General features: G+C 55.9%; 58 protein-coding genes and 1 pseudogene (1 of these 59 running past the window's edge). 13 read left to right on the top strand and 46 right to left on the bottom strand.

The genetic code is table 11. From position 1 onward, the window contains the following. The 29 genes from DSL70_RS13385 to DSL70_RS13245 form a co-directional block, all read right to left on the bottom strand. Positions 1-796, bottom strand: the 5' portion of a protein-coding gene (locus DSL70_RS13385) for a heme lyase CcmF/NrfE family subunit (protein WP_119308462.1). 1,190 nt of this gene lie to the left of the window's left edge; 796 of the gene's 1,986 nt are visible here — the first part of the coding sequence; the start codon lies at positions 794-796; its stop codon lies off the left edge, out of view. Between the two features lie 99 nt (positions 797-895). After that, positions 896-1,351 carry a cytochrome c maturation protein CcmE gene (gene ccmE, locus DSL70_RS13380; protein ID WP_119308461.1) on the bottom strand — a complete coding sequence of 152 codons (456 nt, stop codon included), beginning with the start codon at positions 1,349-1,351 and terminating at the stop codon, positions 896-898. Between the two features lie 73 nt (positions 1,352-1,424). Continuing rightward, positions 1,425-2,633 carry a c-type cytochrome biogenesis protein CcmI gene (gene ccmI, locus DSL70_RS13375; protein ID WP_119308460.1) on the bottom strand — a complete coding sequence of 403 codons (1,209 nt, stop codon included), beginning with the start codon at positions 2,631-2,633 and terminating at the stop codon, positions 1,425-1,427. Between the two features lie 184 nt (positions 2,634-2,817). Next, on the bottom strand, positions 2,818-4,218 hold the full coding sequence (locus DSL70_RS13370) for a hypothetical protein (RefSeq protein ID WP_119308459.1): 1,401 nt from the start codon (positions 4,216-4,218) through the stop codon (positions 2,818-2,820). Between the two features lie 189 nt (positions 4,219-4,407). Beyond that, positions 4,408-4,872: an RT0821/Lpp0805 family surface protein gene (locus tag DSL70_RS13365; RefSeq protein WP_119308458.1), complete on the bottom strand. Its 465-nt coding sequence runs from the start codon at positions 4,870-4,872 to the stop codon at positions 4,408-4,410. 280 nt (positions 4,873-5,152) lie between these two features. Next, entirely contained in the window at positions 5,153-6,277 is a 1,125-nt protein-coding gene (locus tag DSL70_RS13360) for an ATP-binding protein (protein WP_162916692.1), read from the bottom strand. A 278-nt stretch (positions 6,278-6,555) separates the two neighbouring features. Next, entirely contained in the window at positions 6,556-7,227 is a 672-nt protein-coding gene (locus DSL70_RS13355; protein WP_119308456.1) for a response regulator transcription factor, read from the bottom strand. 86 nt (positions 7,228-7,313) lie between these two features. Continuing rightward, a complete protein-coding gene (locus DSL70_RS13350; protein ID WP_162916690.1) occupies positions 7,314-7,640 on the bottom strand; it encodes a PepSY domain-containing protein in 327 nt (108 codons plus the stop codon). A 258-nt stretch (positions 7,641-7,898) separates the two neighbouring features. Then, positions 7,899-8,180, bottom strand: coding sequence for a hypothetical protein (locus tag DSL70_RS22265; RefSeq protein WP_162916688.1), 282 nt, complete (start codon positions 8,178-8,180; stop codon positions 7,899-7,901). A gap of 20 nt (positions 8,181-8,200) precedes the next feature. Continuing rightward, positions 8,201-8,410 carry a hypothetical protein gene (locus DSL70_RS13340; protein WP_119308453.1) on the bottom strand — a complete coding sequence of 70 codons (210 nt, stop codon included), beginning with the start codon at positions 8,408-8,410 and terminating at the stop codon, positions 8,201-8,203. 67 nt (positions 8,411-8,477) lie between these two features. Next, positions 8,478-12,356, bottom strand: a complete 3,879-nt coding sequence (locus tag DSL70_RS13335; RefSeq protein WP_119308452.1) for a baseplate multidomain protein megatron — start codon at positions 12,354-12,356, stop codon at positions 8,478-8,480. Continuing rightward, positions 12,353-12,832 carry an NlpC/P60 family protein gene (locus DSL70_RS13330; protein ID WP_119308451.1) on the bottom strand — a complete coding sequence of 160 codons (480 nt, stop codon included), beginning with the start codon at positions 12,830-12,832 and terminating at the stop codon, positions 12,353-12,355. The genes DSL70_RS13335 and DSL70_RS13330 overlap by 4 nt, the downstream gene beginning before the upstream one ends. Positions 12,833-12,835: 3 nt before the next feature. Next, complete coding sequence (locus DSL70_RS13325; protein WP_119308450.1) at positions 12,836-13,729, bottom strand: DUF2163 domain-containing protein; 894 nt, start codon at positions 13,727-13,729, stop codon at positions 12,836-12,838. After that, complete coding sequence (locus tag DSL70_RS13320; protein ID WP_119308449.1) at positions 13,726-14,352, bottom strand: DUF2460 domain-containing protein; 627 nt, start codon at positions 14,350-14,352, stop codon at positions 13,726-13,728. The genes DSL70_RS13325 and DSL70_RS13320 overlap by 4 nt, the downstream gene beginning before the upstream one ends. Positions 14,353-14,478: 126 nt before the next feature. Further along, positions 14,479-15,081: a phage tail tape measure protein gene (locus tag DSL70_RS13315; RefSeq protein ID WP_119308448.1), complete on the bottom strand. Its 603-nt coding sequence runs from the start codon at positions 15,079-15,081 to the stop codon at positions 14,479-14,481. A 48-nt stretch (positions 15,082-15,129) separates the two neighbouring features. Continuing rightward, on the bottom strand, positions 15,130-15,384 hold the full coding sequence (locus tag DSL70_RS22885) for a phage tail assembly chaperone (protein WP_119308447.1): 255 nt from the start codon (positions 15,382-15,384) through the stop codon (positions 15,130-15,132). After that, positions 15,363-15,719: a gene transfer agent family protein gene (locus tag DSL70_RS13305; RefSeq protein ID WP_119308446.1), complete on the bottom strand. Its 357-nt coding sequence runs from the start codon at positions 15,717-15,719 to the stop codon at positions 15,363-15,365. Before DSL70_RS13305 ends, DSL70_RS22885 begins: the two co-directional genes overlap by 22 nt. 11 nt (positions 15,720-15,730) lie before the next feature. Beyond that, positions 15,731-16,144, bottom strand: coding sequence for a phage major tail protein, TP901-1 family (locus tag DSL70_RS13300; protein WP_119308445.1), 414 nt, complete (start codon positions 16,142-16,144; stop codon positions 15,731-15,733). Between the two features lie 39 nt (positions 16,145-16,183). Beyond that, positions 16,184-16,627 carry a DUF3168 domain-containing protein gene (locus DSL70_RS13295; RefSeq protein WP_119308444.1) on the bottom strand — a complete coding sequence of 148 codons (444 nt, stop codon included), beginning with the start codon at positions 16,625-16,627 and terminating at the stop codon, positions 16,184-16,186. Continuing rightward, the gene (locus tag DSL70_RS13290; protein WP_119308443.1) at positions 16,624-16,881 is read right to left on the bottom strand and encodes a hypothetical protein; all 258 of its coding nucleotides are present in this window, start codon (positions 16,879-16,881) and stop codon (positions 16,624-16,626) included. The genes DSL70_RS13295 and DSL70_RS13290 overlap by 4 nt, the downstream gene beginning before the upstream one ends. Continuing rightward, positions 16,878-17,237 (bottom strand): head-tail adaptor protein, encoded by a 360-nt coding sequence (locus DSL70_RS13285; RefSeq protein ID WP_162916685.1) that lies wholly within the window; start codon positions 17,235-17,237, stop codon positions 16,878-16,880. The genes DSL70_RS13290 and DSL70_RS13285 overlap by 4 nt, the downstream gene beginning before the upstream one ends. 49 nt (positions 17,238-17,286) lie before the next feature. Next, complete coding sequence (locus DSL70_RS13280; RefSeq protein WP_162916683.1) at positions 17,287-17,838, bottom strand: head-tail connector protein; 552 nt, start codon at positions 17,836-17,838, stop codon at positions 17,287-17,289. A gap of 155 nt (positions 17,839-17,993) precedes the next feature. After that, positions 17,994-19,262, bottom strand: a complete 1,269-nt coding sequence (locus DSL70_RS13275; RefSeq protein WP_119308440.1) for a phage major capsid protein — start codon at positions 19,260-19,262, stop codon at positions 17,994-17,996. A gap of 45 nt (positions 19,263-19,307) precedes the next feature. Continuing rightward, positions 19,308-20,054: an HK97 family phage prohead protease gene (locus DSL70_RS13270; RefSeq protein ID WP_119308439.1), complete on the bottom strand. Its 747-nt coding sequence runs from the start codon at positions 20,052-20,054 to the stop codon at positions 19,308-19,310. Between the two features lie 160 nt (positions 20,055-20,214). Next, on the bottom strand, positions 20,215-20,394 hold the full coding sequence (locus tag DSL70_RS13265; protein ID WP_119308796.1) for a hypothetical protein: 180 nt from the start codon (positions 20,392-20,394) through the stop codon (positions 20,215-20,217). Position 20,395: 1 nt separating this feature from the next. Then, entirely contained in the window at positions 20,396-21,589 is a 1,194-nt protein-coding gene (locus DSL70_RS13260; RefSeq protein ID WP_119308438.1) for a phage portal protein, read from the bottom strand. Between the two features lie 105 nt (positions 21,590-21,694). Next, complete coding sequence (locus DSL70_RS13255; RefSeq protein ID WP_119308437.1) at positions 21,695-22,993, bottom strand: DNA-packaging protein; 1,299 nt, start codon at positions 22,991-22,993, stop codon at positions 21,695-21,697. Beyond that, entirely contained in the window at positions 22,938-23,522 is a 585-nt protein-coding gene (locus DSL70_RS13250; RefSeq protein WP_119308436.1) for a hypothetical protein, read from the bottom strand. Before DSL70_RS13250 ends, DSL70_RS13255 begins: the two co-directional genes overlap by 56 nt. Before the next feature lie 343 nt (positions 23,523-23,865). After that, positions 23,866-24,396, bottom strand: coding sequence for a YcgN family cysteine cluster protein (locus DSL70_RS13245; protein ID WP_119308435.1), 531 nt, complete (start codon positions 24,394-24,396; stop codon positions 23,866-23,868). A gap of 317 nt (positions 24,397-24,713) precedes the next feature. Here DSL70_RS13245 and DSL70_RS13240 point away from each other — a divergent pair, with 317 nt between their 5' ends. The 3 genes from DSL70_RS13240 to DSL70_RS13230 all read left to right on the top strand — a co-directional run bounded on the left by DSL70_RS13240 (position 24,714) and on the right by DSL70_RS13230 (position 28,407). Then, positions 24,714-26,954, top strand: a complete 2,241-nt coding sequence (locus tag DSL70_RS13240) for a transglycosylase domain-containing protein (RefSeq protein ID WP_245418208.1) — start codon at positions 24,714-24,716, stop codon at positions 26,952-26,954. Between the two features lie 320 nt (positions 26,955-27,274). Beyond that, on the top strand, positions 27,275-27,850 hold the full coding sequence (locus tag DSL70_RS13235; RefSeq protein ID WP_119308434.1) for a DUF1214 domain-containing protein: 576 nt from the start codon (positions 27,275-27,277) through the stop codon (positions 27,848-27,850). Next, the gene (locus tag DSL70_RS13230; RefSeq protein WP_119308433.1) at positions 27,847-28,407 is read left to right on the top strand and encodes a DUF1254 domain-containing protein; all 561 of its coding nucleotides are present in this window, start codon (positions 27,847-27,849) and stop codon (positions 28,405-28,407) included. Before DSL70_RS13235 ends, DSL70_RS13230 begins: the two co-directional genes overlap by 4 nt. 89 nt (positions 28,408-28,496) lie before the next feature. Here the strand turns inward: DSL70_RS13230 and DSL70_RS13225 are convergent, their stop codons facing one another. Next, positions 28,497-29,390, bottom strand: a complete 894-nt coding sequence (locus DSL70_RS13225; protein WP_119308432.1) for a hypothetical protein — start codon at positions 29,388-29,390, stop codon at positions 28,497-28,499. A gap of 333 nt (positions 29,391-29,723) precedes the next feature. Here DSL70_RS13225 and DSL70_RS22880 point away from each other — a divergent pair. Further along, positions 29,724-30,122: pseudogene (locus tag DSL70_RS22880) on the top strand (DUF2336 domain-containing protein); the annotation flags it as partial. Between the two features lie 96 nt (positions 30,123-30,218). Further along, on the top strand, positions 30,219-33,170 hold the full coding sequence (locus DSL70_RS13220) for a hypothetical protein (RefSeq protein WP_245418207.1): 2,952 nt from the start codon (positions 30,219-30,221) through the stop codon (positions 33,168-33,170). Positions 33,171-33,262: 92 nt separating this feature from the next. Here the strand turns inward: DSL70_RS13220 and DSL70_RS13215 are convergent, their stop codons facing one another. From DSL70_RS13215 to DSL70_RS13205, 3 genes are all read right to left on the bottom strand, one after another. Further along, on the bottom strand, positions 33,263-33,610 hold the full coding sequence (locus DSL70_RS13215; protein WP_119308430.1) for a DUF1491 family protein: 348 nt from the start codon (positions 33,608-33,610) through the stop codon (positions 33,263-33,265). A 27-nt stretch (positions 33,611-33,637) separates the two neighbouring features. After that, on the bottom strand, positions 33,638-34,585 hold the full coding sequence (locus tag DSL70_RS13210; RefSeq protein WP_162916679.1) for a peptidoglycan-binding domain-containing protein: 948 nt from the start codon (positions 34,583-34,585) through the stop codon (positions 33,638-33,640). Between the two features lie 83 nt (positions 34,586-34,668). Beyond that, entirely contained in the window at positions 34,669-36,567 is a 1,899-nt protein-coding gene (locus tag DSL70_RS13205) for an ATP-binding protein (RefSeq protein WP_119308428.1), read from the bottom strand. Between the two features lie 606 nt (positions 36,568-37,173). On the opposite strand from DSL70_RS13205, the gene DSL70_RS13200 reads away from it, so the two are divergent. Then, positions 37,174-37,485 (top strand): DUF5330 domain-containing protein, encoded by a 312-nt coding sequence (locus tag DSL70_RS13200; protein ID WP_119308427.1) that lies wholly within the window; start codon positions 37,174-37,176, stop codon positions 37,483-37,485. 427 nt (positions 37,486-37,912) lie between these two features. Continuing rightward, positions 37,913-38,335: a SufE family protein gene (locus DSL70_RS13195; protein WP_119308426.1), complete on the top strand. Its 423-nt coding sequence runs from the start codon at positions 37,913-37,915 to the stop codon at positions 38,333-38,335. A gap of 77 nt (positions 38,336-38,412) precedes the next feature. Here DSL70_RS13195 and DSL70_RS13190 read toward each other — a convergent pair whose 3' ends face one another. Both DSL70_RS13190 and DSL70_RS13185 read right to left on the bottom strand, forming a co-directional pair. After that, positions 38,413-39,135, bottom strand: coding sequence for a DUF6456 domain-containing protein (locus DSL70_RS13190; RefSeq protein WP_162916677.1), 723 nt, complete (start codon positions 39,133-39,135; stop codon positions 38,413-38,415). Positions 39,136-39,274: 139 nt separating this feature from the next. Next, the gene (locus DSL70_RS13185; protein WP_245418206.1) at positions 39,275-39,676 is read right to left on the bottom strand and encodes a helix-turn-helix domain-containing protein; all 402 of its coding nucleotides are present in this window, start codon (positions 39,674-39,676) and stop codon (positions 39,275-39,277) included. A 262-nt stretch (positions 39,677-39,938) separates the two neighbouring features. Here DSL70_RS13185 and DSL70_RS13180 point away from each other — a divergent pair, with 262 nt between their 5' ends. After that, positions 39,939-40,361: a DUF6477 family protein gene (locus DSL70_RS13180; protein WP_119308424.1), complete on the top strand. Its 423-nt coding sequence runs from the start codon at positions 39,939-39,941 to the stop codon at positions 40,359-40,361. 123 nt (positions 40,362-40,484) lie between these two features. Here the strand turns inward: DSL70_RS13180 and DSL70_RS13175 are convergent, their stop codons facing one another. From DSL70_RS13175 to DSL70_RS13140, 8 genes are all read right to left on the bottom strand, one after another. Continuing rightward, positions 40,485-40,898: a Ros/MucR family transcriptional regulator gene (locus tag DSL70_RS13175; protein ID WP_119308423.1), complete on the bottom strand. Its 414-nt coding sequence runs from the start codon at positions 40,896-40,898 to the stop codon at positions 40,485-40,487. Between the two features lie 309 nt (positions 40,899-41,207). Further along, positions 41,208-41,573 (bottom strand): monovalent cation/H(+) antiporter subunit G, encoded by a 366-nt coding sequence (gene mnhG / locus DSL70_RS13170; RefSeq protein WP_119308422.1) that lies wholly within the window; start codon positions 41,571-41,573, stop codon positions 41,208-41,210. After that, positions 41,570-41,935, bottom strand: coding sequence for a cation:proton antiporter (locus tag DSL70_RS13165; RefSeq protein WP_119308421.1), 366 nt, complete (start codon positions 41,933-41,935; stop codon positions 41,570-41,572). Before DSL70_RS13165 ends, mnhG begins: the two co-directional genes overlap by 4 nt. Beyond that, positions 41,935-42,411 carry a Na+/H+ antiporter subunit E gene (locus tag DSL70_RS13160; RefSeq protein ID WP_119308420.1) on the bottom strand — a complete coding sequence of 159 codons (477 nt, stop codon included), beginning with the start codon at positions 42,409-42,411 and terminating at the stop codon, positions 41,935-41,937. The genes DSL70_RS13165 and DSL70_RS13160 overlap by 1 nt, the downstream gene beginning before the upstream one ends. Further along, positions 42,411-44,150 (bottom strand): Na+/H+ antiporter subunit D, encoded by a 1,740-nt coding sequence (locus DSL70_RS13155; protein WP_119308419.1) that lies wholly within the window; start codon positions 44,148-44,150, stop codon positions 42,411-42,413. Before DSL70_RS13155 ends, DSL70_RS13160 begins: the two co-directional genes overlap by 1 nt. Before the next feature lie 12 nt (positions 44,151-44,162). Next, a complete protein-coding gene (locus DSL70_RS13150) occupies positions 44,163-44,540 on the bottom strand; it encodes a Na+/H+ antiporter subunit C (protein ID WP_119308418.1) in 378 nt (125 codons plus the stop codon). Between the two features lie 7 nt (positions 44,541-44,547). Further along, positions 44,548-44,958, bottom strand: a complete 411-nt coding sequence (locus tag DSL70_RS13145) for a Na+/H+ antiporter subunit B (RefSeq protein ID WP_119308417.1) — start codon at positions 44,956-44,958, stop codon at positions 44,548-44,550. After that, positions 44,958-47,360, bottom strand: coding sequence for a putative monovalent cation/H+ antiporter subunit A (locus DSL70_RS13140; protein ID WP_119308416.1), 2,403 nt, complete (start codon positions 47,358-47,360; stop codon positions 44,958-44,960). Before DSL70_RS13140 ends, DSL70_RS13145 begins: the two co-directional genes overlap by 1 nt. 508 nt (positions 47,361-47,868) lie before the next feature. On the opposite strand from DSL70_RS13140, the gene msrB reads away from it, so the two are divergent. Together msrB and DSL70_RS13130 are read left to right on the top strand one after the other, a co-directional pair. Beyond that, positions 47,869-48,267, top strand: coding sequence for a peptide-methionine (R)-S-oxide reductase MsrB (gene msrB, locus DSL70_RS13135; protein WP_119308415.1), 399 nt, complete (start codon positions 47,869-47,871; stop codon positions 48,265-48,267). A gap of 165 nt (positions 48,268-48,432) precedes the next feature. Further along, positions 48,433-48,957: a DUF3592 domain-containing protein gene (locus tag DSL70_RS13130; RefSeq protein WP_162916675.1), complete on the top strand. Its 525-nt coding sequence runs from the start codon at positions 48,433-48,435 to the stop codon at positions 48,955-48,957. 86 nt (positions 48,958-49,043) lie between these two features. On the opposite strand, the gene DSL70_RS13125 is transcribed toward DSL70_RS13130, so the two are convergent. Beyond that, positions 49,044-49,379, bottom strand: a complete 336-nt coding sequence (locus tag DSL70_RS13125) for a 5-carboxymethyl-2-hydroxymuconate Delta-isomerase (protein ID WP_162916673.1) — start codon at positions 49,377-49,379, stop codon at positions 49,044-49,046. Positions 49,380-49,619: 240 nt separating this feature from the next. On the opposite strand from DSL70_RS13125, the gene DSL70_RS13120 reads away from it, so the two are divergent. Beyond that, on the top strand, positions 49,620-51,740 hold the full coding sequence (locus DSL70_RS13120) for a S9 family peptidase (RefSeq protein WP_119308412.1): 2,121 nt from the start codon (positions 49,620-49,622) through the stop codon (positions 51,738-51,740). 108 nt (positions 51,741-51,848) lie between these two features. Here the strand turns inward: DSL70_RS13120 and DSL70_RS13115 are convergent, their stop codons facing one another. Both DSL70_RS13115 and DSL70_RS13110 read right to left on the bottom strand, forming a co-directional pair. After that, the gene (locus DSL70_RS13115) at positions 51,849-52,946 is read right to left on the bottom strand and encodes a GNAT family N-acetyltransferase (protein ID WP_119308411.1); all 1,098 of its coding nucleotides are present in this window, start codon (positions 52,944-52,946) and stop codon (positions 51,849-51,851) included. A gap of 363 nt (positions 52,947-53,309) precedes the next feature. Further along, positions 53,310-54,836, bottom strand: a complete 1,527-nt coding sequence (locus DSL70_RS13110) for a serine hydrolase domain-containing protein (protein ID WP_119308410.1) — start codon at positions 54,834-54,836, stop codon at positions 53,310-53,312. 298 nt (positions 54,837-55,134) lie between these two features. On the opposite strand from DSL70_RS13110, the gene DSL70_RS13105 reads away from it, so the two are divergent. Both DSL70_RS13105 and DSL70_RS13100 read left to right on the top strand, forming a co-directional pair. After that, positions 55,135-56,226 carry a glycosyltransferase family 4 protein gene (locus DSL70_RS13105; protein WP_119308409.1) on the top strand — a complete coding sequence of 364 codons (1,092 nt, stop codon included), beginning with the start codon at positions 55,135-55,137 and terminating at the stop codon, positions 56,224-56,226. A 199-nt stretch (positions 56,227-56,425) separates the two neighbouring features. Beyond that, the gene (locus DSL70_RS13100; protein ID WP_119308408.1) at positions 56,426-57,025 is read left to right on the top strand and encodes a superoxide dismutase; all 600 of its coding nucleotides are present in this window, start codon (positions 56,426-56,428) and stop codon (positions 57,023-57,025) included. The last annotated feature ends 208 nt before the right edge of the window (positions 57,026-57,233 follow it).

Raw genomic sequence — 57,233 nt, 5'->3', positions numbered from 1 at the left:
CCATGACAATAGCCGAATGAAGCAGCGCTGTGCCGCACAGCCAAGGCATGAAGGAGGCATTCTCTACAGGATCCCAGAACCAGTAGCCGCCCCAACCAAGCTCGTAATAAGCCCAATAGGACCCCATTGCGATACCAAGGGTGAGAAGCCCCCAAGCCGTCAGCACCCAAGGCCTGACAAAGCGCGCCCAAGCAGCATCGATCCGCCCTTCGAGCAGCGCTGCAATGGAAAAGGAAAAGGCAATGGAAAAACCGACATAGCCAAGGTAGAGTAGCGGCGGATGGATCGCGAGACCAATGTCCTGCAAGATCGGATTGAGATCCCGTCCTTCAATCGGCGCATTGGCAATGCGATGAAACGGATTGGACGTGAGGAGCACAAACAGCAGGAAGGCTGAAGTTATCCATCCCTGCACTGCAAGGGTATTGGCCTTGAGCTTTGGAGGCAGGTTATTGCCGAATGCGCCGACAAGTGCACTGAAGATTGCAAGAATGAAGACCCACAGCAGCATCGAGCCTTCATGGTTACCCCAAACCGATGTGAACTTGAAAAGCAGCGGCATCTGAGAATGGCTGTTTTCCCAGACATTTTGAACAGAAAAGTCTGAAGTCACATAGGCATTGGTCAGCGCCGCAAAAGCCAGGCCGATGAACAAAAACTGCAAAATCGCAAGAGGACTCGCCACGGCCATCAGACGGTTGTCATCTGTCTGTGCACCCCAAATGGGAACGACGGACTGTATCAACGCCAAGGCAAGGGCCAGAACAAGCATGAAATGCCCCAATTCGATGATCATTGACAATCTCCCGATTTTGCTTGCTCATCCCTTCAGCAAGCTGACTTAGTCTGTTGTATTTTTCTTCGAGGCTTTAGCGCAAAGCGCATTACCGACGCGTCAGTTCGCTTGAACCTTGCCGTAACTGTCCTGCCAGTGGCCCTGCTCCTTCAAGGCATCAGCCACTTCGCGAGGCATGTAATTCTCGTCATGCTTGGCAAGTACCGTATCTGCCGTGAACGAACCATCAGCATTGAGAGCCCCTTCGGTCACGACACCCTGCCCTTCCCGGAAAAGGTCCGGCAGAATACCGGCATAGGCAACCTTGATTTCAGCTCCACCATCGGTGACGACAAATGTCACATGGGCGTTGTCGGAGCGAACGACCGAATCGTCCATGACCAAGCCACCCAAACGGATACGCTGGCCCGGCTCAACACCTTTTTCCGCTATCTCGGAAGGGCTCATGAAAAAGGTGATCTGATTTTGCAAAGCAAACAAAATCAGTCCGACGGCGGCGAAGAGGACAGCACCGGCAGCCCCGATCAGCATCATCCTTTTTTGTTTTCTCGACATGAACAGATCCTTCTCGATATCGCCTGATAGTAAGAAACTTGATTTGCCAGCACCCTTTCGGGAGGCATCGAAATTATTGAGTTATGGAGACACCGAGCGAGCGCGCAGCGGCCTTGACTTTCTCTATGCCTTCCACGTCGGACTGAAGAGCATCCAATGCACGGGTAACCGTCTTCGCTGCCATATCAGGCCGATTCAAAACCAGCTCGGCCCGGATCAAACGGACCCATTCATCTGGTGTGCCACCATCAGAATTCAGCCGCTCTGCAAGATTCGATACCATGCCTTCGATCATCTGCTGTCTTTCTTCCGCAGTCATCTCGGCGGCGTTTTGCACATCTTCTTTCGAAGGATTGGCCAGTCCACTGCCTGCTGCAGCAGAAGAAGCATTTCCGTCATTTCCTTCAGTCGGTGACGCAATGCGCTTTTCAAGGGCAGCGATCTGATTCTTGGCAAACGGAATCCATGGGGCATCCTCAGCAGAGTCATCGACCAACTCCTGCCATTTCTTAATGGCTTCCCGCTCCTGTCCTTCCTGCCCTAGAGCGATTGCCAGAAAGAAGCGAGGCTTCGGAGCTTTCGCGTCCAACAGATTGGCGCGTTGAAACAGTTCCAGAGCTTCTGTGTTGACGACACCTGCGTCTTGTATAACGAGAACTTCGCCGAGATCAGACAAGGCCTCTACACTTTCGCCTTCGATCCGCAAGATGTTCCGATAAGCCACGATAGCATCTTCGGTACGTCGCATACGCGCATAAATCGGAGCAAGCCCCTTCCAACCCACCAGATCGTCTGGATTGCGTGCAAGCTTTCTTTCCGCCGATGCAACCAGTTCGGTTAGACTTTGTTGCTCAGGCGGTTTTGATAAGCGAGCCTGCAACGGCTGGCTTTGCAACCCCGGAGAGCCCAACGCAAAATAGAGGCCAGAGGACAACAACGGGATTAGAAGAGCGATTACGACAACCGCAAATTTGAGATTGGACGTCCCCGAATCTTCCTCAGAGGATAACGAATCGTGATTCGGACGCATCTCACTGCTTTCCTTGTCGAGCGCATCCTGGGCACCAATCAAGCGACGAGCGACCTCGGCCCGTGCAGCATCAGCCTCTGCACCATCAATCAGACCGCGTTCGACATCACCATCGATTTCCTTTAGCTGAGACTTGTAGATCGTGAGATCATAAGCGTTTGCACTCTCTATCTTGCGTTCTTTTCGCAATAGAGGATAGATCGCAACCGCCATGGTCACGAGGGTCAATACGACAGCAATTGTCCAAAACATACAGGTCCAACTCTCACACTAGTCCAACCCAAAGCATTTCCTATTTTGCAGGGAAGTCAAATTAACACATGTTCATCTAACGATGGGACAAGGGAAAAACCGGACAAGCCAAGAGCTTAACCGAACCCTGCAATCAGGCATCCGCGAGACTTGGAAAAGTGACTCATGAAGGTTGGAAAACGGATTACCCGGCCTCTGCGACCTGAAGTTCCTTGACCGTTGCAGCAGCATTCAGCTGCCGCTTGAAGGCATTTGCGTAGTCATCATCAAAGACATTTCTGGCCAAATCAACCGCTGCAGAATGAAGTTTGACAATCGTCTCACTCCCTCTTCCTGCCGACTGCCTGGTTCTCTCCACCAGTGATGTGGTAAGGATTTCGAATGTCTGGTCCAGTTCCTTGCGAGCATCACTGATGGGACCATTCATGGCCAGATAGTCCTTTGCCAGCTCGGCCTGATGGAAAATCTTTGCAGCCCTGATAGCGTCGGCTACAAGATCCTCATCCACGAATTCCGCTTCCGTATTCTTCGGAGCTCGCAAAGCCCGACGAACCAATCCGGGAGCAGCCTCAATGTCCTTTTTCAGAAGTACGGACATCTTCTTCTTCATATCAGTAAGCGTTTTGCCCCAGGCGCTTTGTGTAGACAGCTCAAGTTCAACGGAAACAGCCTTTGCGAGCTTGGTCCATTGAGAGAAAAATGCTAGCGCCTCATCAAGGCTTGAGTGCTCTTGCATATTAGCTTCGACCAGGGCGGTCAGGGCGTTCATATCGGCAAAGACCTGATGAACAGCTGGTGCATACACAGTCGCTGCGACCTGAACTGCGTCGTCCGATCCTGAAAGCTTTGTAGCCAACTGAAGTTTTTGACGCGGAGAGACGAGTTTTTTGGAAAGCGCTGAGACAAGCCACGATGTCCGAAGTGGCGCCTGCTGGATGTATCGGGAGATAAGCTTGTAGGCTTCTTCGCCTTCTGGGCTGGTCCAGCTATCGATCTCTGTGTTCAAGCGCCCCAGTACGGGCTTCAAGGGCATCAGTCGCTCGGAGCTGATCAGAACGTCAAGAAGATCCTTATAGACGATCTCGCCACCCAACTGGTTGGCAAGCTTCTGCTCCCCGGCCAATTCTCGCGAGATCAGCTTAAGCTTCTTTTTGATGGAAGCGACAAACTCAGCACAAAGTGCAGAGGAATGCCGGGAGATTTCCTGCTTTTCTAATGCACTGCAATCCATCTGTAGCTTTTGAGCTTGCTCGGGAGTTGCAATATCTCTCTTGATCCAACTCCATATGGCCTCAAAGGATAATGGATTGATTCTGGCTTCCTGTTTGGCAACCAGTTCATATTCGCTTGCAAAGTGCCGAGCATCTCTGAAGAAATCCAATTTGGCAAATTCTTCCAGCGGCACGACTTTCTCTTCCACTTTCAGAATATCACGCAAGGCGGCAATAATGAGCGCTGCAGCAGCGTCATTCTTGCCCTCTCTCTCTGCTTTTTCCAGATTTCGCAGGAGAAGGTTTTGGGCACTTTCCGACAGCGTCGAGAGATAAAGCTTGAGCTTTTCCTTGAGCTTTTCCATGCCATCCATGCGGTCACCCCGACCTCATTCTTCGTTTCAAATAGATTTGCTATTTAAAGCTAGCAAACTGTTAAAATTCTCTATCAACTTTTCACTTTTCGGAAATATTCGGATACAAAAAGGGAAGATCCCCTTAAGAAGGACCTTCCCTGATCTGGTTTCATGCGAGCCCGGTTACCACCGAGATTCGTTGTTGCCTCAGTTGACCGGGCGCCAGGTGCCGTCACTCTGACGGCAAGCACGGCCACGAGCAGTCTGTGGCTGTCCATCAACATAAATCGTGTGAGTGTAGTCACGGCAGTTGAGGTCATTGACCGTGTAGGACTGTGTCGGAACAATCTGACCATAGTGCCCCGTATCCGGGTTGTTCCAGGCAACTGGTGCACCAGAGCGACCATATTCCAATGCACGATACTGTGCTTCAGCAGCCATGCGCTGATCGTTTTCGTCCAGCATGCGCCCGATGGAAGAACCGGCCAGTGCGCCCAAGGCAGCACCTGCGGCAGTTGCTACCAACCGGCCTTCACCACTGCCGATCTGAGAACCAATGACACCACCAGCAACAGCACCGGTCAAACCGCCAAATGTTTCCTTTGGACCACCCTGACAGCCAGCCAGAGCGGCTCCCATAACAGCCACAATCGCGATTGATTTGAATTTCATTGTAAGCCCCTATTCATTGCGGCAACCTTCAAGATCACCAGCCACTAATATGCGATCTGTTTACGGCGTCCCAACTTGTTGAGTCGCATCCTTGGCAATGCACTGAGCCGGATCGCTTCCAGGCAAGCCTGGCTCCCAATCACACGATTCCTGATCAAGCATCCATAAGTCATAACGCACAAAAACCCATTAAGTTGCGAAAATGTCGAAAATTTGGCGCATTTTTGTCGTGCCCTGAGGAAAAGGTGCCCTTCTCTGCTTATAGATCAGCCTTTGCTATTCACTCTTTATACGCAGGCAACACCAGTGTTGCCTGCAAGCCTCCAAGTTCGGAACGGGTCAAGGTGAATTCCCCTTGATAAAGGCTGGAGAGTTCGGAAACGATGGACAATCCCAACCCCGACCCCGGCTTACTCTCATCAAGACGCCGCCCTCTCTTCAGCGCAATCCCGATCTCTTCATCGGAAAGCCCAAGACCGTCGTCCTCAACTATAATAGTCAGCCAGTTTCTGGTCACGCTCTTCGCCCTGATTGCAGTTTCGCCACGCTGACCGAAATGCTTGGGGTAGAGCGATATGACGACCTTTGTTTTGGCCCATTTGCACGCATTGTCAACGAGGTTACCGATCATCTCTTCCAGATCCTGCGCCTCTCCCCTGAAGCTGATCTGGTTCACCTCATCCCCCAGCAAAGCCACATCAATCCCGGGATGGATCTTGCCCATCACGCTCGCCATCTTCTGCAAAATCGGAGAAACATCGGTGACCGTGCCGATCGTATTGTGGCGAGCCGCAAATCGGGCACGGTCCAGATAGAGCTGTATCTGATCCCGCATCACGGCGACCTGCTGAACAAGCAGCGCGGCGTTGTCACTGTCCGAAGACCTCACTTCATTGGTTATGACAGACAGAGGCGTCTTGAGTGCATGCGCAAGGTTGCCCAGTTGGGTTCGAGCCCTTTCGAGGGTTTCTTGGTTGGAGGCAATCAGAACATTTGCTTCTTCCACGAGCCCAGCCACTTCGACAGGATAATCACCCTCGATCGTCTGGCTATTGCCATTGGCAACGTCCCTCACTCTTTTCTGCAAGACCCCCAGCGGCTTCAAGGCACTGCGGACAAGAAGGAGAGAAACGATAAGGAGTATAGCGCCGAAGAGCGCCATAAGCAGCCATGCCCTGTTTTGGAATTGGATGACCTGGGCGTTCAGTTCTTCCGCGTTCCCCGTCACCCTGAAATAGTAGCTCTGGTCCGGTCCGAATGATATCTGCCTCTCAAGAATTCGGATTTTTTTGTGATCGGGTCCCAGACCAAGCAGATAACGGCCAATTCCTCCTGTGTATTGTTTAGCACTTTCCGTCTCGATGGAGAAATTTTCTCCACCCAGAGAGAGAGAGGCAAACAGCAACTCATCACCCTTGACCTTGCTGACTGTCCAATACCATCCGGAAAGTGGCAGCTCAAAGCGCGGTTGACCAAGATTACCCGGTTTTGACAGTTCTTCAGAACTGAAAAGCTGGGTGGCCAGATCTCCAACAAGAACCTTCAGAACGATATCCAGTTGCTCATCGAAGGAATCCTCGGCAGCACTGCGAAACAGCGAAGTGAGAAATACCCCTACCCCCAAGGCCGCCAGGAGCGCCCAGACCGAAATATTGACAACAAGAAACCGCGTAATCGACTTCATTACTTCGTCGCTTCTGGTGCAACCATGTTGTAACCCAATCCTCTCACCGTCTGGATGACATCAATTCCCAGTTTCTTGCGCAAACGCCCGATAAAGACTTCGATCGTATTGGAATCGCGATCAAAGTCCTGATCATAAAGATGTTCCACGAGCTCCGTGCGCGAGATGATCTTTCCCTGATGGTGCATCAGATAGGAAAGCAGCCTAAACTCGTGCGATGTCAATTTGATGGTCATCCCGTCCACCGTAACCCGCCCTGACCTTGCGTCAAGCCGGATGGGACCGCAGGTTATCTCGTTTGAGGCCAGACCGGCAGAGCGACGGACAAGGGCCCTTAGCCGGGCGACGACCTCTTCCATATGAAAGGGCTTGGCAACATAGTCGTCGGCGCCGGCATCAATGCCCTGCACCTTGTCGCTCCAGCGATCACGAGCCGTAAGGATTAGAACCGGCATCGTCCGCCCGTCCCGCCGCCATGCCTCCAAAACGCTGATGCCATCCATCTTTGGCAGGCCGATGTCCAGAATGACAGCATCGTAGGGTTCGGTATCTCCAAGGAAATGCCCTTCTTCGCCGTCGAATGCGCAATCAACGACATAGCCATTCTCTTCCATTTCTTCCTTGAGCTGGCGGTTCAACTCGACTTCATCTTCAATGACCAGAATGCGCATTCGCTACCCTCTCTTTTCCCAATTCGCAGTTCTTCAATCAGATGTCTGACGGCAATTGATCTGACTCCACCTGACGATCACCCCAATCACTTGCCGTTTACGGAAATGACGCTGCCCGATCTGGCATCCAGCTCGAGGCGAGACACATTGCCCTGCCGGGATAAAATAACCAACTCATAAACCAAACGCCCACCGTCCGAGCAAAGATTCGCCTTGATCACATCACCGCGCACGACCGCATTGGCCGCTTGCGTGATCGCAACCAGACTTTTCGCCCGACCGTCGGATATCGCCTGCCTAACTGCTCCGCCACCAAGACATTCTGCCGCTGTGGCAGGTTGGCTTGGAACGAGAAGGGAGACAATCAGCAGTGCCAATACCCGGAGAGCACAGATGTTGATCCATTTTTGCATGAAGGCAATTTATCGTCAGGTCGCTGAACCGAAGCTGAACGTAATTCGAGACATCAAAAGGAGCGGGGCTGACTGAAAGTATCGTTAAGATCTCACTACTTATCACAGTAGCGCACGATTTTCTGATTGTGTCGCTTGATTTCAAAAATGGTTTGATCGGTGTCTTTGGCAGACCACGAGATAGGATCAAAGAGAAGGCAAGCCGCCAGTTTGCCAGCCATTTGATTGCCAATGGAGGGACTGTCTGTTGTTGTGGCTTCACCCTCTCCTGAACCCATCTGAGCTGCGCAACCGGTCAGGGCCATCGTCACGATGACTATCAGCCAATTCCTTTTCAACGGGATCATTTTCCACCGGCCTTTCAGATGCCCCCCATTTGGCATTCATCAATTGTTCCAGCAGCTTGTCTGCATCTGCTTTCCAGGAATTATTTTTGCCAGCAACGGGTGCCCGTTTTGTCGGTTGCTCTGATGCATTGTGCCGCGTGAACAGTGAAGCCAGCAGCGGAGCCAGCCTCACCAGAAGAGTCAAAATCTTCAAGACAACTGCCACCATACTGGCTAGAGCAGATTCTTGGTCGTGTACCAAGTGCGCCAGATGATCGTGGCTGCAGCTGCCAGGCTGGAGATGGTCATTGCCAAACGCTGCTGAACATCGGGATCCAGATCTACCCCGAACATAGTCAGCCCCATTGCGGCCACCGAAACAATCTGGGTCCAGTTGATTTTGGATTCCCAGGCTGGCTTGGATGATTGGTTCATGTCACTCATGCAAAACTCCTGTTAGTTGAGAGGAAAAACGCGCCCGGTTAGCCGGACGCAAAAGTTGACATCAGGCTCAATCCCCGATGGAAAGCGTCGAGGGATTAACGCGCCTCAGGAGACGATCTCCAGCCCCCGTTCGGCGGCTGATCTGAGCGATATCGACGACAATCTCAGTGAGACCTTCCACCCCGTCCTCAAACTGTGCGCCGGCCGAATATTGCCAAACCGGGGTATTGAGTTCGGTGGTTCTCAGGATTTCCCCGGTATCGGGGTGGCGGACAGATACGCTGTAGGCTTCAAGCTCTTCGCTCAGCGGAATGGCGCTGTCGACCCAACTGTCCGCCTCAAGGCGATCCCGCCGTGTCCAGCCAAAGGTCAGGGTTCCGTCTGCTTCTGAACGCGAGACACGCAAGTGCACTGGAGACAACGTCACCAATCCCCGCCCGACAATTCCTATATCAAGATCGATATTTCTAGGATCCGACAAGGCTCCACCGGTGGGAACAATCCTGAAAGGCAGTGTCTTTGCCAATTGAGCGCTATCGATTTCAAGCGGCACAATGGCTTCGTCCAAAAGAACGAAACGAGCACCTGCCCCTGCCCCCTCCAGTGCGGCCGCTTCAGTTCCCAGTTGCCCCCGTAGCAAGGTTTTCAGCCGCCACAGAGAGGGGCCTATCAATTCAGCATCGGCAAACTGCAGGATTTCCCAAGTCCCTTCACTGGATTCGATTGCTGCTGCATTTGTTCCTGCAAACAGGCTGGATTGATCGACGGAAGCCAGATCGCCGCCCGAAAGTTTGACATCAACGACGCTCGCATGATCCCAACTGAAGCACTCCCGCCCCGTCAGTTCAGTTTGCAATGTGCCAATGACTGCCGACACCCTCAGTGTTTGCCGATAGGAGAAGCCAATATTACTGCTGCCCTCATAAAGCCCCAGCCCGCCCGGCCAAGGTGAGCAATAACTCGCCAGATACGGCGCATGAGAATACCCGGTCTTGCCGGGCAACAATGGCAGATCAAGGACCACGCAGACAGGCAGAACGACAGAAGGCATCGAATGCGACGTTGCGCGGATAGTCTGGGCATAGGGAACCGCATTGCGAGGGGCGGTCAGACTGGCCGAGATTTCCCGAGCGTCTCCATCCTCGATATCGTCAATCCGATAGACTTGCTGATAACCTTCCGATTCTATGGAAACAAGATCGCCAGCTTCCAGCTCCAGCTTAGACATGGGAAGCTTGAAACTGGCTGTATGGCGCTCGTAATTGCTTTGCCTGAGCCAGTTTCTCGCCGCATCGACCATGACGGGCTCCGTGGAAATGACAGCGAGGGATTGTGCGCTTTCCAGCTTCGTCCGGGCGCTTGGCTGATCATAGCGGGCCACCGATTGCCGGTAGTCCTGAAACAGCTCATTGAAGGAAAGTGTGACACTGCTGGACTCATTTTCCCATGGGTCGATCTGCTTGCTGACAAGAGGGGCCTCTTCCACGTCGACAAGCAAGCTTTCGTCGATAACTGCAGAAATACGCCTATCCCGCTTTTCAAAGCGAAGCCTGTCACCACTTGTGATGAAAGATATGTTGAAGGCATCGCAGAGACTTTCAAGTGCAGACCGCAAGGACATGCGTCGCTCAATGACAAATCCGTCGACGACGGAGGTGATGGCGTTCAGATCAGAAGCACCAAGACCGTAGTCTTCCATCACCGTCTTGATGATATCCTGCAGTGGCGCATTGCCCAGTCGACCGTTGAGCCAATGGCCGGTGTGCCAGGCATCTCCGTCTGCCCAGGTCGCCCGGCTCAGAGGAAATGCAGGAAATGGCCGCGCGTCCCATGCCCAAAGATACATCTGGTCCGCATCCACCATGGAGCCTCCATAAAGAGCGGACACGGGGTTTTTGTTTGCGCTATCCGCCTGCCAATAATCAAGACTGGCTGTCAGCATGGAGCGCTGCGCCGCATCACTGCGTGCGCCGGATGAAAAATACGGCAAGGCACTTTCCGAAGACTTTGCATCCGGAAAGACATTCGGCTGATTGGGGCCCATATGGACGGCAGGGCATCCAAGTTCGGTAAACCAGATCGGTTTGGAACATGGCACCCAAGACGTTGCAAATGTGCTTTCAGCACCGTCTGGCCGATCAAAATGCGGGTTGGACCACCAGCTTGCCAGATCCTTGTAGCGAAAGACCCAGTCCTTGCCTGCGGCTCCGTCCGTGATCGGCGTTCTGATCTGCTTCTCCCGGTCGGCATGGCTGCCATAGTACCAATCAAACCCCTCGCCTCCGGCGACATTGCCCTGCAAGTAGGCTGTTTCGAGCCCCGTATCAGAGACTGAGGCGTCAAGGTGGGCGTCCCCAACCCGCCAATCAGACAGGGGCATGTAATTATCGATGCCAACCGCATCAATGTTGTCGTCAGCCCACAATGGATCGAGATGAAACCGCACGGCTCCGCTGCCATCCTGCGGATGGTGACCAAAATACTCGCTCCAGTCTGCAGCATAGGTGAGTTTGGTGCTCGCACCGAGTACATTGCGGACGTCAGAGGCAAGCTCCTTGAGCCGAGCAACGAAGGGATATCCCTCTTCCGCGTCTCGCAGTTGTGTCAGCCCTCTCAGCTCCGAACCGATCAGAAATCCCTCCACCCCACCGGCATCATTGACCAATTGGGCGTAATGCATGACAAAGCGGCGATAGTTCCATTCCTGCAGATCGTAGAAGTGAGTAACTTGTTCTGTGGCCACCACGCTGTTGTCAACCGACCCGTCCTGATCAGGGCCGGGATAGCATGTGATCCGCCCCCGCCACGGGAACGCTGCCTGCTCTCCGGCTCCATAAGGATCGGGAAGGCCATTGCCCGCAGGAATATCCATCATGATGAATGGATAGAGGGTCACCTCCAATCCACGTTCCCTGATGGCGGCAATCGCATGCAGGACAGACTCGTCTGACGGCGTGCCGCCATAGGCAGGGCGTCCATCGGTAAGGCTGACCCGATCAACCTCGGATCGGGCCAAACCAGCCACCGACCACTGGCTTGTGTCTGTCACCTTTGTGGAATCGTCAACTTTAGGCTGGATCGCGCACTCACCGGCTCGAAGATCGGAACCGAACCAGGAAACCACAAGGGCGACGCGGACGAGGTTCGGGCAGAGAGCAATCAGGTGATCAAGCGATACCTCAAAATCGGTTCCGGGTTCATAGGAGTGCCGGTTTTCCGAACTCCACTCGCCCTCGGCATCCTTGCGGGATACCTCGGTAGTATCGTAGCCAAACTCGGTCGCACCGGGGATCATCACGACCGATCTCACTTGCGTCTCCAGCGCTCCGATTGGTCGCACGACCTCAAAGGACAGCTGCGGAATCCGGTTACCGAAGTCTTCCAGTGGCAATTCCTCAAACACCACATAGGCAAGTCCTCTATACGCAGGAGCCTTGCCCGCGCCCTGCTTGGCCTCGATCAGACTGTCGGGAAGCTGATCGTCCGTTCCCCGATACACCCTATAGGTGATATCATCGAGATCAAGAACCGTGCCATTGGCCCAGATACGGCCGATATAGGCGATCTCGCCTTCACACAGACCAACGGCGAAATTGGCTGAATAGCTATAGGTGGTCTCGGTGGTCGTAGACCCCATGCCGCCTTTTGAAGCGCCGGTCTGTCTTTTTCGCGAGGTGACTTCCTCAACAAGGTTGGTCGCCCATATAATCTGCCCGGTCAAACGGGCCCGGCCATAAAGGCGTGGAATAAACGCTCCTTCCGTCGATGTCTGCACCGTCAGGTCGGAAAGGCTGGTGCCAACCACCGAACGCGAGGAGCCAAAAAGCTTCTGATCGACATAAGCGCCACCGACAGCACCAAGTGCGCCACCGATTGCAGCACCCAGCGGTCCGAACAGGGCACCGCCGACAACGCTGCCTGCCGTTTTCAAAACAAGAGTGGTCATGATGCTCCTTTCCCGGTCTCATCACTCTGCCGGAAGGATGGAAAGGCATAGACACCGCACAGATGACGCTGCCACCAGGGTGAGAAGGACACCAGACTGACGCACGCCCCAGCCTGCGCATGAATAAACCGGCTATCGTCGACCAGAATGCCGGCATGTTTGGCGGGAAACCCTTTTCGATAGCGAAACAACAAAATATGGGCTGGCTGCCACGCCTCGGCATCAACCGGCAGCAAATACCGTCCTGCTGCATTGGCCAGCGTTTCTTCGCTGTCAGCGTCAGCCCAGTCCGGATTATAGGCCGGCGGTGTTTCGGGGGTCGGCCAGAAGGCGCCATAGACACCCCGGATCAGGCCAAGACAATCACAACCGGCCCCTTTGCAACAGGCCTGATGCTTGTAAGGAGTACCGATCCAACTCATGGCCTCTTCAAGGATCATCGCCGCACTCACAGATATTCTTTCTGCGTCAGTCATGGGTTAGTCCTCGAAAAGCGCAGAGCCGTCACTTTGCTGGGAAAGCTCTGGATAGGTCAGGATGAAATCGTTCCCGGGCATGTGGGGGAAACCGCGAAAATTGAGCTGATTGGCAAACACGGTCCTGCAGGTCGAAAAGCTCTTGTCACACCCGACGGAAACCTTCACGCGATCGCCTACCTTGATGCCGGAATGAACTGGCAGCCAGAGTTCCACCAAATCCGCTTGACCTGATTGTTGATGGGAAAGAATGTCAAACGTCATACCCTTTGCAGCACCGGATTGGAGCAGCAGTTGCCCCATGGCAAGCCGCCCGGCTTCAGGCTGGCTATCGAGTATCAGCTCAAGCCAGGTTTGGGATGAGATTGCGGTTACCTCGCCTTCGAAACTCAGCCCCAGGGCGTCTAGATCAAGGCTGCAGCGCGTATCCCCCACATTGGCGTCGCAACGATACTGATAGACACGCCCCTTGTCCTGTTCCATGTCGATAGAGAGGGAGCGGATCTCAGCCTGAAAATTCTGGCTGTCCCGCTTGATCTCGCCCAGATAGCCGCTGCGCAGCAATACGGCCTGCTCCGGGTCCTGCCAGTTCACGCGCCAGGTCTCGATTGTCGCCGCATCATAGCGTCCGCTCATGAGATCCGCCTCGGTGATGCGATCAGAAGAAAGCGCACCGGCAATTTCCTGATCGTCGCTGGCAAATCCATCACTCTGACGAATTTCAGAACCAGTGAAGCCAGCATCGGGTTCACAAGAAATGCCTTGCAGCTCTATTGGTCTGTCGTGATCGGTAAATCCAAGAGCGAAGCCATCAGAGCGCTTGAGGATCCAACATGTGGCAAGCGTCGTTACACCGCTCGCAAGATGGGCGGCCAATGCATTGGAAAGAGTCTTCACAGCTTGATCTCCACCAGTGGGATGGTTGGAATGTCGCCAGCTTCAAAAGCACTGAGGGAGAACTCGAGTTTATCGATGTCAAAGCGAACCGGCACATCGAATTTGAAGCCAGCAGTCATCATCACCCCTGCGAGAGGCGCTTCATCGAAGGTGACAAGCCCGGTCTCCGGATCGAGCGAAAAGGCGGTTGTTTCAACCCCGTCGAGTGCGACCCTTACCGTACCAACAACCGGCTTACCAATTTTCCTCTGATAGGGAGCGTGGAGCGCACCATAGGTCTTTGACAGCTGAAAGCCGGTCTGTTCCCCATCACCGCTGCCGATGACCTGATCGGTTGGCTGCAGTACCTTGCCGACAGCACAGGAGGCATGGTCGAAGGGATCGCGGAAACGAAAACCATAGAGCCGCCCGCGCCGCTCCTCGAAAAAAGCGATAACCGTTTGCAAATCGGCAAAGGAGCGCACACCAAGCCCGGCATCATAGCTCCGTCGTGAATCGGCCCAGCGGGCGTTTCGTTCCTCAAAGCCGGATGCAAGGGTCACCACGTCCGTTCGCCGCTCCGGTCCACCGGACGCACCGAACCCGACATCAAGCGGGAAGCATATTTCATGAAATCCAGTCATTGACTTGTCCCGATAGGCAAAAAAAGGGTTCGTTTTCCTTAGATAGAAAACAGACCCATATGCCTCTGTGTGTCACATTATTAAGAGTTGAACGCCTCGGGAGCCGAGGGGCCATGTCGCTCAGCTTCAAAGGCCGCGGCGCCCGCGGCCAACCACCCGTGCCAGTCGGGTTGCAATCTGGTTTTCCGACTTTGAAAACGAGCTGGCATCGGGGGTGCTGATATTCATGACGATGTTGACCGCCTGCCCTCCGCCGCCCGGCATGGCGACGCCGAGCCTGCCGTCGGCGCCACGCTGAAGCGGCATGATAGCCTCTGCCCCCGCCTCGCCCATGAGGCCGGTGCCTGAGCCTGTCGGAAAGAGCGAAGGCGTCGAAACCACACCGCCTTTGGCAAAAGGTGTCAGCCCGCCAAGAAACGAGGCGAGCCCGCCACTACTGGAGGAGGTAAGCGAAGAGAAGAGCCCCGAAGCTAGGCTTGAGACTGAACCGGACAGGAGTTGCCTGAGCGGCTCCAATCCAGCGCTGAGCGCGCTTTTGCTCAGGTCCTGAGCCAAGCCGCTGAAAACATCCTCAAGGCTCTTACCTCGAACAATGGCATCTTCAAATGCATCTGCCACCTTGTCGCCGAGCCTGTCGGCCTGTTTCTGAGCCGCCGCCATGTCCTTGGTGAAGGACTTCATATCCGCTTCGACCTTGACGACGGCCGTTTCCACGACTTCATCAGCCATGAGAGTTCCCTTTCCTCTTGCCATTTACAGGCAAGAAATGCATTCGGTTTAAGGCTGGGCACCTGACTGGTCAGGAAATGCTGCGCAGAGCAAATCCAGTTCCCGGCGGCTGAGATTGCTGGCCCGCTGCCCTGGGAAGGAAACGGCCATCAGGATTTCCGTTGGCGTGGCCGCCCAGATTGTTTGTGGCGACCAGCCGAGGCGCTGGCTTGCCAATGCAAACAGAAAAAGCCAGGGGAACTTGGAGGCATTCGTGGCCGGTCCTCCTGAGGCGGACCGGCCTAAGTGGGGTTTGGCAAGGATTGCCCTCCAGTTGCAGCATCTTCAAGATCGGGGCTGAAAGTCTCCCTGAGCAGATCGACCAGCGCCGCAGTCAGAGCGGCAGCTCCACCCTTGCAGCGCATGGCGGCGGCTTCCCTGTCCGAGATCTCAGCACCCCCGGCCCGCAGGGCGGCTCCAAGGATCTTGATGAGATCACCACTTCGAACCCTGCCGCCTGAAAAGCGTTCGGCGAGAGAGCCGATATTGTCCAACTCCATGCTGTCTTCCAGTTCGGCGAGCGCTGCAAGGGTCAGACAGAGCCTGTAGGTCTGATCGTCAAGGCAGATGGAAATTTCACCGCGTCGTCTGTTTGCCATCAGATTACCCCTCAGGCTGCAGAGAAGGTCAGGGCACCAGCGGATTCGAGCGCCATTTCGAAGGACAGCTCGTTGTCATGCTGGCCGGAATATTCCAGCGCAGTGATCTGGAACGGGCCTTCCAGAGTGCCAAAATCGGGAATGACGACTTGCCAGCTGGCGATGGTACCATCAAAGAACAGCGACCGGATTCGCTCATCGCTTTCGCCATCCTTGAAAAGGCCGCTGCCAGACAGGCTGGCGCGGCGGCTACCCGCCCCTTCCAGCAGCTCGCGCCACCGACCTGCGGATTCGGAATGGCTGATGTCAACACTTTCGGCGTTGAAGGAAAGCGAACGGGCGCGCAAACCGGCGACCGTGATGAAGGCATCATCGCCCGCGTTACGGACCTTGAGCAGAAGGTCTTTGCCTTTCTGTGCAGTCATGGAAATGTCTCCTGGAATGTCAAGAAAATAGGGATCCGATCAATGGGCCGGATTAGACGGCCCGTTGGAAAGGGCTTCGGTTACCGCCCTGATCTGCATGATGCCCTGCAGCAAATGGTTCTTGCGGTCAGGCCGCCAGTCCTGTCGCTCGATCAGCAAATTGATCAGCGCATGGTCGGTCATGGGAAGGTGAACGTCCGGGTCCAGCAACTGGGAACGAAGCAGCGCGAAGATCTCCTGCTGCTTCAGGCGATCCTCACTACCAGTCCAGACAGTGATGGCAATGCGATGTTCGTCCCCCTGTTCCGTACCGGTGCTCCAGTCACGGGAGTAGGTGGTGGAGAGCGTCAGATAGGGGAACGGACTGTTGCGCTTGGGCTCATCATAGAGACGAACGCCGCCGAGCAGAGCTATCAGGTCTTCATTGCCCTTGAGTACAGTCAGGATGGCCTGTTCCAATTCTCGGGAAGCCAAAAGCGTCATGATTGCCTCCTGTGGTAGGCCAATTCTTGCAGCAGGCTGGCAAGTGGGGCTGCGGGCGCGATATCCCGGTCACCGAAGGTGTCGCGCACAAGCCCGACACCGGAGAGGTGCAGCTCCGTTTGTCCGTCCGAGTGAGAGGTCTCGACATTGAGGGCCAACCCCTGCGACGCTGCCGCAGCTTCCAGCCCTTCGGCCAAAGCAGCAACACGCGTGGATAGAATGCCCTCGGCAAGCCCATTGATGTGATTGCTCATGTGTCGGCCCCCAATCGCTTTCGTGCCTTGATGACCAACCAGCATTGCCGAACATCAGGATCCTCAACGCTCAGGCAGTCATAGAGCTCGCCCCGGAAGCGAAGAGCGGTGAGGTCTGCAAGGTCATCACGAAAACGCACGACAAATGAGAGTATGGGAGAATTGGCGCTCTGCTCCGCCTCCGAGCGCTCACTGGCATCAGATGCCAGAACGCCCGCCCAGACAAGGGCAATTGCTGCGAGCGCCTCAACGCCATTCCATGGCGTCTCATCCGCATAGACAGGTTTGAGCAATTCGATCCGGTGTCGAAGACCTGCCGGGTCGAATTGCATGGGAGTAAGGCCAGCTTGTGCCAACACACCCTCCTTGTTGAAATAAAACAGATATCGTTTCTCTTGAAACGAGCTAGAGACGCAGATTGCGATAGGGCGCGATCAACGGTTTCAGCGCCCCAGCAAGAGCTGGGATCAGTGATGGATCGGCGATCAGGCGCCGTTCGTACCATTCGGCGACGATCATCTTCATCGCCAGCTGCAACGGCTCCGGCACATCCTCGGCCGTCGGCCCGAAGCCGGTTTCGATATCAATTTGCAGGCGTTGTTTCCCCGACAGCAGAAAACCATCAAGATTGGCAAGGGTTGCCGGATTGTCCGTCTGGAAAATCGACAATCCCGAGACATCCAGCTCGGTTGCTGTACCGTCGGCCTCGACGACCGATAATGTAAGCAGTTCGGCAACAGGCTGAAGTGGCAAGCGGAATGTCTCACCCAATGGGCCTTCGAGCAGAACACGCCAGGTCTGGGAAACGAGGTGATGACCGGTCATGTGCTCCAGATGCACGCGGGCAGCACTGAGGAAGGCCCGCAGCAGATCATCCTCGGCATCCTGATCGATTTTCAGATAAGCCTTGATATCGGCAAGGCTGACCGGCTCCACTTGAGGAGCAGTCAAAAGCATGGCAGGCATATCGGCACCATTGCAAATGAAACAGTCAAGGCATCTGGCGATGCAACTGATTCAACAAAGAAAAAATGCCTTTGCCGGGAGGGAGAAAACCGGCAAAGGCACAAGGTGGGGCGGAGCATGCTCCGCCCGCGGGGTCAGATCATCAATCAGGCAGAAAACTGCAAAAGCTTGATGGCGTCATAGTCCTGCACACCACCACCGACACGCTTGGTGACATAGAACAGGACATAGGGTTTGGACGAATACGGATCGCGCAGAATGCTGAGGCCGAGACGGTCGACAATCAGATAGCCGCGCTTGAAGTCACCAAATGCCAGAGCACAGGCGTCCGCCGCGATGTCCGGCATGTCTTCTGCTTCCGTGATGGCATAGTTGAGCAACGATGCCTTGGCACCAATGGCTACTGGCGGCTGCCAGAGATAGTTACCATCGCTGTCCTTGAGCTTGCGGATCTCGGCCTGGGTGGTGCGGTTCATCACGAACTGGGCATTCTGGCGATATCCTGCCTTGAGGCTGTAGACCAGATCGATCAGCGGATCCCCCGGATTGGTCGCCCCGAAACCACCAGCCGTGCCGGTGGCAATGGTCCCCAGCTTGCCCCAGACCCAGGCGCTTTCCGCGACAACATCCTCAGCCATGAAACCCTTCGGCTTGTTGATGCCATCCCCATTGACAAAGGCTGCGCCCTCCTGTTCGGCGAAAGCGGTTTCCACCTCGGCGGCGATCCACTCCTCAACGTTGATGGCCGCGTCTTCCAGCAGGCTCGGCGTGGCCGCCGGCATGGCATAGAGTTCCATGGCGGTGTAGGACAGCTCGGCAAGAGACGATGCTCCGGTCTGCGGACGGGCAGCGGTTTCCCCTACCCAGCCGACTTCCGGACCAGATTTTGCGAACGGTTTCTTGAGAGTGGAACCGGAGATTTCACGCACATCGGCGATGGCGCGGATCGGCGAAATGGCGGCAAGACGGCGACCGACCTCGGCTTCAACCAGTTCCGGCACCAGATAACCACCGTCCGGATCGGAACTGATGGACATGGCCTTGGCTTCCAGATCACGCAGATCCTGCTCGACGCCAGAACGGATGTAGCGATCAAAGGCAGCCTTGTGCTCCATTGCCCGCAAAGACAGGGGAGCCGCATGGCGAGCCGCAACAAAGCCATCGCCCAGAGACGGACGGCGCGCCTTGAGGATGAGGTTGTCGAGTGCCGACTGCTGATCGTCCAGGGCCTTGGAGATGCGGTCCACCTTATGTTCGGTGAGCCCATCGACAGAGCGCTTTTCGATCTCCTGCAAGCGATCATCGTTGGCCCGCTTGAAGGCTTCGAAGGAGACGAGGAAATCGTCAAAGGCCGCACCGAGCTCGCCATTGACCAGCGATTTCGTTTCAGGAGACGGAGTATTCAGTTCTTTCATGAGGAAACTCTTTTCGTTTGAAATGAGTGGCAATTTGCGATTGGCTCAAGCCTGGTGTTTGGTGGCCCTGAGCATGGCCCGGGTCATGGTGTGAAGGCTGGCAATCGCGCTTGAAGGCTCAAGAAAGGCAGCGTCCTGCATGCCACCGAGGCCGGAAAGACCGTGGGCCATCAAGGCCCGGGCCTGTGAACGGCTCAGCCCAGCGTCCTGCATGAGCTTGCGTTCCAATTCTCTTTTGCTGAAGGGAGGGTCTTCAGGCTTCAGTGCCGCAAACAAACCCTCCCCGGATTTGACGGACGAAATGCGGGCATCCGGCTGCATCGGGAAGGTGACAACCGAGATTTCCCAAAGGTCCAGTTCCATGAGGTAGCGAATGCCGCTCTTGGCATCCTTCTGCCCGCGAATGGTGCGAAAGCCAATGGACAGACCGTCCAAAATGCCCGCCTTCATCATGGACAGGATCTCGCGTGCCTTGGCCACCTCGGTTGCCAGCTTGCCACGGACGAACAGCCCCTTGTCATCCTCACGGATCGTCAACCACTGGCCGATCGGCTGGGCCGGGTCGTGCTGGTAGAGCAACTTGATGCCCTCAAGGCCATGCTGGGCGAGGCTCTTGGCAAAGGCCCCGGGCTGGATCACATCGTGTCCCAGATCTTCCTTGCCAAACAGGCAGGCATAGCCCTCGAAGACACCGTCATCGCCGACAGTTTCCAGCGCCGATGACAGCGCCTTCTTCTCCGTGAGCTGAGTGCCGCAGCTTTTGACCTCGGCACGCTTCGTCAAATTTTTCATAGGCTTATACCTGATCTCTTACATTGAAGTCGAAATAAGGCGGATACGCGCAACCGGCTCGTGGCCGATGTGACTTTCCAGCGAGCGGGAGAAACGGGCAAAGACCTCCCGGTGATCGAGCCGTCTTTCCTGCCTTTCTGACTGACCGGAATGTGGTTGATCACTCGAACAGGCTGGTGAGACGGGCGATTTCCTCGACGAAGTCCTGAAACCGCTTGTTGGATGCGGCCTGCTCGCGCAGGCTCCAGACCAGAAGACCACTGGCCGCGCTCGCCCAAAGGAAAAGTGCGACATGGGCGAGATCGCCTTTTTCGGCAAAAATCTGCAAAGCATCTGCCACATCATTTCCCTCCCCGGTCCGCATTCCGAGCAGTTTCAACAGGCTCGGTGAGCGGGCTGTACCCAACCGCAATGCGCTTTTCACTTTCCGTGAGGAAGGCGGCATTGCCGACCCGGTTCCACAGTGCCTCTCGCTCGCTTGCCAGTGCCGTGATGTGATCGAGATCGATCTTCAGCTCGAAGGCGTCGTCATAGGCTGGAGAGAGCCAGCGGGCGATATTCTGCAGACAGCGATTGGCAAGCGGCAGCACGGTCTGTCGCCAGAAGGCGCGGTTGGCTTCGGCATAGTTGGCATAGGTGTTGTCGCCGGGAATGCCAAGCAGCATCGGCGGCACCCCGAATGCCAGGGCGATCTCGCGCGCGGCGCTGTTCTTGGCGTCGATGAAATCCATGTCGCGAGGCGACATGCTCATGCTCTTCCAGTCCAGGCCACCTTCCAGCAGCAAGGGTCGCCCGGCATTCATCGCGCCCTGGTAGCCCTCTTCAAGCTCCCGTTTCAGGCGTTCAAACTGCTCGTCGCTGAGGTTTCCAGCCTCCGAGGCTGCATAAACCAGTGCGCCAGAGGGGCGAGCCGAATTGTCCAGCAGCGCCTTGTTCCAGCTAGCCGCTGCGTTGTGCACATCAAGGCTGACCTGGGCCGCTTCCAGAGGACTGAGGCCATAGTGATCATCGTGAGGATGAAACAGCGTGATATGCAGAATGGGCGGCAATGGCATCGCATCGTCAGACTGCAAAAAGCGCACGGACTTGCCACCGATGGTGTAGTCATAGGCCTCCGGCCAGCCGTTCGACCCGGGCACGACTTTCATCCGGTCGGGCCGCAGACAATACAGCTCCCTCAAACTGCTGGCGCCATACACCGCCTCGACATAGGCGTTGCCCGATACGAGCAGATGGCCGTAGAGGCTCTCAAGCCATGTCGCCCCGTCCTGCCGTTCATTAGGCTGACGCAAAAGGGAAAGGACCGGATGCTCGGTAAGCCGCTCCCCACCGACCAGACAAAAGATTGTGGCAGAGGCCGCAGCTTCTGAAATCATCCGGATCGAGCGATAGACAATCGGGTTGCGGGCATAGCCCTGCATGGCGAGCGCAGCATAATCTCTTGGCGTCCAGCGCGGTCGCCCAGTCTGGTGCACCGCGATGAGAGCGCCGGTGCGAGAGCTTTTGCCTTCCAGATCGGTCCCTTCCATCGCCATGTGGGGAGGTTGGGGAGTGGATGGCTGATTTTTGGACGAGCGCGTTCGCGCCGGCCCTTTCAAGGTCCAGCGAAGCATGTGCTTCTTCCTTCCTTTCATGAAGTGTCAGATTGCCCGAACTTTCGGTTGCGACCGATCGCTGAGGCAGAGATGCGTCACGGCCCAGACCATTGCGTCAAGCCGGTCGGGGCTTTTGCCAGACGACAGACCGTCCAGTCCGAAGTCACACATTTCATCTTCCAGTTCGGCCATGTTACCGACATGGCGCACCCTGCCCTGCTCATAGAGAGCACTGACGGGTTCGGCGCGCAGATATTTCCCACGCGTTGCCCGCACGGGCCGAACAGGCACAGTCGCATCGATATTGCCGAGAATGGTGGTCACCATTTCCCCGCCCTGATTGACCTCGGCCACCACGCAGTCAGCCTCGAAGCGGTTATAGAGCGCGATGGCCTTGGTCGCCCAGGCTGTCGGGCTGGCGCTGGTCAGCGTGCTGTCCCTGAGGATGAAGCACAAACCGTCTGCGTCTACTCCCGCCACCACCAACCCGCAGGCATCGGCGCTCTTGCCCGAGGTTGCGGGCGGGTCGACAGCGACCACAATCCGGCTGAGGGTTGCGGGAGGATCATCAACCCTCAGCCGGTCGAGCTGATCGCGCTTCCACAGCGCGTCGGCCCTGTCTTCGATCAGTTCACCATCCAGTTCCTGCCGTCCGAGGCGCGAGCCTTCATAACGACGCACGATGGTATCGAGAAATCCCGGCGCCAGATTGGCCAGATTGGCCCGCGTCGGCGCGTGGCTGATCGCGGTGACAGGTTCGGCCATCAGCCGTTTGAGCAAGGGTGTCGGCTTAGGCGTTGTGGTCACGATCTGGCGCGGCTTTTGCCCCAGACGCAGGCCAAACTGGAGCATGTCCCAGGTGGCCTCGGCATGGCGCCACTTGGCCAACTCATCGCCCCAGGCCGCATCAAACTGTGGCCCGCGCAGGCTTTCGGGGTCTTCGGCCGAGAAAATCTGCGCCACCGCGCCGTTTGGCCATTCCAGTCTGCGGCGGGAAGGTTGCCAGACCGGTCGATCTTCCTTTGCGTGAATGGCCAGAAGGCCGGACACCCCTTCGACCATGACATCACGAGCGTCCTGAAGGGTTTCGCCGATAAGGGCAATCCGACCGTAGGAGTGCGCAGCGAACGGCGGCCTGCCCTTTACCAGCGCTTTGACCCATTCGGCTCCGGTGCGCGTCTTGCCCGCACCACGGCCCCCCAGAACCAGCCAGGTGATCCAGTCTCCTTCTGGCGGCAACTGATCCGGCCTTGCCCAGAGTTCCCAGTCGTGAAAGATCCGCCTCAGTTCAGAGGGGCTGAGGCTCGCCAGAAAGCTCGCCTGCTGTTCCCTGCTTGAGCCCATCAAGGCGGCGCGCAAGTTCATCGCGGAGGAGGTCAAGCGTGCCTGTGTCTTCGCTGCTGTCATCGCCGGCCTCTTTCCTGTCGTTGGCGTCATCCTGTCCCTGCGGATTGAGTTCCATGATCTTGTCGAGCGTTCGGGCGATTGTGCCCAGCATCCGCGCCTCCTTTTCATCGAAAGCGGCACTGCCGTTCTTCAACTGCTGCTCAAGGTGGCGAATCTGCTGGTCGGTCGCGTGATAGAGCCGCCGAACCATCGACAGGTGATCAATCCCGGCGCCCGATGCGTCCGATCCGTCAGGAACACTGGACGCGACGGAAGCTGGTTCGCGCTCACCGTTCGGGCTTTTTGCGGTGGCTTTTTCATCAGATCTCTGGTCTGTCTTTTCGGCCTCCCAGAGCTTGCGCCTCTTTCTCAGCGTGGCAACGCTGATGCCATGGGCGGCGGCAATTGCCGCAAAGGACCGTTCTCGCTTCAGACAATCAAGCCGAACAGCCGTCCAGTCCGGTTGCCGTGACCGTTTGTTTGGCATGCAAATTCCTGATTCAATTTGGCGTGGATCTAAAGCCCTACCATCCGGCATCAATCAGTCCCCCGCATAGGCCAAGACCTACGAGCGAACAGGCGAAGCCCGGATAAGCAAAGGCATAAAAAAAGCCGCTCCGGCGAGCCGGGCGGCTAATGACTTGAAAGGGCTGACGGCCCAAATAGAACACACAAGCGGAATGGAGCCAAACTTGCTCACACCTTTCCGACTGTAGCTAATATGTAGCTCACAACCGTTCGGCGGTCAAGCAAATTTCTTCTTAAAGTTGTATTTTTCTAGTTTAAATTGAATTTCTCAAACTAGATCAACAGTTTGTCCGGTGCGCATTTCAGCCCCGCTTAAGCACGACCGGATCGTCGTCGGGGTCCTCTCCCGGCCAATCGGCAATGTGGTCTTCATAGTCCTCGACCTCCATCCCCTCTTCCGAGATGACGCGTCCCCTGACCGAAATGCCTGCCTGATGGATGGTATCGGGATCACCGGAGACCAGTGGGTGCCACCAATAGAGGTCATAGCCCTCATCCAGCAGCCGATAGGCACAGGTGGGCGGCAACCAGGACAGCGACTCGACCTTTTCCGCATCCAGCGGCACGCAGTCTGGAATTGTATCCAACCGATTTTCGTAATCCTTGCAGCGGCAGCTTTCGGAATCGAGCAGACTACATGCCACGTTGGTCCAGATGATCTCGCCCGTATCCCAGTCCTCCAGCTTGTTGAGGCAGCAACGGGCGCACCCGTCGCAGAGGGATTCCCATTCGGCACGGCTCATTTCATTGAGCCTTTTCACCTGCCAGAAGGGCTTGTCGAACTCGGCGGTCGGATCGACTGTGGCAATGAGATCCGGTTTCTTGTCGGTCATGACTTGGTGCCTCTACTTGTGAGCCTTGGTTGGCGGATGGCAAGGTCTGTCCGGCGCGGCGGCGGCTCCGTTTTCCCGAAAGACCGGATTTCACCACGACGCACCGTTGCGTTCAAGAGATCTGTCGAACAAAAGACAAGGCTTCGTCAAGCCCGCTGTTGCGCCTCTGTCGCCGCTTAACAGATTTATCACTGCTTCGCCCCACGGCAGTCGCGATAAACTAAAATTTATGGTTGGCCCGGGAGTTGCTTCTTGAAGAGCCGGGTTTAACAAAGTATTGCTAGGGCCAGAGGTTCTGCAGAAAAAGTGCCAAGATCGTGAAAGATCCGTTCCAAAACAACACAAAGGTCAAGTGGAAGTACCGCTTCCTGGCGTTTGACGCCTGGGTCGATACTGGCATGTATCGAATCCGGGAGGCCCTTCTGGGCGGTCTTGAGAGCGTTAATGCCACGATGCGCCATCTGCGCGTCACCGGTTGGCGCTACTGGCTGGTGCAGATGCTCTCGGGTGGCTTGACCATGGGGGTATTTGGTGCCCTGTTTGCCCTTTCATGGGCCCTCAAGGACATGGACCGGACGATCGGCGGCCTACCCGAACAGGAAGATTATGCCATCACCTTCCTTGATCGCTTCGGCAACGAGATCGGCAAGCGCGGCATTCTGCAGGATGATTCCTTTGAGTTGCAGGATCTGCCGGACAATTTCATCAAGGCCCTTCTTGCCACGGAAGACCGCCGTTTCTTCGAGCATTTCGGCATCGACTTTCTCGGGCTGGCGCGCGCCATTGTCGAGAACGCCCGCGCCGGTGGCGTCGTTCAGGGCGGCTCGACGCTCACCCAGCAGCTGGCCAAGAACCTGTTCCTGTCCAATGAACGCACGCTCACGCGCAAGATCGATGAAGCCTTTCTGTCACTATGGCTGGAAGCTCGGCTGACCAAGCGCCAGATCCTGAAGCTCTATCTCGACCGCGCCTATATGGGGGGCGGCACCTATGGTATCGCAGCTGCGTCCAAATATTATTTCGGCAAGCCCGCCAAGGACCTGACGCTTGCGGAGTCGGCCATGTTGGCAGGCCTCTTCAAAGCGCCGACAAAATATGCCCCGCATGTCAATCTGCCCCGTGCCCGCGCCCGCGCCAAGGAAGTGCTGATCAACATGGTGCAGGCCGATTTCCTGACGGAAGGCCAGATCGTGGGTGCCCTGCGCAATCCGGCCACGCCGATTGATCTGGCGGAGAAGGACACACCGAACTTCTTTCTCGATTGGGCCTTTGAGGAGGTCAAGCGTATCGTCGGCGGCAAGCATCGCGTGCTGACGGTCAAGACCTCCATTGACATGACCGTGCAGAAACAGTCCGAGCAGGCGATCGAGAGCATTCTGCGCGAAAACGGCAAACAGTATGACGTCACCGAGGCAGCCGCCGTGCTGATGGAGCCGGACGGCGCCGTGGTAGCCATCATCGGCGGGCAGGACTATGGCAAGAGCCAGTTCAACCGTGCGACCGATGCCTTGCGTCAGCCTGGGTCGTCCTTCAAGCCCTTTGTTTACACCACCGCCCTGATGAACGGCTACAAGCCGAGTTCGATCATTCAGGACGCGCCGATCACCATCGGCAACTGGTCGCCCAAGAACTATGGCCGTTCCTATTCCGGAGCAGTCACCCTGCTCGATGCCCTGAGGCGCTCGATCAACACGGTTCCTGTCCGTCTGGCTCAAGCCATCGGCCGCGACAAGATTGTCGAAGTGGCTCACAAGATGGGCATTCATTCCGAGTTGAAGATCACGCGGTCCCTGCCCCTTGGTGCTGCCGAGGTCTCGGTCATGGACATGGCGGCGGGCTATGCCGTGTTTGCCTCAGGCGGCAAGAAGGCGACAGCACATGGCGTGTTGCAGATTCTCGATTCCAAAGGTCAGGTGATCTACGACTTCAAACGCACCTACAAGCCCGAGCAGATCATCCCGGCAGACGTGATCGCCGGCATGAACCAGATGCTCGTGTCCGTAGTGGAAGCGGGAACGGGCCGCAGGGCTCAGCTTGACGGCATCAAGGCTGCGGGCAAGACAGGCACCACCTCGTCCTATAAAGATGCGTGGTTCTGCGGCTTTACGGGCAACTACTCCGCAGCGGTCTGGTTTGGCAATGATGACAACCATGACACCCGCAGGGTCACCGGCGGCACACTTCCGGCCATGGCCTGGCAGAAGATCATGACAGCGGCCCATCAGCAGGTCGAACTCAAGCCGATGCCCTATATTGAGGATCCGGTAATCTTCGAGAAAACCCATCAGACCATTCAGATAGCCGATTCCGGACGGATCAAGGACATCAAGAACCAGCGCAACATGCAGCGCCTTTCCCCGACTGTGGTCAAGCAGCTTGACCAGCTATCCACCCTGTTCCGTCAGGACGAACCGCCTGTCAATGGGAACTCTCTTCCCTCAGAAGAAGCCTCCCCTCCGGCGCGGTCACAAGGCGCGAGACAGCCGGTTCCGGGACTCAGCCAGTTACAGAGACCGGCGCATGGTGGACTGACCGAACTCAAGACCGCGTGGCGATAAATCCAGCAGTCCGGTTTCGTCAATCAAAAACGCCTGCTGTCTTTTTGGCGCCTAAAGGTCGGATCTGGCCATTCAGGAATTGACCTTTTCAGAAATCCCTGTACGGATATTCTTGGCATTCCAAACACGGCAGACAAAAACAGCATCACAAGATCTGTTCCTGCTGGCTCTGTCGCAGAAGGTTCTCATGGCTTGCGGCGTTGCATGAAAAGGACTTCCTGTCACCTTTCTGCCGGTTTGAGGCTTGAAAATGATTGAAGATAACTGCGCGGTACCATCGAGGTTCCGGGCGATTGCGAACCTGAACGAGGCCCAGAAGCGTGCGTCTGATTGGAGACATAATTCTTTTCGCCGTTGTCGCAATTGGCCTCGGGATCGGTAGCGCCTATTTCGCTGTCAATCACACCAACCATCTGGGCCTGTTTCAGGTCGGCCCATGGCGAGCATGGCCGGAGGCAGCCGGTCCGGACGTCAACCCCTATTCAAAGGCAGATCAGGCCCGGCGAGGATCTTTGCATCTGGCCGCTGGCGAGGGCATTGCCTTCACCGCAACCACGGATGACGAGGGCACGCCGCTGGATGGCTCCTGTCAATACCGGATCACCGGCGAGGAAATGCCCTCCCGGGTCTGGACTCTGAGCCTTCTCACCCGCAATAACGCACTCGTTGACAATCCCTCTGCCCGCTACAGCTTCCACAGTCAGGATGTGGCCCGCGTTGGCGGGAGCCGCTTTGAAATTGTCACCGGCCCTAGCGCTCGTGGTGGAGACTGGTTGAGCAGCCCTGTGGATGCGCCGTTCAAACTGGTCTTGCGCCTTTATGAAACGCCTCACACGCGCGGTGGTGGCTATTCGGAAATCAAGCTTCCCCAAATAGCCTGGACGAGTTGCCAATGATCCGAGAAACCCTGATCTTTTTCGCAGCTCTTGTCGTTGGCGCGATCATCCATATCGTGACCATCTTTGCCCTGCCCTATTTCGCGGAAAACGACATCTGGAACCGGGTTCTGCAAATTGGCCCTGTTCACACGGTCCATGTGATTTCCAATCCGAAACAGGCACTTGACCTGTCGGGAGATCTCGACCCGACCTTTGCCTTTGCCATTTGCCGCACCGACGTGTCTCAGGCTCCGGTGCTGTTCAAGGGGCGGATACCCAGCGATTTCTGGAGCCTTGACTATGTCGACCGCAATGGGCGCAGTCAGTTCAGCCTGACCAACCAGATTTCCGGCTCCACCCTTAACGTGGTGCTTGCCACCAAGGGACAGCAGCGCCTGATGTCTGAACGTCCGGATCTGGTCGACGAAACGGCGATTGTCATATCAGCCACCGAGGACAAGGGGTTCCTGCTGGTGCGGGCGCTTGTGGCCTCGGAGCGAGACAGGGACATGATCGCCAACGGGCTTTCCCACGCAGCCTGTAGCCCGCTGTGGACGGAAGAGACATTTCAGTAACCCGGCCAACTGCCACCTCTTAGCAGGCCTTGATCCCGGCATGACATTTTCCATCCCGATCAGGCAGTTAGCGTGGCCCTTGCCAGATGCTATTTGATGAGCGTCCGGTCCACCTTGTCCCATTGACGGCGGGTATAGCGGGACGGGATTGGCGCATTGACGGCCTGATCGGTACTGTCAATGGCCAGTGTGCCATTCTGCGCGTCGAAATCGGCAAGCAGCAGCTGCAATGCCTTGTTGGCATCGGCAACACGATCCGAAGGCGTTTCGATCTCAAGTTTCTTTATCGCATAGGCGTAGGCCGTCATGCGGTATTTCATCGCCCTCCAGACCCAGGCAACATAGCGTCTGTTTTCATCGACCCGGGCATAGGCATTCTTCAGCTCGCGCGGATCCATGTCTGCCTTGCGATGCAACGCGGCCATGCGTTCGTTGTCCATGGCCATGACCTTCTCGGCCACCGGAACAAACGCAGCCATCGCCTCGCGGTCCTGCTCGGTGTCGGTGATGATGCGCTCGTAGCGAACATGGTGAGAAGCGTATTTTTCCGCCCGCAAGGCCCAGTAATAGCGCTTGGGATCAAACCCCATATCGATCAGCGGGGTCAGTCTGGCGATCTGGGTTTCCGTGAGCAGATGCAGGCTCACATCCTCAAGCGAGGGGAAGAAATTCCAGAGATTGAGGGAAATCCAGTCCTTGGCATGGGGTGGCCGGATCAAATTCCAGGCAAGGTTCCGCATATCCGTCTCTTCATCGGTGAAGTTGAAGTCGGACACCAGCTCGCCGGACATCTTGGCCTTGAGTTTGCCAGCTCCCCCCATGAACCCTTCGGCAAAACTGTTGCTTTCCGGGCGTCCCAAATCACCGATGCGGGATGAACAGGAGGAAACCACAAGAGCCAGAACGCACAACACCATGGGGCGCAGAATGTCACGCTCCGAAAAACGCCGACTTAAGTCTGTGAAATAACTTGTCTTTTCCAAAGGCCTTGCATTCCCGGAGCGTCATGCGAGAGTTGATCACGCATGACCTTGATATTACAATTCGGACAGCTGTCTCGAATCGACTTCCCGACCATTGTTGAGCATAAGCCCGAATAAGCCAAGGGGTCGTTTTCAAAAGACAAATGCTGTTGCGTAGTCCGTATCTTGGTGTCGAAAACTGCTGGCCATTTCCTTATGGTTAACAGCATGTTAAAGAATACCGTCGAATATGTGAACTGACAGGTCTGGGATACTGTTGTCATTTTGAGGTCGACTGGATGGGAATAGCAGTTTTCTCCGCTCTAGCCGTTTTTGGCACAAGGGGTTTCTGAAGTGAAATCGCCCGGTGCACGGTCACGTCTTGTGGAAGAAACAGAAAGCTATTTCACCGCTGGTCAGTTTGACCGGTTGGCGCGTGCAGAATTCACAAAGGTGTTTCGTCGCTTGTTTGGCTCGACCGCGCTTGCGGATCGCGTCAGGTTGGCGGAGCGGCTCTGCAATGAACGCACAGTTCCTCTCGACGTGGTGCAGTTGCTCTGTTGCGATGTTGATGCCGTGGCAGCGCCCGTGCTGGCTAATTCTCCCCTGCTGGGAGCGTGTGATTTGACGGCACAGATCATGCAGGGCAGTTGCGCAAAGCGGGCAGCCATTGCGCAGCGCTCCGATTTGAGCGCGATCGTGATATCCCAGCTGCTTTTATTTGGCGAACCGCCGGTGGCGCGTGCGCTGGCGGAAAACAAAGATATTCATTCCTTGATATCACGCCCGATGCAGACCAAGATCGAGCGGATAGGCGGAACAGCTTTTGAACATACGGGACCTACGGCAATGTCTCAGGATAAAGATAAGCTTGATGCGCTGGTTTCTTCGATGGAACAGGATTGGTGCGCGCACTACAAGCCGGAAGCCCTTGATAGGCAGGCGCTCCCTGCACGGTCATCCTTCACGATTTCAGCCACTGATGAGGAAGCCCCAACCCCGCCCATCTCTGACGCCCTTGCAGGCGAGGAGACAACGGTAGCCGCTGCGCCTGAAGCCAATCCGGCTCAGACCGATCCAACCGCATCAGACACCATGCTGTTGCTGGATGACGCGGACATGAAGATCCTTGATCAGCTTTCCGAAAGCGACTGGGACGCTCTGGATGACGAGGCCATCGAAGCGCTCGCCCGCCAGCTTGCAGCTGAGGATAGCGCCCTGATTGCCGAGATGGAAACGGGAGCGGAGTATGGCACTCCGAGCGAAGAAGCCATTGAGCAGACGCCCGCGGCAGAGAGCGCCGAGACTGCTGACAGCCAACTCATCGCAACGCCTATCGCCGAAGCTCAACTTGAGGACGCCGTGTCTTTGGCCGTTGAGGACATTGTGCTTGATGAGCCGTCTTCGGAACTGTCTGGCGACCTTGACGATCTGGAGATGGTCGACAGCCCGTCCTCGCCATTCGTCAGGAATGCATTCGAGGAAGAAACAGGACCGGCCTCCTTCACCATCGGCGTTTTTGACAGGGAGAATGCCGCCATCCCTCCCCTTCGAAAGCCGCTTGGCCCCAACGAACGGGAAGCCGTCGTAGCGTTTCGTCAGCCTGAGGCACTTGAGGAAGATCTGGAAGAGCTGCTTGTTGCGCGCGCCACCCGAAAGCAGGCGCCCGATGCAACTCCACAGGAACCGCTGGCGGACATCGAAGAGGAGCTGTTTGAACAGGGCACCAAGCGTTCGTTCACGATCTCGGCGGACACGGTTTCCGATTTTGATCTTGCTCCGACCCAGATGAACAGGCTGACGTCGGGCGCAGCTCCTGCTGAAAAGCGTATGGATGGCCCGTCCTACAGGCTTTCCCCAATCGATGACCTCAAGTCCGCGCTCAAGCGACCGCTGGATCTTGCCGAGGAACGGCTGCTGGCCAAAACCCGGGAGAAGCTCGAAACCGGCCTCACCGGCAAGGACAAGCTCCCCACGGAAGCAGAAGGCACCGGCGAGCGAAAAGCACAGATTACGCTCACCATTCGCAAGTCTGGCGACAATGCGGCTTCGGCTTTACCCAAGGCTGCGCCTGTATCTGACCCAGTGTCCAAACCTGCGTCGGTTGTGAGCGAGAACAAGACTGCGGCTACAACCGTAGCCAAGACACCGGTTCATGAGGCCCCTTCCGCCAACATTCCCGGTGTCCACCTGACCGCGGCAACCGAAGACGATTGGGAGCGTGCGCTAGCCAGACTGACCGGTGAGATATCAGCGCAGGACGACAGCGAAGAAGAACCTCGTATCTTCTCGGCACCGGCGAGCGGCGGCGTCATCAAGGTGGAGACGACGCAGGCCTCCGCTCATGCCGAGAGTCCGTTGACCAAGGTCGGGGATAATGCATTGCACCCGGTTGTCGAGGCGATCGAGAGCGAACTGTCCATTGATGCCTTCTCTGAGGAACCCGTCGACAACGGGGGAGATACCCTCGCGCCGCATGAGCCTGTTTCACCTCGGTCCCAACTCATCCCTGACGAACCGGCTTTTGCGGAACCACTGCCTATTCCGCATGGTACTCTCAAACCGGAAACCGAAGACACTCTGTCCAACACCAACGCACCGCTCATTCACGAGCATGCCCCGCTTGGCTTCATGCCGGACATGATCAGCTTTGCCGGACTTGATCTGGTCGAAGCTGAGCCCGACCTGCCGTCTGCGACCGAACTGTTGCTCAAGCAATCCGGTTTTGCGGCGCCCCGTGTGGAACTTATCGAGCCGATTGACATCGACATTCTGGAGAATGGCAAGCTCACGCATCTGGAAGATCTCGACACCACGCCGATGCAGATCATCAGTGAACAGCTTGATGCCCAGCGCGAAGCGCTCAATGCATTGCGGCTCCAGATGAAACGCTATGAGGATACCTCCAGCAGCTCGCACACCCTGTCCGATCTCGACAAAGAGAGTGACACACCATCAACTCTTGACGTGCAGGCATCCCCAGAAGCGGCGTCCATCGACGATGACCTGTTGACCTTGCCGGAGTTTTCCAGCCACCGGCTTGTGGATGTCGAGGAATATCAGGCTATCCGGCAGACGACTGCCGAGATGGAAGAGACCGAAGACGACATTACTCCGTCGCCAGCGTCTTTCAGGTCTTCAAACCCCATTGATCTTGCCGCCATGGCCATTGCACCGCTTGGCAGCACAGGGATCGCCGACCAGTTCTTCGCCTATGATGAAGAAACCCGCCTCACCCTGATCCAGTCGATCCTTGCCGAAACGCTGGTCGACGTGGCCCATCAGGAAGCAGATGACAAATCGCGAGCCCTTCTTGATGAAGAGACCATCCACACGCTGGTAACGGCCCGCTTCAGCAACGACAGGATCCGTCTGGCCGACCTGATGCATGACATTTCCGGTCATCGTCGTCTCGACATGATCCAGCTGCTTCAGGACAAGGGCGGGGAAGCACTTGTGGTTTATCTCTATTCCATCGGCGTTGACGAGAGCAGCAGCCTTTCCATCCTGCTGCATGGGCCGGATGCGATATCGCACGACTACAGCAAGATTTCGCGGCTTATGACCCTCTACCATCAGCTCTATCCGGCTGCTGCGCGCAAGATCGTCTCGCAGCTGTTCGGTGAGCCGCGCCGCATCACAACGAAGCATCAACCCATGCATGATGAAGGCTCTGGCAAGGCTTCTCCTCGCCTCAGAGGCACAAGTCAGGAGCATCAGACGCAGAATGGCGAAAGCCAGGAGAGCCCGTCAACGGCAGCAAGCTTTGGCCGCAGGACAAGTCAACCCGACAAGGCCTGATCAGCCGACCGCACGATAGGCAAGAAAAAGCCCGCAGGCTCTGGCAAGAGCTGCGGGTTTCTTTTTGTCAAATGGGAGCGTAATGCCAGCGCTCAATCGTCGGCCAACAGAAGATCGTGACTGGCTTCGGCACATTCGGTTTCGACAACCCAGAAATCGCTGTCGAACTTTTCTTCCTTTTCCAGCCGATCCATGACGTCAAAGGTTGAAACAGCCTCCAGACACCGACGAAACAACCGATCGCCCAGTCGTGAATTCTCCTCCGAATAGGAAAGCTGACTGGCGGGTTCATAGAGGTCATGCATCCCATCCAGCCTGTCAACGCGAACGAATATGGCCCCCGCCTCGCGGGCGCCACGACGCACCAATACCGAAGGTTTGCCCGCAGAATTTCGACGACGCAGATAGGCTGAGACCCAGAGGTCTGAAGTAAGGCGCATGAATTGTCTTCTTGGTAGGAGTTTCAGTTAGCCCAGATCGAGATAACCCATGACCATCATTTCCTGCAACAGGCGATCGTTCACCTGACCGGTAACAGGGTGGCCGCGGCTGCGCTGGAAGCTGGCAATTGCCGAGCTGGTGCGGCTGCCCATGACACCATCAACCGTCAGATTTTCATAGCCGATTCTCTTCAGGGCCTTCTGGACCTTGATCAGAACCGGATCACCAGATGCAGTCTGGGCAGAGGTGCCGGGAATGTCTTCTGGCGGAACCGGACTATTGCTCGAGGCCATCAGCTGGACCATGTTCTGTTCCTGCAGGATCTGCTGACGAGGCTCCGCCCGTGGCGTCACGGCAAGGCGTTGCGAAGAACGCACCGGTGCGGCTTGTGGCTCGACTGCCGGTTTGATCCGTGGCAGGGTTTCCAGTCCGCTTGCCGCCTGCGGGGTCACATCCAGACGCGGCTGCGGTTGCGGGCTGGCCTGCAAAATCGACCCAACCGTTTCAACCGAGCCATTCTGAGCCACGCGAACGCTCTCGACCTGCGAAACCTTGCTTGTTGCCAGCGTCTTGCGACCAGTCAGGATATCATAGAGTTCCTTCGAAACCTTGCCGTTTACTGGCAGGCCGACATAATCCTGATAGGCGGAAATTGCCTCCTGGGTCTGGCTGCCTTCCATGCCATCAATCGGACCGGCGTAGTAGCCGGCAATGGTCAGGGCATTCTGGATGGACAGAACCATGGTCGTGCGGGCTGTCTGGCCTTCAACGGCGGGTTCGGATGGGCGAGCCTTGAGGCTGTCATTGCGCACGCTGTTCATCATCTGCAGTTCGGCGGACTTTGGCTGATACAACAATGCATTGCCGATAATGGCAGCACTCGTGAGCGCCATGACCAGAATGCCAACCAGGGCGAGCGGGCTTCTTTTCCCCTCGTCTTCCCAGTTTTCATAATCGTCATATGTCTCTGACATTGCGTTTTGCCTCATAATTCGGTTGCTCTACTACCGATTCAGTTGTTGTCCGTCTGGCCACTTTCAATCCGGGACAAACCGGATCAGGCGACCTTGTTTGTCTTCAATGTCACTGTCGTGGCGTCTGTTTTTGCCAAGGAAGTATCCTTTGGCGATTGTTGATCCGCTCCATCTGCGTTGGCTGTGGCCATGTCGAGAGGCAGCGTGATGGTAACGGTCGTCCCCTTGCCCAGCGCGCTGTCGATCACCATGTGACCATGCTGAAGACCAACGAGGCCCTGCACGATCGAAAGACCGATACCGGCTCCTTCAAAGCGACGCTGCAAACTGCTTTCTGCCTGGACGAAGGGCTTTCCTAATTTGGGAATATCCCTCTTGTCAATGCCAATCCCGTTGTCAGAAACAACAAGTTCAATCTTGCCGTCCAACAGCTGCCCACACTTGTTGCGGGCCTGTCGGATCGAGACCATGACCTTGTTGCCGCGATCGCTGAATTTCAGCGCATTGGCAATCAGGTTCAGCAAAATCTGACGGCAGGCGCGCGGATCAAGATAAGCTTCCGTGATCTCCAGATCATTCTTGCTAAAGAGCGTGATGCCCCTCATTTCTGCATCACCCTGCATCATCTTGCAGCAGCTCTCGGATAAATCCACAATGTCAAACTGCTGTGGCGCGACTTCGAAATTGCCCGACTCAATGCGCGACATGTCGAGCAGCGCATTGACCAGTTGGAGCAAATGATTCCCGCCCTTGTGGATCAGTTCGGCATATTCGACACTCTTGGCCTCATTGTTATGAATGAGATCAGGGTGGCAGAGAATTTCGGAAAAGCCGATGATGGTGTTGAGCGGCGTGCGCAGCTCATGCGTCACATTGGCCAGAAAGCGGGTCTTGCTTTCGTTGGCCTGCTCGGCTTCGGCTCTAGCCTCTTCCATGGCTGACTGCTGCTGCTTGCGTTTGCTGATATCGCGAGTCGAAGCAATGACCCCGATGATCACGCCCAGCTCATCGCGTTCCGGCGCACAGGTCATTTCACACCAGCGCAAACGGTCTCCGCGAGCGGCTTCACCAGAAAGGTCTTCCGACATGGCTTCTTCAGCCATGATACGCACTTCAACCGTCACTGGCTGCTTTTCGCTCTCGCCACGGTTCATGCAGTCAGACAATGCCTGAAGGAAAGCCGGACGGTCCGGAATGTGGATCTTCTGGAACAGCCCGTTGCCCATCAGGCTTTCCGGCTTGGCATTGACGAGCCGTTCCGCGGTAGGCGAAGCAAAGGTCACATCGCCGCTGCGATCGTGACGGGTGATCATGTCGGACACAGTGTCGGCGATGGAGCGATAGCGCATTTCTTCGGCCTGCAATTCGCAAAGCCGCCCGCGATGAAGCAGTTCAACGCGAATGGCCAGTAGCCCGGCATAGAGCACGGCGGCCATGACAGACATGGCGCCGACAAACGATAATCCGACCTCGCCCAACGGCGCCGGGTGCAGAATGCCTGTCGCTTCACTAGCGCTCAGGACACCGAGAGCCACGAAGCAGATGAGAAGAGACTGCTTGATGATCTTGCGGTTGTTTGACAGCGCAACTTCCAGCGGGATGACACCAAGCCAGACGAGATGAGGCGATTGCAATCCACCTGTCATGCTGGCAATCCAGACGATGAATGCCGCAGTGGTGGCCGCCGTCAGAAGGAAAGCGTTGGTCAGTTTGCCGGTTCTCGAAAGATAGAATACGGAAAGCAGTGGAGCGAGCATCCAGAGCGGCAACAGCGCCAGACCAGATATATCAGATCCCAGTGAGCTGGTAGCGGCCAGAATGACAATCGGCAGGGAAGCCAACGCCAAGGCACCGATAGCCAGATGGATACCGATGAACCAGGCGTGATGCGCCTTTTCGCTTTCACACAGTTTGCCCGGTTCAAACAGAAGACTGTCGATGACAGACCGAAGGGGCGATTTGTCCCAAAAGGCGTCGAGCACGATTTAACCTCACCTGGCTTATGGCCTTCGTTGAAGGAAGCCATAAAAATACGCGATACAAACACAGGTTGCCGACCTTCTGGCCGGCAGGCAGCGTTGGCCCTAGATTGCCATGCAGACTTTTAAGGAACGCTAAAAAAGCAGCCCCCTCCCCACCACTTCTTATGATGAACAATTGGTTTTTGCCATTTCAGGCGTAAAAACGCTCCGTATGGTTAACAATTCCATAGCGCAAACAACCAGTGCCGCTGAAACCATATGTATTTCAATTTGTTATTCGCGGTGTACAGCTGTTTACAGTTACCGGCAACGCTCCTCTCCTTATGAAAGCAACACGCATTCAGAGCTTTCGCGTTAAGGATAAAAAGGCCGGTTTCTGCGCTTCAGAAGAGAGGTAAACAGAAGCTTGCAAGATAGATCGAATTTGAATCTATTTTGACTCTTTCTTTCAAACTGCTTTTGACACCCTTGGGCTATCTTGAAGCAATCAGTGAGGGCATCCGGTTCGGGAAATCACCAATCCACAAAGAGATTGAGCCCAACGCTGAAATGGACGAAGGCGCCTGATAACGGAAAGGCGCATGTGGGAATTGAAAGGGCACGGGAATGTCATTTCTTATCAGAGCCGCTTTCTGGCTGTCGCTGGTCATTCTGATCCTTCCGGCGGACAAGGAAAGCACAACAGACGCAGCAAGGCTGTCCACCTCGGAAGCCATGGTTGCGGCTCAGGCAACGTTCAAGGATTTCACCTCATTCTGCTCGCGGCAGCCGGAAGTCTGCGCGGCGGGTGAAGTGGCGCTTGAGAATTTCTCGGCCAAGGCACGATATGGTGCAAAGCAGCTCTACCTGTATCTGGATGGAGACGAAGCGGAGCAGTCAGCTTCGAGCGCCGCAACCGACAAGGAAGCTAACAAGTAAATTGCCATGAACTCTGTGGCTCCAACAGCCCAGGAACGTGACCAGAAGGCGCTCAAGGCTCTGGTCCTTCAGGCACAGTAAACGATATCTGCGGGTATTGCCCCCGCGAAAGGAAACAGTGAACTCTCAGCGAATTTCGGTTCTTGTTCTACCCCATAGACAAGTCCGAACTCCAGGTCGGAGGGTTGAAATAGTCTCAATTGTTATTCACTGACAACGGCCTCATCATCCGCGACTATTTCAACTATCTGACCGTACTCGTCCCACTGGGCCAGTGGCCGCGCCGAAATGAATCGCCCTTCATTTCGGCGCTTTCTTTTTGTGTGGCATGAAACCCTGTCCCGACGCACAGAAGGGTTGCCCCTTGCGTTAGCCTTGATTAGGGTAGCTCTATCCAGAAAGGCCAATTCAAAAGATCGAGACTGTCATGCCACTGACGATTGATGAAATCATCGAGAATTTTTCCTTCATTGATGACTGGGAAGAGCGTTATCGCTATGTCATCGAGCTTGGACGCGAGCTTACGGACCTGCCGCAAGAAGCCATGAATGCGCAGAACAAGGTTGAAGGTTGTGTATCGCAGGTGTGGCTGACCACGACCATCTCGGGCGATAGCAACAATCCGACCCTGACCTTTGAGGGCGACAGCGATGCCCACATCGTCAAGGGCCTTGTGGCGATCGCACTGGCGACTTTTTCAGGCAAGACTGCGAGAGAGATTCTCGACACCGATGCCGATGCGATTTTCGATCAGATCGGCCTGCGCGACCATCTGACACCCCAACGGTCCAATGGTCTTTCGGCAATGATTGGTCGTATCAAGTCCGACGCCAAGAAAGCTCTGGGGTGAGAGGGCCCAAGCACTGGCCCCTCTTGCCGGATAGTCCGGTTTTCTGTCTCACCACGCTCGTTGACGGACCCGAGCCTTCAGGGAAGATTAGGGCGATAGTCTTTGGTGCCCCAGTGCTGCAACCGATTGTGCTCCGGGCCCCGGGCCTCATCTGACAGGCCATAATGGCGCGCCAGTTGACTAAGAGCCAGTGACATGACCAGCTTGGCAGATCGAGCCGGCCAGTGACGATCCCGCTCCAGCTCTTCCAACCCCTTGAGGAAACAGCAGAAGTCGATCAGCGGATCTGCCAGTTCCTCACCGACCGACTTCACCGCCTTGCGAAAGCGGGCCTGAGCGTCGAGAGCTCCCTCACCAAGGTCCCTGTCTGCTCCCGCCCTGCGCGCATTTCTGGAAACAGCCCCTTCGGTCTCTCCGATCCTTTGCCAGTTGATGCCAAGTGCTGGCGCAATCTGACCTCGCTCGAAGTCCCGGCGCAGGCGTTCACCCGCTTCCACCTGACTTGCGCCCAGATAATTACTGCCATCGCTACGCTTGCGGCTGGCCAGCTGCAGCAGCGGGCTTTCGGCTTTTCTGGAAATGGGAATACCCTCTCGGTCGGACGGTGAAGAGAGCCTGTTTGATTTGGAGGCAGACTTATGTTGCGCAAACAGTTTTTCATCTACCCGTGAGCCTTGCGTCAGGCCCGTTTCTTCCCTTGCAAGCTTGTCGCGCCTCAGAGCTTGTCTGCCTGCGCCGGTCAGTCTGGGACCTCCGTTTTCGAGCTCAACCCAGCCACGTTGCAGGAGGTCAGTCATCATGGGGACATGGCGTCTCCCCCGGGCACCTTCAGGCGCTTTGCCGACCCCGATCAAAGCCTCGCGGAGAGGCTCACTGATGGGAAAATCAGCTTGCTGACCATCGGTTGATTCTTGCATGGGCTTTGGTGGTTTGACCATGTCAGCGGGCCCTCTTGCGGGTTAGCGGTGTGACCAGCATGATGGTTTCCAGTGCGCTTTCAAGGCTGTTGATGAGCAACTCGGTCTCTTCATCCTCGCGCCGGTCTTCGACCACCCGACAAGCATAGGCCACCGTCGTCCGGTCTCTCTGATAATGCCCGGCGATATCCTTGAGGGGGTAGCTCAGGCAAACATGGCACAGATACATCGCGACCTGCCTGGCAAACGCGACGCTCTTGCGACAGCGCGTGCCCGCATGCAGGGCACTGCGCGGCAGGCGATAGGTTCTGGCGACAAGCTCATCGACAAGTTCCAAAGCAGCAATACTGGCTCCGGCCGTGGAAGCTCTTGCCTTTTCTTCTACTCCGCCACGCCGGAATATCTCACCATATTCAGTATTCAATCCAGTTTCCATCATAGTCTCCGCTCACAAATTTCTCTCTTGGGTTGCATTTTGTGATATTGCAATCAATATACAACCAATGAGGGAGTGAGGAATAAAATCCTATTAAAATTTGATGCAAGAATTGAAGCGGATAAAGAAAAGCAATGGAAATCCCTGCTGTTTGTGCCTGTCTGCCTTTCTCACCTGACGTGACAGCGCGAAATTCGACTCCCCTTATGCCCCTTATTCTCCTGCTGAAGTCGGGTGAGACAATTGCTGCATGACACGTTTCAAACAGCAGTCCCAAGTGGACCCGGGCGTCTTGTCTTTCGCGAGAGGCAAGGACAAGACCCCATCCTCCCCGGCTTCCTTGCATAAAAAAGGCCCAGCCGGATCATCATCCCCCGAAGCGGACTGCGGTCTTCCGGCACAAGGCCACCCGACCTATTTGCGCAGCATGATACGGTGTGGAGAACGGGACTACGTCCGCCAAAGAGACCTTCCCGGTCTGCTGCATCTGTTTCCAAGTGAAATCGACAGGCTCGAAAAAGGCTGCCCGGGGATCATCGTCAGGAAGATCATGCTGGCATTGCGGGCAGAAAGACGCAGAGGGCAAAGCGGCCACTATCGCTATTCCCTAATGCGCCACATCAGCCTGATGCAGGCGCTGGGAGCGGAAAGAGCAGTTGAGAATCACCAATAAATGGCTATTCGACACGCGGTTCTAGGACAGAACGAAGATCCCATAACAGAAAAGGCAGCCCGTGAGCTGCCTTGTTCCTTATCTGGCGCAGGAAAAACTGCGCAATACCTGACACAATCAGGTTTATTTCTTGCGGCGCTGCTGGCCCAGACCCATTTTCTTTGCGAGGCTGGAACGTGCTTCCGCATAGCTTGGCGCAACCATTGGATAGTCTGCTGGCAAGCCCCACTTTTCCCGATATTCTTCAGGAGACAGATTGTAGTGGGTGCGCAGGTGGCGCTTCAGAGACTTGAACTTCTTGCCGTCTTCCAGACAGATGATATAGTCTGGTGTGATTGATTTCTTGACCGAGATTGCTGGTTTCGGTGCTTCGATAACTTCTTCAGATACCGGAGCTCGTGTGTCTTCCAGAGCCTTGTAAATGTCGCCGATAAGACCCGAAAGATCATTTACCGGTACGGCATTGTTGCTGACGTAAGCCGATACGATATCAGCAGTGAGCTCAATCAACACGTTGTTTTCTGCGTTTTCTGACATAATCCGGACATTCTTTCTAATTGATGCTCAAGATGATTAAGTTCCACTTGAACGATCTGGCACTCGACTGTTTGATACAAGAGTCACCAGTTTTGAAATCCATTGGGCTCATTGGTAATGTATCTATGTTTTTACTTCAAGAAATAATATACTTTTCTTAATAAGCTTGTGGGAAACCATGTTGCCGCACATAATTTTGGAAGTAACGCAAGTTTATATATGTGCCCGGAAACAAAATTAAGAAAAGGGAGTTTTCCGCAAAAACTCCCTTTTTAACGATTGGTCAAGGACAAGATATAGAAAAATTACTTATTTTTCCGAATTCTTTTCCCTACTTTCTGCATATTCGTCAATTACTGTACCACCCCATGGTTTTGTTCCAGTGGAATATGCAGCTTTTGCGACAAGATGGGTGGTGATGGGCGTTGTCAAAAGGAAGAAGACAATACCCGCCAAAGCCCGCGAAAAAACGTCAAATTCACCCGAGTGCAGGGCCAGAGCGAGCAGAGCGATGCCCGACCCCAGCGTCCCGGCCTTGGACGCAGAATGCATGCGGGTGTAAACATCGGGAAATCGCAGCATGCCGATAGAGGCGGTCAGAACGAAGACCGCACCAAGCAACAGCATAAGCCCGACGAAGATGTCGAAAACCATGTCAAAGGTCATGCCGATCATTGTGTTCCCTCCAGTGCCTTCTTGGCGTCTGCATCAGCCATGGCAGCCTCTTCCTCGTCAAAGAATTCCGAATTGTCACCGTGGTGCAGCACAAACCGGGCGAAGGCCAGCGTTGAAAGGAAGCCGACCAGACCCAATGCAATTGCGATATCGGTATAGAGATAGAAGTTGGTCTTCACACCAATCACCGCAATGAAGCCAATGCCCACGGCAACGAGCATGTCCAACCCGATGATCCGGTCCGCCAGTGTCGGCCCCTTGATGATGCGATAAGCGGTGAACAGGAACGACAGCGACAGGATCATCAGCGTCAGCAGAATTGCGACGTCAAGAAACGAATACATGTTGATGAGCGGATCCATCAGCGGAAAGCCTCCATGATCTTGCGTTCAAAGCCGGTCTCGATGTCTTCGCGCATATCTTCCAGATCATCGATCGTTATCGCATGGATATAGAGATACTTCTTGTCGTCCGAGACATCGACAGACAGCGTCCCCGGCGTCAGGGTGATGAGGTTGGCAAGAATGGTGATTTCCAGATCCCTGTCCGTCTTCAGCTCATAGGCAAAGAAGCCGGGTTTGAGCTTGATATTCGGACAAACGGCGAGAATGGCCACCTTGGCCGCCGACTTGATCAGTTCAACGATGAACAGGATGATCAGGGCGACGATGCGTTTGACGCGCTGGAAGTAACGAAGCGTTCCCGCCTTTTCCCTGATAATGAACAGCACAATGGTGCCCAGCACGAAACCGAAAAGCAGGTTCGGTACTGTGAAGGTGCCCCCGACGGCGGCCCAAATGAGGGCTAGTAGAACGTTGACAAGAAACAGATATTTCATCAGTGCGCTCCTTCCCTGTTGCTATTGGCCCTGTTGCTATTGGCCCTGTTGCTATTGGCCCTGTTGCTGTTCGGTCCGCGGCTCTTGGCCGCTCCAGCATCCTCCTGTCCCTCCGCAGTCGCGTGATCTTCGTTCATTACCGTCCGCTGTGCGGCAACAGGACCAAACACGGCGGCAATGTAGTGATCCGGTTTCAGCAGTGTTGATGCACCATACTGGGAGACGGAGAAGACTGGCGACGGATTGACCCCGATATAGACGATCATTGCAACGAGTGCCATCACGGGTACGAACACCCGGTGGCGCACGACAGATGACAGAGTATAGAGCGGTGCGGCATCCCGCCCATCCACGGTTCCAATCGGGCCACCACGCCAGAAAGCATGAGCCCAGATGCGGCCCATGGCAATCGTCGTGATGAAACCGGACAACAGCACGGCAAAAGCCAACCAGCCATAACCTTCCTTGAGGCTTGCCTCAACGAGAATCAACTTCGGCCAGAAGCCGGAGAAAGGTGGCAGTCCCGAGGCGGCAAACACCAGTGCCAGAAACAGGATCGACAACCAGCTCGAAGCCTTGTAGCCACCGCCGAGGTCGGCAAGATTGTATTTGCCGCCATTCTTGCGCATCAGGATACCGAAGGCCAGATAGAGCGCCGTCATCACGAGAATGGAGTTGACCGCATAGAGGATCGCACCGGTAATGGCATCTTCCGTGCCGACGGCCACGCCGACCATCGAAGAGCCGATGCCGCCAACCACGAGAAAACCGAAGCTGCGGCGAACATCATTCTGGGCCAATGCACCGATCGCCCCGAAAATCATCGTCAAGGCGGCAATCCATGCAATCACGTCACTGAGCAGATCGCGCCCTTCGGGCATGACAAGCACGAGGGTGCGAATGAGCGCATAGACACCAACCTTGGTGAGCAACCCGGCGAAGATGGCTGAAACGGCGATCTTCGGGGTGTGATAGGAGGCCGGAAGCCAGAAGTTGACCGGAAAGGCCGCCGCCTTCATGGAAAAGGCCAGCAGATAGAGGGTGGCAATCGTCCCCATTGGCGCCGCACCCGCAGGCATCTCGCGCAGGCGAACAGCAATGTCGGCCATGTTCAGCGAGCCGACCGCCCCATAGAGGTAGCCGGTCGTCACCAGAAACAGGGTCGTTGCCATGAGGTTGAGGACCGCATATTTCACCGCACCGTCGATCTGTACCCGTTCACCATCAACGATCAGCAGACCGAAGGACGAAATCAGCATCACCTCGAACCAGACGTAGAGGTTGAAGATGTCGCCTGTCAGGAAGGACCCGGTGATGCCGGTCATCATCCACAACAGCGATGGATAGAAGCCGAATCGTGTCGATGTGACCGAGATATCCGCCAGCGAATAGACACACACGGTCAGGGCGACAACAGCCGAGATCAGAGCCATCAGTGCGCCGAGGGCATCGACCACGAGCGAGATGCCAAATGGCGGCATCCAGCGCCCCATGGTCATGGTCAGGGGTCCATGCTCCATGACCCGCGCCAGCAGAATGGCGTCAACCACCACCAGCATCGCCAGAAAGAAGCACGTCAGATAGCCGTGCCACTTCGCCTGATAGCGCAACATCACCAGTGAAGCACCACCGATGATGGTGATCAGGGTTGGCGCAACGATCAGCCAGTCGACTGCAGAGGTCGGAGCAACCAGCATGCCCGCCGCGAAATCAACCGCATTATCAGCATTTCCAGCCATAGCTGTTTCTCCTTAGTAGCTGACTGGAGGCAGATCTTCGTCTGCCGGTTCCGCGACACGCATTTCAACGATGTCATCGGTTCCCAACTCCTGATACGCCCGATAGGCGAGCACAAGGAGGAAGGCCAGAAATGAGAATGAAATCACGATGGCCGTCAGGATGAGTGCCTGAGGCAGAGGATTCGCAGTCGGTCCGGGAGGCACCAGTTCGCCAACCGGGATGATCGGCGGCACTTCGCGCATCAACCGCCCGCTGGTGAAAATCAGCAGGTTCACAGCATTGCCCAGCACGGCAATGCCAAGCATGATGCGGATGGTATAGCGCGACATCATCAGATAGATGCTGACGGCGAAAAAGATGCCAACGAGGATAGACAATACACCTTCCATGGTCGCTCTATTCCTCTTCCAGCTTCAGCGCGATGGATGTCAGGCTGCCCATGACAACCAAATAGACCCCAATGTCAAAGAACATCGGCGTCGAGATCGCCACTTCCACGCCCATGATGGTCGGGAAAGTCCATTGGCTGGTCATGAAGGGCTGGGCCTCGAAGAGCGACAGGATGCCCGAGGTGGCCGACAGCACAAGGCCGAATGCGGCAACCGAGATCGGATGGAAATAGAGTGCCCGGCGAACATACTGAACCCCTGCGGCAATGCCATACATCATGAATGCCGATGCCGCGATCAGGCCACCGATGAAGCCGCCACCCGGATCGTTGTGTCCGCGCAACGTGACGAAGATCGAGAACAGGATCATCAGGGCCGCCAGAAACGGCGCAGTTGTCCGGAATATCAGAGTTTGCATCACTCTGCTCCTTTCTGACCAGAGGTCGCTTCGTCAAGGCTGACAGGATGGGTAGATACCGCCTTCGGCTTTCGGGCCATGCGCCCGGTGCCGAGCGTCAGGGTATGAACACAGAGCGCGGTGATCGTTACGACGGCAATCTCGCCCAGCGTATCGAAGCCGCGGAAATCGACTATGATGACGTTGACGATGTTGCGGCCATGCGCGATGGCGCGGCTGTATTCGGTAAAGAACTCGCTGAGATGCCAATTGAACGTCCCTTGCGTCACCGACATCAGCAGCAGGCAGAAGCCGAGACCAACCAGAATGGACAGGCTGGCATCAAGGGCGATCTGCGGGCCGGGCCGCTTGTCATGTTCCTTGAGCGACAGGCGGTTCATGATGAGGGCGATGATCACGACCGACAGGGTTTCGACCATAAACTGGGTGAAACTCAGGTCCGGTGCGCCGAACAGCAGGAAGATCAGTGCCACCGCAAAGCCCTGGATGCCAAGGGAAACAATCGCCGTGAGGCGTGTCTTGGCGACCAGCAGCGCATAAAGACCGACAACGGCAAGCCCCAGCGTCGACCACTCATAGATATAGAGGTCCGGCATGGTGGGCCAGTCAGGCAATTCATCAAAGGCGATCATCGGCACAAGCAGCGCCACTGCGATGGTTGCGAAGGTGGCCGCCAGATAAACCTCCATGTTGCCGCTCTGCAAGAGCCGCACTGTGCGAGCGGAAAAACGCACCAGACCGGCAATGAAGATATCGAAGAAGCTGTCTGGCCCCTCCCCCAGAAAGCGGATGAGGACGCCACGGGTGCTGCGGATAGCCTCGTATTTGAAATAGAAGCCAACGCCCAGGGCGATGGTCATCAGCGACAGCATGAAGGCGAAGTTGACATGGACCGCACCGATGCCGATCTGCAGGTGACCGTGATGACCGTGGACGACATTGGCCATCGGGCGCAGCAGTTCCGCTCCCACGAAGTCGCCGAACAGCATTGACAGCAGTCCGAGGCTGGCAAGAGCCACCGGCCCGGCAACCAGCAGCACCGGCCCTTCATGGGCATGTTTCGGCGTCTTTACCGCTTCCCCTATGAAAGGCTTCAGAGCCACGACAAAGGCCGCGCCAAACATCATGGCGTTGCCCAGAACGGCGGTCAGGGTAAGGAACAGGGCCGGAGCGTTGGTGCCGATGAGGCCCGCATAGATCTCTTCCTTGGCGATGAAGCCAATGAACGGCCACAACCCGCCCATCGACAGGGCACAGGCAACCGCAGCGTAGAAGGAGAAGGGCATTGCCCGGCGCAAGCCGCCAAGGCGGGTGACATCGCGTGTCCCCGCTTCATGGTCAATGGTGCCGACGATCATGAAGAAGCCACCCTTGAACAGGGCATGGGCAAACAGATAAACCACGGCACCGGTGATGGCCGTTTCGTTGGAGGTACCAACCAGCATCACCAAAAGGCCCAGCGAAGCAATCGTCGTATAGGCGAGGGTCAGCTTTAAGTCTGTCTGGCGCAGGCTCATCCAGGTTCCCATGATCAGTGTCACGCCGCCAAAGATTGGCAGGATGGTCGTCCAGAGTGCTGTGTCTCCCATGACCGGATGCACGCGCATCAACAGATAGACGCCCGCCTTGACCATGGTGGCTGAATGGAGATAGGCCGAGACCGGGGTTGGGGCTTCCATGGCATTGCGCAGCCAGTAGTGGAACGGGAATTGTGCGGATTTGGTAAAGGCACCGCCAAGCAACAACAGCAGCATGGGAACATAAAGGCTGCTGTCGCGCAGCACGTCGCCCTTGCCGAGCAGCTCGCTCATTTCCATCGTGCCACCGGCATGATACATCAGCAGAAGCCCCGCCAGCAGCGCAAGGCCACCACCGCCCGTCACGATCAGCGCCTGCAACGCAGCCCGGCGAGACCTCTCTTCCTTGTGATTGAAACCGATTAGCAGGAAGGATGTGATCGAGGTCAGCTCCCAGTAGATGAACAGGGTCATCAGGTTGTCGGCCAGCACGACACCAATCATCGAGCCCATGAACAGGAACATGAAGCTGAGAAAGCGGCCCTGATCGGCATGGCCATTCAAATAGCCGCCGGAATAGAGAATGATCAGGGTGCCGATACCGGAGATCAGCAAGGCAAAGACGAGGCTCAATCCATCAACAAAGAGCGAATACTGAATGCCATAGTACGGCAACCACTCGATCGGCGTGATATTGACGCCATGTCCCGAGGTTGCGACCGTGCCGATGAACTGGCAAAGATAAATGAAGATCCCGGCAGGCACCATGGCCAGCAGCCAGGCGCTGTTGTGACCAAGGGCCTTCTTGAGATATGGCGCCACCACTGCTGCCGCGAAGGGCGTCGCCAACACCAGGTTGAGCCCGCCACCAAATTCAAACGCCATGCGTCATCCTCACCAAACTATCCATATGGCCAGTGCGCCCAAGGAGCCACTTGACCTTCTCGTTCTTTTGCGTTGTCGGCATTTTGCCAAAAATAACCCACCAACCCATTAAGCCCTACAGAAAGTTGCGCACCAAGTGCAAAACCTGCCCTAATCTTGCGCATCCTTTGTGCGTTCTGCCGGGCTTACTTGAAACTCTGCGACAAATTCGCAAAGTTTTCTCTGCGTGCGCTCGCGATACAAAACAACTGCATCACAATCCGGCAAAAATCTTCGAGATAAGATATTCAATGCCCAAGCCGAATCTCTTCCCTCGAAACTTGACGTTTCATACCGTTCGAAACACCAACGATGCGTTAGCCTTTAGAATAAGGCCCGCTATCCCTATATGATTTAGGACAAGAGGGCCATACATTGAAGCCCTGAGGTTCAATTAGGGTCAAGCATTACGCCAAAGTTTAACGGACCGCCTTTACATGATTTAAGTGTCCCTTGAAGGAGTAAGGTTATGTCAAAAGACTTAAAGAAAGAAGAAGAGTGGAAGCAGACGCTAACACCGGAACAATACCGGGTTATGCGACAACATGGCACAGAACGCCCCGGCACCTCTCCTCTCAATCTGGAGTACAGGCAAGGTGAATATTACTGCGTTGCTTGCGGGAACCTGTTGTTTAACTCGAATTCGAAGTTCGATGCAGGCTGTGGTTGGCCCAGTTTTTATGAAACGGCCGATTCTGAAGCCGTTTCCGAGCATTCCGATCACACACATTTTATGGAGAGAACGGAAATTCGTTGTGCAAACTGCGGCTCACACCTTGGGCATGTCTTCGAAGATGGCCCGATGCCGACCGGTCTGCGCTATTGCATGAACGGAGTGGCGTTGCGATTCGAACCGGAAGACGAGTGACCAAGCCATAACCCGGTTCTTTGCATGCATTGCTACAAGAGACGGATTGCCGACTTGCATTTTCCGGGTGCGGCCTTAATGTCCCCCTGCCCGGTGCCCAACGGCCCGGCCAGATGACGCGGCCTGTTCGGCCGACCGGAGTGACCCGAGCCAGAGGAGATGACCATGGCAGCACAAGAGAAGGCTTCCTGCTCCAAAAATTCGCCCTGCATCCTGACCTATTTCATGCTGGCGATTTCTCTGGGCGGCTTCATATATGCAGGGCTGGGCTGGATCGGGTTGCAGGAGGCGCAAATTCCCTCGTCCTGGCGCGCTGTATCAGGGCAGGTTCTGGAGAGCCATGTCGACAGCCTCACCAAACCCAATGCCAACGGCACCCCGATAGAGATGTTCGTGCCCAAGGTACGCTATCGCTATGAGGTCGACGGCTCCTTCTTCATCGGTGACCAGCTCAGCCGCAACCATCCGCCCCGCACCTTGAAGGGGGTGGCGGAAACGGAAATCGAGAGCCTCGGTCAGGGAACCAATGTCACGGTTCACTACAATCCGGAAGCACCGGAAGAGGCCGTCTTGCGCAAGGCCGACACCATCGGTGCCATGCAGGCGCTTTCTGCCGGGTTGGTCATCGCCCTGTCAACCCTTGCCTTCGCAGTCATTTCGATCCGGCGTCCGAGACGATCCGAAGCCTGAAAACCGTCCCCCCGGAAAACAGAACAGCCCGCCACAACAAGGGGCGGGCTTTTGTTTGGAAGCGTCAGTCGACCTGCAATAACCGGTCAGTTCTTGGTATAGCAGGCCTTGTCCATGTCGATGGCTTCGACACTGACGGACACGCCTGATCCGACAGCAGCCGAAACCGTTTCGCGCAAGGCGGCGATAAGGGTCTGTTTCTGCTCCACCGTTCTGCCCGCAAACATCCTTGCATCGATATGGACGAACGGCTTGTCGGTTCCGCCCGTCACGAAGGCATCGACAGGCAGCGCGCGGGACTTGATAGCAGATGGCGTGAACAGGCCGGACTTTTCTGCGGTATCCCAGACAGACTTCACAAGAACCTTGATGTCGGTTTTGTCTTCGATTTCTCTGGCGTAGGTAATGATCATGTGTGGCATGATGCGTCTCCTTGTCTGCGCGGCCCGATGGATAAGGCCGGAGGGGTCGCGGGTGTTGGGTCTATTGCTATCATCTATGAAAGATTTTGCAACCAGTCTCCTCAACCTGTTAGCATTGGTTCCATCGCGCCATGAACAGGTGTTCAGTGTTCGCTGCCCTTTTGAGGTGGACCTTGAACATTGGCTCCGAAAATCATAGGTGTATGCAGAATTTTCCTGCCGTTTGATAAGGTCATTACAATGTCAGAACCAATTGCAACGTCGTTTGCCAAAGCAGCCTTCCCTCTTGACGCCCCCCGCGCAGAGAAGCGCCCGCACCGCGTGGCCCATCATGGCCTTGAGCTGATTGATGACTATGCCTGGCTTCGAGCGGACAACTGGCAGGATGTTATGCATGAGGGCCGAGCGGTTCTGAACCGTGACATCGAAGCCTACCTTGAGGCGGAAAACGCCTATACCGAAAAGGAAATGGCCGATACCGAAGCGCTTCAGGAAGTCCTGTTCGAGGAAATGAAGGGCCGGATCAAGGAAGATGACAGCTCCGTGCCAGCGCCTGATGGTCCCTATGCCTACGCCTCGCGCCATGTCGCCGGTGGCCAGTATCCGCTCTATGTCCGCACCCCACGGGATGGCGGCGAGGAAGAGGTGCTGCTGGATGGCAACAAGGAAGCCGAAGGGCAGGATTTTTTCCGCCTTGCATCAACCTCACACAGCCCGGATCATCTCAAGCTGGCATGGGCGGTGGACACCAAGGGTTCGGAATTCTTCACTATCCGCGTTCGCGATCTGAGCACCGGCGAGGAAATGGAAGACCTTTTGGAGCGCACCACCGGCGCTGCCGTCTGGAGCGAAGACAGCACCCACATCTATTACACGCTGCAGGATGACAACCACCGCCCGAGCCGGGTCTATCGCCACAAGCTCGGAGCCTCGCAGGAAGACGACGAGCTGCTTTATGAAGAAGCGGATGCCGGTTTCTTTGTCGGTCTGGGCAAGAGCCAGTCGGGCAAATATATCTTCATCCAGTGCCACGACCACGAAACCAGCGAATGCTACTTCCTCTCTGCCGAGGACAACAGAAGCAAGCCGCTCCTGATCGCTGCGCGCGAGACCGGCATCGAATACAGCGTCGATGAAGGTCAGGGCATCTTCTATATCCTTACCAACGCTGGCGACGCCGAGGACTTCAAGCTGGTCACGGCATCCCCAACGCAGCCGGGCCGCGCCCATTGGCAGGATCTGGTACCCCATCACACCGGTCGCCTGCTGATCAGCCACAGCATCTTCAAGGATTTTCTGGTCTGGATGGAACGGGAAAACGGCCTGCCACGTATCCAGATCCGCAATATCCGGACCGGTGCGGTGCACCCGATTGCCTTCGAAGAAGAGGCCTATTCGCTCGGGTTCCACGGCTCCATGGAATTTGACACCGACATCATCCGCTTTTCCTACTCCTCGATGACAACCCCAAGCCGGATCTATGACTACAACATGGCAACGCGCTCACGGGTGTTGCGCAAGGAGCAGGAAGTGCCGTCCGGACACAATCCCGATGACTATGTCACGCGCCGCCTGATGGCTCCTGCCCACGATGGCGAGCTCGTACCGGTCACGCTGCTCTATCGCAAGGATACCGCGCTGGACGGCTCGGCCCCCTGCCTGCTCTATGGCTATGGCTCCTATGGCATCTCCATTCCGGCAAGCTTCTCGACGACTGCCCTGTCGCTGGTCGACCGCGGCTTTGTCTATGCCATCGCCCATATCCGTGGCGGCAAGGAGAAGGGCTTTGCCTGGTACAGCAATGGCAAGCGCGAGACCAAGACCAACACCTTCAAGGACTTCATTTCGGCAGGCGAGTTTCTGGTGGCAGAAGGCTTCACCTCCGCAGGCAAGATCGTGGCAGAAGGCGGGTCTGCTGGTGGCATGCTGATGGGAGCTGTCAGCAACATGGCTCCGTCCCTCTTCTCCGGCATTCTGTCGATCGTTCCATTTGTTGACGTGCTCAACACGATGCTTGATGACACCCTGCCGCTGACGCCTCCGGAATGGCCGGAATGGGGCAACCCGATCGAATCGAAAGAAGATTTCGAGTTCATTGCTGCCTACAGCCCGTATGACAATGTCACCGAACAGGACTACCCGGCCATTCTCGCCGTCGGCGGCCTGACCGATCCGCGGGTGACCTATTGGGAACCAGCCAAGTGGGTTGCCAAGCTGCGCGAAAAGCGGACCAATGAAAATCTGCTGCTGCTGAAGATCAACATGGGCAGCGGACATGCTGGCGCTTCGGGGCGCTTCGATCGTCTGAAGGAAACCGCCCTTGAATATGCCTTTGCCATCAAGGTGAGCGGCAAGCTCTGAGGCAGATCCTGCCCCGACATGAAAAGGCCGCCTGCAATTTTTGCAGACGGCCTTTTGTTTTATCCTTGATCTGTCCGTCTTGCGGGCCGCCACTGCACGGGTGGGAGGTCAGCGCTTGGCAATAGCGGCAACGCGTTTGACCAGTTCCTTGATCGGACCGCCACTCATATAGGCTTTGAGAGCAAGAGCCCCTAGAGGAGTCCGTGCCCGCGCCATCAGTCGCAGCCGGGTCGGCTTGGCTCCGAAGCTGGCCTTGTAGCGCTCGTCACCGATCGTGAAATCGGCTCGCGTGTCACCACACTCGACCCTGTGCGCCAGAATATAATCAATCAGATGCAGGCCCGGGGACATCTTGCCATAGGCATCATTGTCCATCCCCGCCAGAATGAAGTGATAGCAGTGATCCTTGAGAAACCCCAGCTCGATGCCGACAATGTCATCGCCCACATAAAGGGCGGTCACTTCAGCAAGACCGGTTTCTTCCCCCTCGATGGCAACGGCACAGTAGAAGTCATAATAGGCCTGCTCCAGAAACAGGTCTTCGGGATAGCGGGACCGTCTTTGCTCTTGCAAAAGGCTCATCGCCGTGAGGATTGCCTGTTCGCCGGAAATGACCTTCAGGACCACGTCTCCCTGCTGTTCCAGCTTTTTAAACTTGCGGCGCAGCCCAGTTCGGAAACTCTTTGAAAGAACTTCGTTGCGCCAGTCCTCATAGGGAGCCCAAATCGGCATGTCGTGGCAGGAGGAAATCATGTCGGCGACAATCACCTTGCCCAGCAGATGCGCAAGCACCCTGCTGTCGCCCTTCATCTTGCGAAAGAAGATCAAATGGCAGGGTTTCATCAGCTTGAGGACTTCGGCGCTGATTGCGTCATCTGCCAAAAGGGTTTCCTCGCAGTCTGGCCGCAACACGATGGCATTGTAATCGGCAGTGCCCAGATCGGCAGGCTCGACACACGAAAGCCCTGCGTAAGAGGTTCGCATCAAGGGCAGCACAAGGCAAAGGCTGTCGTCACGCTGATCACGAACCGTGATCACCAGAGGTCGCACACCACAGGCGGGCGCAAGCTTGGCATAGAGCAGAGAAAGCCACTGCGGATCCTGAAAAACGGTCGCGTCGCTTGCTTCGAACAGGGTTCGATAATCAGATCCCTCGAAATCGAAGTGATCGTGGGCCTCGACTTTATAGGACTTGCTGAGAGGCACGTCCGGTCTCCTTCGGTAAAGCTCTACAATGCAATCTTTGCCAGTCGGCCAGTTCAAAACCCGTCGCTGCAGTCAGCAACCTCAGGCAACTCAGAAACACCATCAAGTAGTAGCGAGGCGTGTCCTCTAAAATGCTTAATTTAAGACGCTCCCTTGCTTTCAGATACCTGCGATTGATTTGTTGCGGGAGACGTTTGTGAAAAGCATATGCTGCTAAAGTTCACATATATTTAAAATTAAAAGAAGAATCGAAAAAAGTTACAATCATTACAGAGTTCCCGGCAGGCAGAACTCAGCACGTGCGCAGAAGATGAGACACCTTCCGCGCGCGTGAATCTTGAAGGAAAAGCTGTCAGGTTCAGCCTAGATCAACCGGCGATATTCGATCATCCGGGCACGGCTGAGCACCAGTTCGAACCGGTCCTTGTCAAGCAAGTTGAGGCAGATGCGTTTGGTCCAGAGGCTGTCCTTGAGAGTGAACAGGTAACGTCCACCTCCAACAGATTGCAGCGGCATCGTCTGACGCGTCGGCCCCACGCCCATGACAACATTGCCGTTTTCGATGGAGAGAAAGGCGCCCTCCTCGTTGTGCCAGATGCCAGCAAGTTCACTCTTCTGGTCCTCGTCAGGCGCCGTTGGTGCGACCGGCAACAGGCGACGGAGAACATGTCCGATCGTGCCCACCAGAGCCTCGCCGTCCCATTCAAGCGCCAGTTCGGAGGTCGCCGAAAGCGACGAAACAGTCTTGCCGTCAGCTTCATAGAGCGTGCCGCCATCGTCGATCCAGGTCGCCGTGCTGCCTGCAACTTCCAGCCAGAAGGGGCCGTCCTTTGAGACATAGAGGCCATCGGGAATCCGGTCGCTTGCAGCAGATGGCATCGGCAGGCCAAGCAGAGCCGCCATGACCCTTGAGGCCGAGCCGCGCGAATCCACCTCGTCCCGGTTGGACAGCAGGACGACACCCGTTCCGCTCTCCCGGTCCATCATGATATAGGCCTTGTAGCCGGGGTGGCTGCCGCCATGGCCGATCAATACGCGATCGCCAAGGAGAGTGTCCGTGATGCCGAGGCCGTAGCCCGTAACGGTGCCATTCTTCAGATGGCGCGGGGCGGAAAGCGTGTCGAGAACACCAGAGAAGATGCCTTCACCAGCCATCAAGGCGCGCAGCCACTTGCTCATGTCGCAAGCACTACCTGCCAGACTGCCCGAGGCAGAAATCTGCAAACCGGCAGAAGACAATAGCCATTTTTCGCCGTTGAACCAGTAACCGGGATAAAGATCCTTCACCGGATCGGCCCACAGGTGCGGTGCATCGAAGGAGGTGCCCAGCAGGCTGTTGACCTCATTCTCAAGGAAGGATTTCAGGAACACACCCTTGCGTTCCAGAATGATCTCCACCAGCCGGTAGCCGGTGTTGGAATAGGAAACCTCGGTGCCTGCCTCGAAATTGAGTCGCGTCTGACGCGCCATGAAGGCATGGTTCTCGGCGCTGCCGGTTTCATTATAGACCGAGAGCCCCAGAAGCGTCAGGCATTCACGCATGTCGGGCAAACCGCCGCTCATGTCCAGCGCCTGACTAACGGTAACGTCCGCGAGCGGAGCGGAGAGTTCAGGCAGATGGTCACCCAACCGGTCATCAAGCGACAAGAGTTGCGGATGCTGAAGCACCAGCGTGCAGAAAACATGCTTGGTTATGGAGGCAAAGCGGCCGACGCTGTTGACGGAGAAAGCCTTGCCGGAATTGAGATTTTCAAGACCGGCGCAGACGCTCATGCGGTCGCCGTCCTTGTCGAACCCGAGGATGATACCGCCGGGTTCATTCGCGGCCCATTGAGCGCAGATGGCTTGAGCCGCGCGTTCGGCTTCCTGCCAGTTGGGTGCATTGGTCATGATATTGCTCTTTTTCTTGAATGATTTGCGGGAACAGGACTGACAAGGGCAGCCTCTTTGGCAAGCGACAGGTCTGGCTTTCGGCAGGCTTGGGGCCCTTTCTTTTCGCCAATTGCCAGGGAGAAATCAAGCCATACGGGGTTTTCCAAACCATAATGTTTCACTAAGCTCTCGGCTACCCGGCCCTTGTTGCAGAGGCGCGGGAATTCTGTCATAGAATCAACGGGTGGTTCAGACTGCCGGGGGCCGCACTTCTCTGCACCCTTTTTCAGGCAACAGCCACCGGAGACAAGACCAAATGCAAGCGATGGATAGTGCCACCAATAGTGATCAGACGCGCAAGACGCTGTTGTTCTTCGCGCCTGAAGTGCAGGACGCTGCAATATTGAACGCCTATGAGATCTATCTGCATCACCTCTCGCACAGTGAGCTGTTTGACATCACGATCATGGCGCCCAATGGTTCGCCCTTTGGCGAGGAAGCACGTACCATGGGCTACCGGATGTATCCGGTATCGGACTTTTCCCGCAAGCTGCTGCTCAGAACGCCCCAGCTCTGGCCGATCCTGACCGCGACCCGGCGCTTCCGTTTCGACTATGCCATCTGCCACGAGGCCTTCGGTTGTCGCGGGTTGTCCCACATTGCGCGCAAGGTGATCGGGGTCTGTCATGACGACATGTATGAAGGCTTCAAGAACGCCAGCCGCATGGTTGCCATCACGTCGAGCCTCGCAGAAGAGGCCAAGGCCCATTTCGAGGGACAGGTTCCCGTCGACGTGCTGCCCTACCCCTATGAATGCCAGTTTACGGAGATCACCCCGCTGCCGGAAGGAGATGACGCTCCGCTGACCATTGGTGCCAGCGGTCCATTCCTCGAAGGCGATGGCCTCGGGATCTTCATTCACGCTGCCCAGCTGTTGCATCAGAGCAGTCCGGATGCCCGTTTTGTCATCGCCGGACAGGGACCGCTTGAGCATGAGCTCAAGGAGCTCTCGGACCATATTGCCCCCTTCATCGACTTTGCCGGGCCGATGGATGCTTCGGAAATGGCCGAGGCTTTTGACATCTACTGCCTTGCCGCCTCCAACGCGCCCTATTCCGTCCCCCTGTGCCAGATGATGGACGCCGGCATCGCCTGTGTTTCCACCTGTGCCAGCGGCCCGATGGATATCCTCAAGGGAGGGATGGTTGCGCCACTGGTGCCCATGAGCGACTCCTTCCTGCTGGCCGTCAAGCTGCAGGAACTGCTGGAAGACCGGCCACAGATCGAGAGAATCAAGAAGGCCTGTTTCGATCGCATCCGTGAAGAAGATTTCTCCCCCCGTATTTTCGAAGAAAAGCTGATTTCGCTGTTTGGCATGGAACAAAAGGCTTTCTCGCGCATTGATTGAGAAAGTGATAGGCTCGTGAGCCTCTCATGATTGGGATTCCCGACACCAGCAAACAGAAAGTTTGTGAATTTAGAACCATTTCAAGAAATTGTTGTCGCTTTGCTCTTGTGGTCCAGAGCGCCAGCCACTATTTTTTGATCAAGATCAAAATTCGCCGACTTCAAGCGCCGGTGCCTGTCTAATAAATGGAGATATTTCAATGGCTTTTGAACTTCCCGAACTTCCTTATGCCTATGATGCACTTGGCGATTTCATGTCTGCAGAGACGCTGGAATTTCACCATGACAAACACCATCTGGCCTATGTCACCAACGGCAACAACCTGCTCAAAGACTCTGGCCTCGAAGGCAAGAGCCTTGAAGATGTCGTGAAAGAAAGCTTCGGCAAGAATGCCGGTCTGTTCAACAACGCCGCTCAGCACTACAACCATCTGCATTTCTGGAAATGGATGAAGCCGGTTGCCAAACAGGGCCTCATTCCGGGCGTTCTGGCCACCAAGATCGAGGAAGACCTCGGCGGCATGGACAAGTTCCGCGCTGATTTCATCAATGCAGGTATCACCCAGTTCGGTTCCGGTTGGGCATGGCTGGCGCTGGTTGACGGCAAGCTGGTCGTGACCAAGACACCAAACGGTGAGAACCCGTTGGTTCACGGCGGCACGCCGCTGCTCGGCTGCGACGTCTGGGAGCATTCCTACTATATCGACTACCGCAACGCGCGCCCGAAATATCTCGAAGCCTGGTTCGACAATCTGGTCAACTGGGAATATGTCGCCGAGTTGCTGGAAGCTGCTTCCTAATCGGCTCAACTGACTACAGTTGGTTCACTACACCTTTTGCTTCATGCAAAAAAGAACCCCGTCTCGGTGAGGCGGGGTTTCTTGTATCTACACTAAACCTCCACCTACGGTGGAGGACTGGACAAGTTCTACAATATCGGTAAGAGACCTCCTCACTTGAACCATTGGCGTGGTTTGAAGATCAAATGAGGAGGTTTTTATGGACGAA

The sequence above is a fragment of the Cohaesibacter haloalkalitolerans genome, from assembly GCF_003574655.1.
Lineage (GTDB): Bacteria > Pseudomonadota > Alphaproteobacteria > Rhizobiales > Cohaesibacteraceae > Cohaesibacter > Cohaesibacter haloalkalitolerans.
Note: the sequence above shows the minus strand (reverse complement) of the source record. Positions and strands in the feature narration are given on the sequence as shown.

Coding starts and splice junctions, on each gene's coding strand:
- DSL70_RS13155 (WP_119308419.1), bottom strand. CDS start 44,150: ATGGCTGGAAATGCTGATAATGCGGTTGATTTCGCGGCGGGCATGCTG.
- DSL70_RS13110 (WP_119308410.1), bottom strand. CDS start 54,836: ATGACCAATGCACCCAACTGGCAGGAAGCCGAACGCGCGGCTCAAGCC.
- DSL70_RS13180 (WP_119308424.1), top strand. CDS start 39,939: ATGACACGTTTCAAACAGCAGTCCCAAGTGGACCCGGGCGTCTTGTCT.
- msrB (WP_119308415.1), top strand. CDS start 47,869: ATGTCAAAAGACTTAAAGAAAGAAGAAGAGTGGAAGCAGACGCTAACA.
- DSL70_RS13295 (WP_119308444.1), bottom strand. CDS start 16,627: ATGACGCTTTTGGCTTCCCGAGAATTGGAACAGGCCATCCTGACTGTA.
- DSL70_RS13355 (WP_119308456.1), bottom strand. CDS start 7,227: ATGCGCATTCTGGTCATTGAAGATGAAGTCGAGTTGAACCGCCAGCTC.
- DSL70_RS13260 (WP_119308438.1), bottom strand. CDS start 21,589: ATGGCGATGGAAGGGACCGATCTGGAAGGCAAAAGCTCTCGCACCGGC.
- mnhG (WP_119308422.1), bottom strand. CDS start 41,573: ATGATCGGCATGACCTTTGACATGGTTTTCGACATCTTCGTCGGGCTT.
- DSL70_RS13290 (WP_119308443.1), bottom strand. CDS start 16,881: ATGAGCAATCACATCAATGGGCTTGCCGAGGGCATTCTATCCACGCGT.
- DSL70_RS13165 (WP_119308421.1), bottom strand. CDS start 41,935: ATGGATCCGCTCATCAACATGTATTCGTTTCTTGACGTCGCAATTCTG.
- DSL70_RS13315 (WP_119308448.1), bottom strand. CDS start 15,081: ATGGCTGATGAAGTCGTGGAAACGGCCGTCGTCAAGGTCGAAGCGGAT.
- DSL70_RS13145 (WP_119308417.1), bottom strand. CDS start 44,958: ATGCAAACTCTGATATTCCGGACAACTGCGCCGTTTCTGGCGGCCCTG.
- DSL70_RS13230 (WP_119308433.1), top strand. CDS start 27,847: ATGATCCGAGAAACCCTGATCTTTTTCGCAGCTCTTGTCGTTGGCGCG.
- DSL70_RS13140 (WP_119308416.1), bottom strand. CDS start 47,360: ATGGCGTTTGAATTTGGTGGCGGGCTCAACCTGGTGTTGGCGACGCCC.
- DSL70_RS13150 (WP_119308418.1), bottom strand. CDS start 44,540: ATGGAAGGTGTATTGTCTATCCTCGTTGGCATCTTTTTCGCCGTCAGC.
- DSL70_RS13125 (WP_162916673.1), bottom strand. CDS start 49,379: ATGCCACACATGATCATTACCTACGCCAGAGAAATCGAAGACAAAACC.
- DSL70_RS13190 (WP_162916677.1), bottom strand. CDS start 39,135: ATGATGACTGACCTCCTGCAACGTGGCTGGGTTGAGCTCGAAAACGGA.
- ccmE (WP_119308461.1), bottom strand. CDS start 1,351: ATGTCGAGAAAACAAAAAAGGATGATGCTGATCGGGGCTGCCGGTGCT.
- DSL70_RS13255 (WP_119308437.1), bottom strand. CDS start 22,993: ATGGGCTCAAGCAGGGAACAGCAGGCGAGCTTTCTGGCGAGCCTCAGC.
- DSL70_RS13305 (WP_119308446.1), bottom strand. CDS start 15,719: ATGGCAAACAGACGACGCGGTGAAATTTCCATCTGCCTTGACGATCAG.
- DSL70_RS13370 (WP_119308459.1), bottom strand. CDS start 4,218: ATGGATGGCATGGAAAAGCTCAAGGAAAAGCTCAAGCTTTATCTCTCG.
- DSL70_RS13120 (WP_119308412.1), top strand. CDS start 49,620: ATGTCAGAACCAATTGCAACGTCGTTTGCCAAAGCAGCCTTCCCTCTT.
- DSL70_RS13270 (WP_119308439.1), bottom strand. CDS start 20,054: ATGAAAAATTTGACGAAGCGTGCCGAGGTCAAAAGCTGCGGCACTCAG.
- DSL70_RS13250 (WP_119308436.1), bottom strand. CDS start 23,522: ATGCCAAACAAACGGTCACGGCAACCGGACTGGACGGCTGTTCGGCTT.
- DSL70_RS13335 (WP_119308452.1), bottom strand. CDS start 12,356: ATGACCACTCTTGTTTTGAAAACGGCAGGCAGCGTTGTCGGCGGTGCC.
- DSL70_RS13280 (WP_162916683.1), bottom strand. CDS start 17,838: ATGCTTTTGACTGCTCCTCAAGTGGAGCCGGTCAGCCTTGCCGATATC.
- DSL70_RS13215 (WP_119308430.1), bottom strand. CDS start 33,610: ATGCGCCTTACTTCAGACCTCTGGGTCTCAGCCTATCTGCGTCGTCGA.
- DSL70_RS13210 (WP_162916679.1), bottom strand. CDS start 34,585: ATGTCAGAGACATATGACGATTATGAAAACTGGGAAGACGAGGGGAAA.
- ccmI (WP_119308460.1), bottom strand. CDS start 2,633: ATGTTTTGGACAATTGCTGTCGTATTGACCCTCGTGACCATGGCGGTT.
- DSL70_RS13195 (WP_119308426.1), top strand. CDS start 37,913: ATGCCACTGACGATTGATGAAATCATCGAGAATTTTTCCTTCATTGAT.
- DSL70_RS13330 (WP_119308451.1), bottom strand. CDS start 12,832: ATGACTGACGCAGAAAGAATATCTGTGAGTGCGGCGATGATCCTTGAA.
- DSL70_RS13340 (WP_119308453.1), bottom strand. CDS start 8,410: ATGAGTGACATGAACCAATCATCCAAGCCAGCCTGGGAATCCAAAATC.
- DSL70_RS13175 (WP_119308423.1), bottom strand. CDS start 40,898: ATGTCAGAAAACGCAGAAAACAACGTGTTGATTGAGCTCACTGCTGAT.
- DSL70_RS13275 (WP_119308440.1), bottom strand. CDS start 19,262: ATGAAAGAACTGAATACTCCGTCTCCTGAAACGAAATCGCTGGTCAAT.
- DSL70_RS13300 (WP_119308445.1), bottom strand. CDS start 16,144: ATGACTGCACAGAAAGGCAAAGACCTTCTGCTCAAGGTCCGTAACGCG.
- DSL70_RS13130 (WP_162916675.1), top strand. CDS start 48,433: ATGGCAGCACAAGAGAAGGCTTCCTGCTCCAAAAATTCGCCCTGCATC.
- DSL70_RS13100 (WP_119308408.1), top strand. CDS start 56,426: ATGGCTTTTGAACTTCCCGAACTTCCTTATGCCTATGATGCACTTGGC.
- DSL70_RS13200 (WP_119308427.1), top strand. CDS start 37,174: ATGTCATTTCTTATCAGAGCCGCTTTCTGGCTGTCGCTGGTCATTCTG.
- DSL70_RS13245 (WP_119308435.1), bottom strand. CDS start 24,396: ATGACCGACAAGAAACCGGATCTCATTGCCACAGTCGATCCGACCGCC.
- DSL70_RS13105 (WP_119308409.1), top strand. CDS start 55,135: ATGCAAGCGATGGATAGTGCCACCAATAGTGATCAGACGCGCAAGACG.
- DSL70_RS13320 (WP_119308449.1), bottom strand. CDS start 14,352: ATGACTGGATTTCATGAAATATGCTTCCCGCTTGATGTCGGGTTCGGT.
- DSL70_RS13220 (WP_245418207.1), top strand. CDS start 30,219: ATGTCTCAGGATAAAGATAAGCTTGATGCGCTGGTTTCTTCGATGGAA.
- DSL70_RS13160 (WP_119308420.1), bottom strand. CDS start 42,411: ATGAAATATCTGTTTCTTGTCAACGTTCTACTAGCCCTCATTTGGGCC.
- DSL70_RS13350 (WP_162916690.1), bottom strand. CDS start 7,640: ATGCAAAAATGGATCAACATCTGTGCTCTCCGGGTATTGGCACTGCTG.
- DSL70_RS13365 (WP_119308458.1), bottom strand. CDS start 4,872: ATGAAATTCAAATCAATCGCGATTGTGGCTGTTATGGGAGCCGCTCTG.